46 protein-coding genes and 1 pseudogene (2 of these 47 running past the window's edge) are annotated in these 57,671 nt (G+C 73.0%); 28 read left to right on the forward strand and 19 right to left on the reverse strand.

Annotated features, from left to right (window positions below):
• Window positions 1-42 carry the final stretch of an ABC transporter permease gene (locus AMK19_RS18235; RefSeq protein ID WP_073812927.1) on the forward strand. The gene continues 723 nt to the left of window position 1, outside the view, so the window shows 42 of its 765 coding nt (coding positions 724-765); its start codon lies off the left edge, out of view; its stop codon occupies window positions 40-42.
• Window positions 43-101: 59 nt separating this feature from the next.
• Here the strand turns inward: AMK19_RS18235 and AMK19_RS18240 are convergent, their stop codons facing one another.
• The 3 genes from AMK19_RS18240 to AMK19_RS18250 form a co-directional block, all read right to left on the reverse strand.
• Window positions 102-1,421, reverse strand: coding sequence for an aminotransferase-like domain-containing protein (locus tag AMK19_RS18240; RefSeq protein WP_073812928.1), 1,320 nt, complete (start codon window positions 1,419-1,421; stop codon window positions 102-104).
• Window positions 1,418-2,353 carry an alpha/beta hydrolase gene (locus AMK19_RS18245; protein WP_198953361.1) on the reverse strand — a complete coding sequence of 312 codons (936 nt, stop codon included), beginning with the start codon at window positions 2,351-2,353 and terminating at the stop codon, window positions 1,418-1,420. The genes AMK19_RS18240 and AMK19_RS18245 overlap by 4 nt, the downstream gene beginning before the upstream one ends.
• Before the next feature lie 87 nt (window positions 2,354-2,440).
• On the reverse strand, window positions 2,441-3,538 hold the full coding sequence (locus AMK19_RS18250) for an alpha-hydroxy acid oxidase (RefSeq protein WP_073812931.1): 1,098 nt from the start codon (window positions 3,536-3,538) through the stop codon (window positions 2,441-2,443).
• A gap of 176 nt (window positions 3,539-3,714) precedes the next feature.
• Here AMK19_RS18250 and AMK19_RS18255 point away from each other — a divergent pair, with 176 nt between their 5' ends.
• The 12 genes from AMK19_RS18255 to AMK19_RS18310 all read left to right on the forward strand — a co-directional run bounded on the left by AMK19_RS18255 (window position 3,715) and on the right by AMK19_RS18310 (window position 15,615).
• On the forward strand, window positions 3,715-5,151 hold the full coding sequence (locus tag AMK19_RS18255) for a class I adenylate-forming enzyme family protein (RefSeq protein ID WP_241844460.1): 1,437 nt from the start codon (window positions 3,715-3,717) through the stop codon (window positions 5,149-5,151).
• A gap of 61 nt (window positions 5,152-5,212) precedes the next feature.
• The gene (locus AMK19_RS18260) at window positions 5,213-5,494 is read left to right on the forward strand and encodes an acyl carrier protein (RefSeq protein ID WP_073812934.1); all 282 of its coding nucleotides are present in this window, start codon (window positions 5,213-5,215) and stop codon (window positions 5,492-5,494) included.
• Window positions 5,491-5,757 carry an acyl carrier protein gene (locus AMK19_RS18265; protein ID WP_198953362.1) on the forward strand — a complete coding sequence of 89 codons (267 nt, stop codon included), beginning with the start codon at window positions 5,491-5,493 and terminating at the stop codon, window positions 5,755-5,757. Before AMK19_RS18260 ends, AMK19_RS18265 begins: the two co-directional genes overlap by 4 nt.
• Window positions 5,754-6,860 carry a beta-ketoacyl synthase N-terminal-like domain-containing protein gene (locus AMK19_RS18270; RefSeq protein WP_073812936.1) on the forward strand — a complete coding sequence of 369 codons (1,107 nt, stop codon included), beginning with the start codon at window positions 5,754-5,756 and terminating at the stop codon, window positions 6,858-6,860. Before AMK19_RS18265 ends, AMK19_RS18270 begins: the two co-directional genes overlap by 4 nt.
• Entirely contained in the window at window positions 6,857-7,399 is a 543-nt protein-coding gene (locus tag AMK19_RS18275) for a beta-ketoacyl synthase N-terminal-like domain-containing protein (protein ID WP_073812937.1), read from the forward strand. The genes AMK19_RS18270 and AMK19_RS18275 overlap by 4 nt, the downstream gene beginning before the upstream one ends.
• Window positions 7,400-7,524: 125 nt before the next feature.
• Window positions 7,525-9,156 (forward strand): class I adenylate-forming enzyme family protein, encoded by a 1,632-nt coding sequence (locus AMK19_RS18280; RefSeq protein WP_073812940.1) that lies wholly within the window; start codon window positions 7,525-7,527, stop codon window positions 9,154-9,156.
• A complete protein-coding gene (locus AMK19_RS18285; protein ID WP_073812943.1) occupies window positions 9,153-10,436 on the forward strand; it encodes a beta-ketoacyl-[acyl-carrier-protein] synthase family protein in 1,284 nt (427 codons plus the stop codon). Before AMK19_RS18280 ends, AMK19_RS18285 begins: the two co-directional genes overlap by 4 nt.
• Window positions 10,437-10,494: 58 nt before the next feature.
• Window positions 10,495-11,484: a 4-hydroxyphenylpyruvate dioxygenase gene (gene hppD / locus AMK19_RS18290; protein ID WP_073812946.1), complete on the forward strand. Its 990-nt coding sequence runs from the start codon at window positions 10,495-10,497 to the stop codon at window positions 11,482-11,484.
• 36 nt (window positions 11,485-11,520) lie between these two features.
• A complete protein-coding gene (locus AMK19_RS18295; protein WP_073812948.1) occupies window positions 11,521-12,435 on the forward strand; it encodes a phytanoyl-CoA dioxygenase family protein in 915 nt (304 codons plus the stop codon).
• Window positions 12,432-13,427 carry a thiamine pyrophosphate-dependent dehydrogenase E1 component subunit alpha gene (locus AMK19_RS18300; protein ID WP_241844462.1) on the forward strand — a complete coding sequence of 332 codons (996 nt, stop codon included), beginning with the start codon at window positions 12,432-12,434 and terminating at the stop codon, window positions 13,425-13,427. The genes AMK19_RS18295 and AMK19_RS18300 overlap by 4 nt, the downstream gene beginning before the upstream one ends.
• A complete protein-coding gene (locus AMK19_RS18305; RefSeq protein ID WP_073812950.1) occupies window positions 13,424-14,416 on the forward strand; it encodes an alpha-ketoacid dehydrogenase subunit beta in 993 nt (330 codons plus the stop codon). Before AMK19_RS18300 ends, AMK19_RS18305 begins: the two co-directional genes overlap by 4 nt.
• Complete coding sequence (locus AMK19_RS18310) at window positions 14,413-15,615, forward strand: type III PLP-dependent enzyme (RefSeq protein ID WP_073812952.1); 1,203 nt, start codon at window positions 14,413-14,415, stop codon at window positions 15,613-15,615. The genes AMK19_RS18305 and AMK19_RS18310 overlap by 4 nt, the downstream gene beginning before the upstream one ends.
• Before the next feature lie 30 nt (window positions 15,616-15,645).
• Here the strand turns inward: AMK19_RS18310 and AMK19_RS18315 are convergent, their stop codons facing one another.
• Window positions 15,646-16,716 carry an Lrp/AsnC family transcriptional regulator gene (locus AMK19_RS18315; protein ID WP_073812954.1) on the reverse strand — a complete coding sequence of 357 codons (1,071 nt, stop codon included), beginning with the start codon at window positions 16,714-16,716 and terminating at the stop codon, window positions 15,646-15,648.
• Between the two features lie 115 nt (window positions 16,717-16,831).
• Between AMK19_RS18315 and AMK19_RS18320 the strand changes: the two genes are divergently transcribed.
• The 6 genes from AMK19_RS18320 (at window position 16,832) to AMK19_RS18345 (ending at window position 27,458) form a co-directional block, all read left to right on the forward strand.
• Window positions 16,832-18,145 (forward strand): MFS transporter, encoded by a 1,314-nt coding sequence (locus AMK19_RS18320; protein ID WP_073812957.1) that lies wholly within the window; start codon window positions 16,832-16,834, stop codon window positions 18,143-18,145.
• Window positions 18,142-19,422 carry an amidohydrolase gene (locus AMK19_RS18325; RefSeq protein ID WP_073812959.1) on the forward strand — a complete coding sequence of 427 codons (1,281 nt, stop codon included), beginning with the start codon at window positions 18,142-18,144 and terminating at the stop codon, window positions 19,420-19,422. The genes AMK19_RS18320 and AMK19_RS18325 overlap by 4 nt, the downstream gene beginning before the upstream one ends.
• 253 nt (window positions 19,423-19,675) lie before the next feature.
• Complete coding sequence (locus tag AMK19_RS18330; protein ID WP_073812960.1) at window positions 19,676-20,674, forward strand: zinc metalloprotease; 999 nt, start codon at window positions 19,676-19,678, stop codon at window positions 20,672-20,674.
• Between the two features lie 297 nt (window positions 20,675-20,971).
• Complete coding sequence (locus AMK19_RS18335) at window positions 20,972-23,203, forward strand: DUF7927 domain-containing protein (RefSeq protein WP_241844475.1); 2,232 nt, start codon at window positions 20,972-20,974, stop codon at window positions 23,201-23,203.
• Between the two features lie 529 nt (window positions 23,204-23,732).
• Window positions 23,733-25,583, forward strand: coding sequence for an APC family permease (locus AMK19_RS18340; RefSeq protein ID WP_241844476.1), 1,851 nt, complete (start codon window positions 23,733-23,735; stop codon window positions 25,581-25,583).
• A 72-nt stretch (window positions 25,584-25,655) separates the two neighbouring features.
• Entirely contained in the window at window positions 25,656-27,458 is a 1,803-nt protein-coding gene (locus tag AMK19_RS18345; RefSeq protein ID WP_083646997.1) for an amidohydrolase, read from the forward strand.
• Between the two features lie 39 nt (window positions 27,459-27,497).
• Here AMK19_RS18345 and AMK19_RS18350 read toward each other — a convergent pair whose 3' ends face one another.
• Together AMK19_RS18350 and AMK19_RS18355 are read right to left on the reverse strand one after the other, a co-directional pair.
• A complete protein-coding gene (locus tag AMK19_RS18350; protein WP_073812965.1) occupies window positions 27,498-28,502 on the reverse strand; it encodes a clavaminate synthase family protein in 1,005 nt (334 codons plus the stop codon).
• 56 nt (window positions 28,503-28,558) lie between these two features.
• A complete protein-coding gene (locus tag AMK19_RS18355; protein ID WP_073813085.1) occupies window positions 28,559-29,695 on the reverse strand; it encodes a hypothetical protein in 1,137 nt (378 codons plus the stop codon).
• A 7-nt stretch (window positions 29,696-29,702) separates the two neighbouring features.
• Between AMK19_RS18355 and AMK19_RS36045 the strand changes: the two genes are divergently transcribed.
• Together AMK19_RS36045 and AMK19_RS18360 are read left to right on the forward strand one after the other, a co-directional pair.
• Entirely contained in the window at window positions 29,703-29,852 is a 150-nt protein-coding gene (locus AMK19_RS36045) for a hypothetical protein (RefSeq protein ID WP_158071924.1), read from the forward strand.
• A 148-nt stretch (window positions 29,853-30,000) separates the two neighbouring features.
• Window positions 30,001-31,173 (forward strand): alpha/beta hydrolase family protein, encoded by a 1,173-nt coding sequence (locus AMK19_RS18360; protein ID WP_073812967.1) that lies wholly within the window; start codon window positions 30,001-30,003, stop codon window positions 31,171-31,173.
• Window positions 31,174-31,204: 31 nt separating this feature from the next.
• Here the strand turns inward: AMK19_RS18360 and AMK19_RS18365 are convergent, their stop codons facing one another.
• Both AMK19_RS18365 and AMK19_RS18370 read right to left on the reverse strand, forming a co-directional pair.
• On the reverse strand, window positions 31,205-31,969 hold the full coding sequence (locus AMK19_RS18365) for a response regulator (RefSeq protein WP_073812969.1): 765 nt from the start codon (window positions 31,967-31,969) through the stop codon (window positions 31,205-31,207).
• Window positions 31,966-33,168, reverse strand: a complete 1,203-nt coding sequence (locus tag AMK19_RS18370; RefSeq protein WP_073812971.1) for a sensor histidine kinase — start codon at window positions 33,166-33,168, stop codon at window positions 31,966-31,968. The genes AMK19_RS18365 and AMK19_RS18370 overlap by 4 nt, the downstream gene beginning before the upstream one ends.
• A 429-nt stretch (window positions 33,169-33,597) precedes the next feature.
• Here AMK19_RS18370 and AMK19_RS18375 point away from each other — a divergent pair, with 429 nt between their 5' ends.
• On the forward strand, window positions 33,598-35,112 hold the full coding sequence (locus AMK19_RS18375) for a tyrosinase family protein (RefSeq protein WP_073812972.1): 1,515 nt from the start codon (window positions 33,598-33,600) through the stop codon (window positions 35,110-35,112).
• Window positions 35,113-35,193: 81 nt separating this feature from the next.
• Here AMK19_RS18375 and AMK19_RS18380 read toward each other — a convergent pair whose 3' ends face one another.
• From AMK19_RS18380 to AMK19_RS18410, 6 genes are all read right to left on the reverse strand, one after another.
• Entirely contained in the window at window positions 35,194-35,688 is a 495-nt protein-coding gene (locus AMK19_RS18380; protein ID WP_073812974.1) for a hypothetical protein, read from the reverse strand.
• A 240-nt stretch (window positions 35,689-35,928) separates the two neighbouring features.
• On the reverse strand, window positions 35,929-36,696 hold the full coding sequence (locus AMK19_RS18385; protein WP_083646998.1) for a sirohydrochlorin chelatase: 768 nt from the start codon (window positions 36,694-36,696) through the stop codon (window positions 35,929-35,931).
• A 133-nt stretch (window positions 36,697-36,829) separates the two neighbouring features.
• On the reverse strand, window positions 36,830-38,350 hold the full coding sequence (locus AMK19_RS34390; RefSeq protein ID WP_158071925.1) for a D-alanine--D-alanine ligase: 1,521 nt from the start codon (window positions 38,348-38,350) through the stop codon (window positions 36,830-36,832).
• 291 nt (window positions 38,351-38,641) lie between these two features.
• Window positions 38,642-38,962: a hypothetical protein gene (locus tag AMK19_RS18400; RefSeq protein WP_083647002.1), complete on the reverse strand. Its 321-nt coding sequence runs from the start codon at window positions 38,960-38,962 to the stop codon at window positions 38,642-38,644.
• A 170-nt stretch (window positions 38,963-39,132) separates the two neighbouring features.
• A complete protein-coding gene (locus tag AMK19_RS18405; protein ID WP_073812975.1) occupies window positions 39,133-40,740 on the reverse strand; it encodes a M4 family metallopeptidase in 1,608 nt (535 codons plus the stop codon).
• Window positions 40,741-40,827: 87 nt separating this feature from the next.
• Complete coding sequence (locus AMK19_RS18410) at window positions 40,828-42,087, reverse strand: phosphatidylserine decarboxylase family protein (protein WP_073812977.1); 1,260 nt, start codon at window positions 42,085-42,087, stop codon at window positions 40,828-40,830.
• A 427-nt stretch (window positions 42,088-42,514) separates the two neighbouring features.
• Here AMK19_RS18410 and AMK19_RS18415 point away from each other — a divergent pair, with 427 nt between their 5' ends.
• Entirely contained in the window at window positions 42,515-43,009 is a 495-nt protein-coding gene (locus AMK19_RS18415; protein WP_143200260.1) for a hypothetical protein, read from the forward strand.
• Window positions 42,999-43,430, forward strand: coding sequence for a hypothetical protein (locus tag AMK19_RS18420; RefSeq protein ID WP_073812980.1), 432 nt, complete (start codon window positions 42,999-43,001; stop codon window positions 43,428-43,430). The genes AMK19_RS18415 and AMK19_RS18420 overlap by 11 nt, the downstream gene beginning before the upstream one ends.
• A 316-nt stretch (window positions 43,431-43,746) precedes the next feature.
• Here AMK19_RS18420 and AMK19_RS18425 read toward each other — a convergent pair whose 3' ends face one another.
• Window positions 43,747-45,870: a vWA domain-containing protein gene (locus tag AMK19_RS18425; RefSeq protein WP_143200261.1), complete on the reverse strand. Its 2,124-nt coding sequence runs from the start codon at window positions 45,868-45,870 to the stop codon at window positions 43,747-43,749.
• Between the two features lie 258 nt (window positions 45,871-46,128).
• Between AMK19_RS18425 and AMK19_RS18430 the strand changes: the two genes are divergently transcribed.
• Entirely contained in the window at window positions 46,129-46,710 is a 582-nt protein-coding gene (locus AMK19_RS18430; RefSeq protein WP_073812983.1) for a hypothetical protein, read from the forward strand.
• A gap of 363 nt (window positions 46,711-47,073) precedes the next feature.
• Here the strand turns inward: AMK19_RS18430 and AMK19_RS18435 are convergent, their stop codons facing one another.
• A complete protein-coding gene (locus AMK19_RS18435; protein ID WP_143200262.1) occupies window positions 47,074-48,210 on the reverse strand; it encodes an RICIN domain-containing protein in 1,137 nt (378 codons plus the stop codon).
• A 415-nt stretch (window positions 48,211-48,625) separates the two neighbouring features.
• Here AMK19_RS18435 and AMK19_RS18440 point away from each other — a divergent pair, with 415 nt between their 5' ends.
• Window positions 48,626-49,744 (forward strand): hypothetical protein, encoded by a 1,119-nt coding sequence (locus AMK19_RS18440; RefSeq protein ID WP_073812986.1) that lies wholly within the window; start codon window positions 48,626-48,628, stop codon window positions 49,742-49,744.
• A 582-nt stretch (window positions 49,745-50,326) separates the two neighbouring features.
• Window positions 50,327-51,154, forward strand: coding sequence for a lipase family protein (locus AMK19_RS18445; RefSeq protein ID WP_073812987.1), 828 nt, complete (start codon window positions 50,327-50,329; stop codon window positions 51,152-51,154).
• Between the two features lie 82 nt (window positions 51,155-51,236).
• Here the strand turns inward: AMK19_RS18445 and AMK19_RS18450 are convergent, their stop codons facing one another.
• Window positions 51,237-51,617 (reverse strand): pyridoxamine 5'-phosphate oxidase family protein, encoded by a 381-nt coding sequence (locus AMK19_RS18450; protein ID WP_338015796.1) that lies wholly within the window; start codon window positions 51,615-51,617, stop codon window positions 51,237-51,239.
• Window positions 51,618-51,697: 80 nt separating this feature from the next.
• Here AMK19_RS18450 and AMK19_RS18455 point away from each other — a divergent pair.
• Window positions 51,698-52,462: pseudogene (locus AMK19_RS18455) on the forward strand (transposase); the annotation flags it as partial.
• 2,250 nt (window positions 52,463-54,712) lie between these two features.
• Here the strand turns inward: AMK19_RS18455 and AMK19_RS18460 are convergent.
• Both AMK19_RS18460 and AMK19_RS18465 read right to left on the reverse strand, forming a co-directional pair.
• Window positions 54,713-57,034, reverse strand: a complete 2,322-nt coding sequence (locus AMK19_RS18460; RefSeq protein ID WP_073812989.1) for a UvrD-helicase domain-containing protein — start codon at window positions 57,032-57,034, stop codon at window positions 54,713-54,715.
• Window positions 57,031-57,671: the 3' portion of a DEAD/DEAH box helicase gene (locus tag AMK19_RS18465; RefSeq protein WP_073812990.1), read on the reverse strand. It continues 6,094 nt past the right edge of the window; 641 of the gene's 6,735 nt are visible here — the last part of the coding sequence; its start codon lies off the right edge, out of view; its stop codon occupies window positions 57,031-57,033. Before AMK19_RS18465 ends, AMK19_RS18460 begins: the two co-directional genes overlap by 4 nt.

Genomic DNA, 57,671 nt, shown 5'->3' on the forward strand with positions numbered 1-57,671 from the left:
GTGTTCTGCTCGGCCCGGCTGTTCTCGGCCCGCATCCGATAACCGCGCACGCATAGAAGGAGGGGGAGGGGCTGCGGCCCCTCCCCCTCCTCGTGCTGTGCTCAGCTCGCGGCGGCCCGGATGCAGGCCGACCGGACGAAGTCGGCCAGCCGGGCCACGCCCGTCTCGATCTGACGCTCGTTCAACGCGCTGATCGACAGCCGCAGCCGGCGCTCGCCGCCGCCCGCCGGGTAGAACGGGGCCATCGGCGTCCAGAGCACGCCGTGGTCGCGGGCGCAGCGCTCCATCGCCGCCTCGTCGGCGGTGAACGGCACCTGCAGCACGGCGAAGAAGCCGCCCTCCGGCTCGTTCCAGGACACGCCGAGCCGGGCCCGTTCGGCCGGCGGGAAGTGCCGCTCCAACTCCCGCAGCAGAGCAGCCAGGTTGGCCGCGTAGTGGGCGCGGGCCGGGCCGTTGGCCTCGCGCAGTCGGCAGTCGTGCCGGAGCAGCATGCCGCCGATCACGGCCTGGCTGAGCGCCGGGGTGTTGACCGTCGTCATGCTCTTCAGCTTGGCCAGCTCGTCGGCGAGCAGCGTGCGGCGGCCGTCCGGGGCGAGCACCTGCTGGTCGGCGACGACGTAGCCGAGCCGGGCGCCGGGGAAGCAGGTCTTGGCGAAGGAGCCGAGGTAGACCACCCGGCCGCGCCGGTCCAGCGCCTTCAGGGTGGGGCGCGCGCCGGGTTCGCGGGCGAAGAAGCCGTACGGGTTGTCCTCGATCACCAGCAGCCCTTCCTCGGCCGCCGCGTCCAGCAGCCCGGCGCGCGCCTCGACCGGCATGCTGGCGCCGGACGGGTTGGCGAAGTCGGGGACGACGTACAGCGCGCGCGGACGGCGGCCGGCCGCCCGGACGGCGCGGGCCGCCTCGCGCACGGCCTCCGGGTCGGGGCCGCCGTCCGGGCCCTCCGGGACGGGCACGGTCGCCAGGTCGAGCAGCCGGGCGGCGCCGGTGACGCCGACGTAGCAGGGAGAGCTGACCAGCAGGACGTCCTCGGGCGTGGCGCACAGCGCGCGCAGCACCAGCAGCATCCCCTCCTGCGCGCCGACGGTGAGCACCAGCGACTCGGGCGCGGCGTGCAGGCCCTCGTCGTTGGCGAGGGTGCGGGCGACCAGGTCGGCGATGATCCCCTTGGTCGGGCCGTACTGGAACAGCGCGGTACGCACGGCGCTGCCGCTGAGGCCGCGTTCGGCGAGGTGGGCGAGGTAGGTGTCCAGGTGGCTGTGGACGTCCTCGGGCTCGAAGAAGCCCTCGTGCGGGCGGCCGGGGGCGAAGGAGAGCGCGTCCGGGTAGCGCTCGGTGACCTCGTTGAGGAAGGTCATCGCGTCCAGCAGCGGGTCGGCCAGGCTGGCGTGCAGGTCGCCCAGCGGCAGCGTGACGGTGCTCATCGGAGGGCCTCCCGCAGTCGGTCGGCGGCGTAGTGCTGGGCGTCGCGGCCGTCGTCCAGGACGCCGGCCATCGCGAAGAAGCCGTGCGGCATGCCGTCGTAGCGGCGCAGCTCGACGGGGACGCCGGCGGCGCGCAGGGCCTGTGCGTACGCCTCGCCCTCGTCGCGCAGCGGGTCGTACTCGGCGGTGATCACGGTGGCGGGCGGCAGACCGGCCGGCGAGGGGGCGCGCAGCGGGGACGCCAGCGGGTTCGCGCCGTCGGCCGGGTCGGCCAGGTAGTGGCCCCAGTACCAGGCGACCGAGCGGCGGTTGAACAGCAGCGGGTCGTCGTGCTCGCGGACGGACGGGGTGTCCGCGGCGTGGTCGGTGTTGGGGTAGACCAGCAGCTGGTGGCGGATCGCCGGGCCGCCGCGCTCGCGGGCGGCCAGGGTCAGCGCGGCGGCCAGGTTGCCGCCCGCGCTGTCGCCCGCCACCGCCAACCGGGCGGCGTCGCCCCCGAGTTCGGCGGCGTGCGCGGCGATCCACTCGGCGGCGGCGATCACGTCGTGCACGGCGGCCGGGAAGGGGTGCTCGGGGGCGAGCCGGTAGCCGACCGAGACGGTGAGACACCCGACGGCGTTGGTGAGGCGGCGGCAGATCGCGTCGCCGGTGTCCGGCGAGCCGAGAGTCCAGCCGCCGCCGAACAGGTAGAGCAGAACCGGCAGTCGAGCGCCGCCGGTCTCGGGACGGTAGACCCGCAGCGGCAGCGGGCCGCCGGGGCCGTCGACGGTCAACTCCTCGACCGAGCCCACCGGTTCCGGATTCCCGGCGGCGGCCCGGATGTCGGCGAGATCCGCAGCACGGGCCTCGGCCAGGGTAAGGGTGTACAGCGGAGGCACACCGGCCACCGCGCGCTGCGCGCGCATGGCCTCGGCCTGGGGATGCAGTGGCAAGGGACGTTCCTGGGGTAGGGCCGCCGGTCGGCGGCGAGGTTCGGTACGGGTTCGGGCGCGCGGCGACGACGGCCCGCCGCAGGCGGGTCAGTGGCGGCCGTCGGGGGTCTCGGGGGCGACCGCCGTGCGGTCGAGGTCGGCGAGGCGGGGGCGGCCGAGCAGGGCGAGGGTGTCGTCGAGTTCGGCCTTCAGCAGGTCGAGGACCTGCGCGGCGCCGTTCTCGCCGTCGACGGCGAGGCCCCACAGGAGGGGGCGGCCGATCAGGACGGCGCGGGCGCCGAGGGCGACCGCGAGGGCAACATCCGTGCCCGTGCGGACACCGCCGTCCAGGAGGACGGGCAGGTTCGGCGGCACGGCGGCGGCCACTTCGGGCAGCGCGGCGAGGGACGGAAGGGCACCGTCGAGCTGGCGGCCGCCGTGGTTGGAGACCAGGACGGCGTCGACGCCGTGTTCGACGGCGAGTCGGGCGTCCTCGGCGGTGAGGATGCCCTTGAGGACGATCGGCAGCCGGGTGCGTGCGCGCAGCCAGGCGAGGTCGGCCCAGGTCAGGGTGGGGTCGAACTGCTCCTTGGCGTGGTCGGCGATGCCCGAACTGCCGTGGCCTGCGCGGTGGCTGGCGGCCATCACGGCCTGGTCGACGTTGACGGCGCGGACGTGTGCGGGGATCGCGAAGCCGTTGCGGGCGTCGCGCAGGCGGCGGCCGATCCGGGGGGCGTCCACGGTGAGCACCAGGGCGCGGAATCCGGTGGCTTCGGCGCGTTCGACCAGGGCGGCGAGCGCGTCGCGGCGGCGCAGCCAGTACAGCTGGAGCCAGAGCGGGCCGGTGGCGGCCCCGGCGATGGATTCCAGGGTGCGGCTGGCGAAGATCCCGGCGACCATGAGCGCGCCCGCGCGGCCCGCGGCGCGGGCGGTGGCGACCTCGCCCTCGGGGTGGAACAGCCGGTGGTAGGCCATCGGGGCGATGCCGATGGGGGTCTCCAGGCGGCTGCCGAGCAGGGTGAGGCCCTGGTCGGTGGCGGAGACGTCGACCAGGGTGCGCGGGCGCAGCCGGCACTGTTCGAACCGGGCCCGGTTGGCGGCGAGGGTGCGTTCGGCGCCGCTGCCGCCCTGCACGAAGTCCCAGATCTCGGCGGGGAGTCGGTCGCGGGCCGCGCGTTCGAAGTCCGCCAGTTCCAGCGCTTCCAAGGGTCTGCCTTTCCGGGCAGGCCTCGGTCGGGCCCGCTCCGGCCCGGCAGCGTAGGAGGCCACTCCCCCAATGGTCTAGACCTTGATTCGGTTCGAACCCCTGTGTAATCGTCAGAAAGCCGAACCGCCCCCGTTGGTCGTGACCGGCGTCCTTCCAACCTCCCCTTCGTGGAGTGGTGTTGACCGGATCTCCCTCTCTCCCGCCCCAGCCGTGCGAGGCCCCGCACGACTGGGTGGACCGCCACCTGCTGGCCGGCCCCGCCGACCAGGAGTGCCTGCGCTTCGGCGCCCCCGTGGACCGGGCCGCGCTGCGCGCCCTGGTCGCCGAGCAGGCCGCCCGGCTCACCGCCGCCGGCCTGCAACGCGGCGGCACGGCCGCACTGCGGCTGGCGCCCTCGCTCGGCTACGCGGCCGCGCTGCTCGCCTGCTGGCAACTGGGCGCCCAGGCCGTCCTGCTGGACCACCGGCTCACCGACCACGAGGTCGCCCGCGCCGTCGAACGGCTGGCGCCCCAGGTGCTGGTCGAGTCGGCGCACGGCCCGGCGGCGGCCATGCGCGGCTTCGCCGAGACCGACCCGGTGCCGGTGGCGCTGCCGAACGGCCGCCCGGCCGCGACCGGCCACGCCCTGGTGCAACTCAGCTCGGGCTCGACCGGCCCGGCCAAGGTGATCGCCCGGACAGGGGCCGATCTGTTGCGCGAACTCGACTGCTACGCGCGGCTGGCGGCGTTCCCGAAGGCCGGCGGGCGGGTCGTCCTGCTCTCCTCGATGGTGCACGTCCTCGGCCTGGTCGGCGGGCTGCTGAACAGCCTGCACGCCCGGGTACCGCTGACCGTCCCCGCGCGGATGACCACGGCGGGCATCCTGGCCACGATCGCCGCGGACGACCGGCCGACCACCGTGATCGGCGTCCCGTTCCACGCCGAGCTGCTGGCCGGCGCGGCCGACCCGCCGCCGCTGCCGCAGCTGCGCCGGATGATCGTCGCCGGCGAGCTGGTCCGCCCGGGCCTGCCCGCCGCCTTCACCGACCGGTACGGCGTGCCGCTGGGCACCATGTACGGGATGACCGAACTCGGCGTCATCGCCACCGACCTCGACGGCGCCCTGCACCCCGAGGCCGCACCCGTCCACGGCATGGACGTGCGCGAGGACGGCGGCGAACTGCACATCGCGATGGCCGCCTCCCCGTACCCCGGCCTCACCGACCCCACCCGCTGGTCGGACGGCCGGCTGCACACCCGCGACGCCGGCCGGGTCGACCCGGCGACCGGCCGCGTCACCGTGCTCGGCCGGCGCGACTCGCAGGTCTCGATCGGCGGCCTCAAGGTCGACCTCAACGAGGTCGAACACACCCTCGCCGCCCTGCCGGAGGTCCGCGAGGCCGTGGTGGTCTTCGTGGACGGCGCCATCGAGGCCTACCTGGCCGCCGAAACCACCGAGGCCGCCGGAGCCGCCGGAGCCGCCGACCGGGCCGACGCCGTCCGGGAGGCGCTGGCCCGCGAGCTGGCCCCCTTCAAGCGGCCCCGGCAGCTCACCTTCCTCCCGGCACTGCCCCGCACCGCCACCGGCAAGCTCGTCCGCGACACCGCCGCGCTGCGCGCCGCCGCCCCCTGATCGACCGTCGGTCCGTCGGACCGCATCGCACCGAACCCCGACCCAGCACGAGGAGCACACCATGCAGGAGCGCATCCAGGAGTTCGTCATCGCGGCACTCGCCGAGATGAAGTACGACGTCGACGGGATCACCGGCGACACCGACCTCGGCCCGGCCGGCCTCGACCTGGAGTCGCTGGCGCTGGCCGAGCTCTCGGTCCAGGTCGAGGACGAGTTCGGGGTCAAGTTCGAGGCGGAGGAGATGGAGACCACCGCGCTGATGACCCTCGACCAGTTCACCGCCGACGTGGCCCGCCGGATCGCCGCCACCGCCACCGCCGGCACCGCCGGCACCGCCGCGTGAGCACGCCCGTGCTGCCGGGCCGGGCCGAGGTCGTGGCGATGCTGGCGGCGTTCGGCCGGCGTGCCGCGGAGAGCGTGCCCGAGAGCCTCGGCTCGCTCGAACTCACCTGGCTGACAGCCGAGTTCGAGCAGCGCTACGGCATCGAGCTGGAGCTCTCGGACGAGCGGTTCGCCGCCGTCCGGACGGTGGACGACGCCGTCGTGCTGCTGCGCGAGGCCGTGCAGGCCGCCGCCGCCTCCCCCGGCGGGGTCGCCCGGTCATGAGCAGCAGCGCACCGCCGGCCGGACGGCCGGTGTTCACCGGCCTCGGGGTGCTCAGCGCCTTCGGCGCCGGGCTCGCCCCGCTGGCCGCCGCGACCGCCACGGCCGGCGCCGGGTTCGCCGAGGTGACCCGCTTCGACGTCGCCCGGCGCGGCACCCGACGGGCGGCCCTGCTGGCCGATCCGCCGCCGCTCGCCGCCGCGGTGCTCGGCGCCGTCGCCGACGCCCACCGGCAGGCCGAACTACCGGACGGTGCACCGCTGTTGCTCGCCCTGCACAGTGACCTGCACACCCGCGAGGTGGCCGCGGAGGTGTCGAAGGGCGCCACCGCCCTCGGCCTGGCCGGGGTGACCCGGGTCTACACCGGCGCCTGCGTGGCCGCCGCCACCGCGCTGGCCGACGCCGCCGCCATGGTCGGCTCCGGCCGGCACCCCCGGGTGCTGGTCGCGGCCGGGCACCTGGTGGAGCCCGGCGTCTTCGCGGCGTTCGACGCGGGCCGGGCACTGGCCCGCGACGGCGCGCTGCGGCCGTTCAGCGCCGGGCGCAGCGGCACCCTGCTCGGGGACGCCGCGGTGGCCGCGGTGGTCGAGGCCGCGGACGCCGCCGCCGGGCGCGGCGCCCGCCCGCTGGCCCGGCTGGCCGGCTGGGGCCGCTCCGGCGACGCGCACCACGTGTGCCGGCCGCGGCCGGACGGCGCGGGCGTGGCCCGGGCGGCCCGGTCCGCGCTGGCCCGGGCGGGGGTCGCCCCGTCCGAGGTGGGCTACGTCAACGCCAACGGCACCGGTTCGCCGATGTCCGACCTGGCGGAGGCGCGGGCGCTGCGCGAGGTGTTCGGCGACGCGCTGGCCGGGCTGCCGGTCAGCTCCAGCAAGTCCGTCCACGGGCACGCCCTGGAGGCCTCCGCGCTGCTCGAACTCGCCGTCACCATCGGCGCGTTGGACAGCGGACGGCTACCGGTCAACGCCGGCTGGCTCGGCCCGGACCCGGAGATCGGACTGAACCTCGTCCTGGCCGGACCCCGTACGGACGCCCGTCCCCGCTACGCGCTGAGCCTCAACTCGGCGTTCGGCGGCGCCAACACCGCACTCCTGGTGGCCGCCGCATGAACCCCCTGCACACCCTCGCCACCGCGAACTGGCCCCCCGGCGAGCCGCCACCCCCGCTGCCCGGCTTCTCCGCCTCGGACTTCAACCCACTGGTCGCGGCCGTCGCCGACCTCTGCCTCACCGACCACTACGGCGAACCCCGACCCGACAGCCCCGGAGAGCCGCGCCGCACCGCCCTGCTGCTCGCCAGCGCCGGGGGCGACCGCGCCACCGCGCTGGCCATCGACACCGGCGCGACGCGGCACCGGATGCCGCCGCTGCTGTTCTTCCAGTCCAACCCGAACGCCGTCCTCGGGCACATCGCCGCCCGCTGGGGCCTGACCGGCCCGGTCGTCGCGATCAGCCCCGCAGACGCCGCCGCACCCGGTGAAGTCCCGCCGGACGCAATGGAGTTGGCCACCCTGCTGCTCGCGGACGGCGACGCCGACCAGGTCCTGGTCATCTCCGCCGAGCAGCCCGAGCAGCCCGACCAGCCCGACCAGCCCGCCGAGCAGCCCGACAACGCCGGCCACGCCACCGCCGTCCTGGTCACCGCCTGACCGCGCGCACCCCGCTCTCCGACACCCGGCTCTCCGCCACCCCGCTCTCCGCCACCAAGTCCGTACGCGTCCCCGGACGCCGCACCGCACCCGCATGGTCAGCACCATGGGAGGGATCCATCACCGTGAGCATCCGCAGCATCCGCAGCCTCCTGGCGAACGACCCGGACGTCGGCGCCGGGAACGTGCTGACCAGCAGGATCGCCCTGGGCATCGGTCTCGACGACCCGCTGCTGACCTTCGACACCCCGGTGGACGGGCACGCCGCCCGCGCGGCCCTGACCCTGCGCGAGGCGGACCGCGCCGTCCGGGCCCGGGCGGCCGCGCTGCACGCCCTCGGCGTCGGCCGGCGGGACGTGGTGGTGGTGTACGCGACCGCCGCCGCCGACCAGGTGCTGTCGTTCCTGGCGCTGGCCCGGCTCGGCGCGATCCCGGCGCTGCTCAACCCGGGGGTGGAGGGCGAGCGCGCGGCCCACTACATCGCCCGCCTCGGCGCGGTCGGCATCCTCGCCGACCCCGCGCACCGGGCCGAACTGGCCGGGTACGACCCGGCGGCCCCGATCCTCGCCGATGCCGCCGACCTCGGCTCCGGCGACCCGGACGCGGCGCCCGCCCCCTACCGCCACCACGCGGACGACCCGATCGCGATCACCCACTCCTCCGGCACCACCGGGATGCCCAAGGCCGTGGTGCACTCGCACCAGAGCCTGTACGCGTCGATCCGGCACCGCGCGGCCCTGCCCCGGCCGCAGGGCATCGACCGGGTGCTGAGCGCGCTGCCCGCCGCGCACGCCGCGACGCTGATCGCGCTCAACCTGGCGCTCAGCTTCCACTCCCAGCTGCACCTGATCTCCCAGCAGACCGGCCCGGCCGTGCTGGACGCGATCGAACGCTGGCAGCCGCAGAGCGTGTTCGGCTTCGCCACCAGCTGGGCCGACCTGGCCCGGCAGGACCTGTCCGCCCGCGACCTGTCCTCGGTCGGCCTGTGGTGGAACACCGGCGACTGCGCGCACGAGGCGCACATCCGTCGCCTGATCGCGCAGGGCTCGCGCGAGACCGTCACCCGGGAAGGCCGCGGCCGTGTGCCGGGCTCGGTGTTCGTCGACGGCCTGGGCTCGACCGAGATGGGCCACTCGCACTTCCACATCACCCACGCCCCCGGCACCGAGAAGTACGGCCGCTGCGTGGGCCGTCCGCACACCTTCGTCGACTGCGAGGTGGTCGGCCCGAACGGCGAGCCGCTCGGCCCCGGCGAGGTCGGCGAACTCGCCACCGCCTCCCCGACCCTGGCGCCCGGCTACTGGAACGACTCGGTCACCACCTACCGCACCCGGCTGCGCGGCCGCTTCCTCACCGGCGACCTGATGTACCGGGACGAGGAGGGCTACTACTACCACGTCGACCGGCTGGTCGACTCGGTCGACCTCGGCGACGGCCGGCGACTGTACACCGCGATGTCCGAGGAACGGGTGCTGGCCGACGTCCCCGGCGTGCTGGACTGCACGGTCGTCGCGGTGAAGGACGGCGACCGGGTGGTCACCGACGTGCTGCTCCTCCTCGCGGACGGCGCCGACCCGGCCGCCGACCGCACCCCGGAGGTGCTCGCCGCGCTCGACGAGCACACCGCCGCCACCGTCCGCTCGGTCCTGGTGGTCGACGACGCGGACATCCCGCTCGGCCCGACCGGCAAGGTCCGCAAGGTCCTGCTGCGCGAGCGCCACCTCGGCGCGATGAACTCCTCGGCCACCGCCCGATGACCGGGGCGGGACGGCCGGGCGCCGTCGTCACCGGCATGGGAATGGTCACCTCGCTGGGCCGCCGGCCCGACGAGGTCTTCGAGGCGCTGACCGCCGGGCTCAGCGGCATCACCGCCGTACCGGAGGGCCACGTCGCGCACGGCTGGCTGCCCGCCGCCGGAATCGCCCCGCACATCGAGGGCGAGGAGGTGCTGCCGCCGACCGAGACCCGCTGCGTCGACCGCTTCGCACTGCTGGCGATGGCCGCCGCGGACGACGCGCTGGCCGACGCCGGGCTGGTGGTCGGCCGCGACGTCGACGCCCGCCGCACCGCCGTGGTGCTGGGCACCGGCGGCGGCGGCCTGGAGACCTACGAGCAGCAGGCCCGCCGCCGCCAGGACCGCGGCCGCCCCGGCGTCAGCCCGTACCTGCTGCCCGGGATGCTCTCCAACATGGCGACCGCCCGGATCGCGATCAAGCACGGCATCCGGGGCTTCAGCACCGCGATCGTGACGGCCTGCGCGGCCGGCGCCCAGGCGGTGGCCGAGGGGCTGCGGCTGATCCGGGCCGGCGACGCGGACGTGGTGGTGTGCGGCGGGACGGATGCCTCGCTGCACCCGACGATCGTCTCCGCCTTCGCCAACGCCCGTGCGCTGGCCCAGGGTTGGGACGACCCGGCGCAGGCGTCCCGGCCGTTCGACATCCGCCGCAACGGCTTCGTGCTGGGCGACGGCAGCGCCGTGCTGGTCCTGGAGAGCGCCGCCCACGCCGCCGCCCGGGGCGTGGCCGGGTACGCCGAGGTGATCGGCTGGGGCTCCACCACCGACGCCCACCACCCGACCATGCCCCGCCCCGACGGCGCGGGCGCCGCCGACGCCATGCGCGCCGCCCTCGCCAATGCCGGCCTGGACCCGTCCGACATCGGCTACGTCAACGCGCACGGCACCGGCACCAAGCTCGGCGACCTCGCCGAATCGGCCGCGCTGAACGCGGTGTTCGGCGCGCACCGGCCCGCCGTCAGCTCCACCAAGGGCGCCACCGGCCACCTGCTGGGCGCGGCCGGGGCGGTGGAGGCCGCCGTGACCGTGCTGGCCGTGGCCCGGGGCCTGCTCCCGCCGACTCTCAACCTGGACGAGCCGGACCCGGCCTGCGCCCTGGACCACGTCCGCGGCGCCGCCCGCCCGGTCCGGCTGCGGGCCGCGTTGAGCAACGCCTTCGCGTTCGGCGGCCACAACACCAGCCTGGTCTTCGGGCCGACGCCCACCGGCACCGCCGAACCGGCCGCCGCGACCCGCCCGTAGCGCAGGCCCAAGCCCCGATAAGCCCCTCCGCTCTCAACTCCGCTTGCAGGGAGTCCAGTTGTCGATCCAGACGATCACCCATGTCGAGTACCACTGCGCGGACAGCGCGCAGACCGCCGCCGAGCTGCAGACCGGCTTCGGCTTCCGCCGCGACGCCGAGCAGCCGGTGTGGAAGCCCGGGGTGCGGACCGTCCACCTCCACCAGGGCGCCATCCGGCTGCGGCTGCACTCCAGCGGGATCACCGACCACCCGGTGGCCCGCTGGGTCGAGCGGCACGGCGAGGGCGTCGCCGTGCTGGCGCTCGGCTGCACCGACCCGCAGGCCGCGCTGGAGCGGGCCGAGCGGCACGGCGCCGAGGTCCTGGACCGGGCCGGCGCGCTGATCGCCGGATTCGGCGACACCGCGCTGCGCTTCGTCCCGCTGCCGGACGCCCCGGAGCCCGCCGGCGGCGACCTGCTGGACGCCCTCGACCACGTCGCGATCTGCGTGCCCGCCGGACAGTTGGCGCAGGCCGTGCTGTTCTGCGAAGCCGCGCTCGGCATGCACCGGATCTTCGGCGAGTACATCGCGGTCGGCGAGCAGGCGATGGACTCCGGCGTGGTGCAGAGCCCCTCCGGGGACGTCACCTTCACCCTGATCGAGCCGGACACCGGCCGCCGGGCCGGCCAGATCGACACCTTCCTGGCCGACCACGACGGCGCGGGCGTCCAGCACCTCGCCTTCCGCACCGACGACATCGCCACCGCGGTCCGCACCGCCAGGTCGCACGGCGTCGAGTTCCTCTCCACCCCGGGCGCCTACTACGACGGCCTGGCCGAGCGGCTCGGCGACACCGCGATCCCGGTGGGGACGCTGCGCGAACTGGACGTCCTGGTCGACCAGGACCACGGCGGCCAGCTGTTCCAGATCTTCGCCCGCTCGACCCACCCCAGGCGGACCTTCTTCCTGGAGCTGATCGAGCGCCAGGGCGCGGGCACCTTCGGCACCGCCAACATCAAGGCGCTCTACGAGGCCGTCGAGCGCCAGCGCGCCGCCGCCTCCGTCTGACCGCCCCGACCCGCCCCTCCGAAGGAGGCACACCCCGTGACCACCGCACCCGAGTTCGCCCTGACCCCGGCCGAGGCCGCCCTGCTGCCCACGCCCGAGGAGGTGGCCGGCTACCGCGAGCACGGCTGGTACCTCTCCGGGAAGCTGTTCACCGACCAGGAGATCGACGCCCTCCGGGCCGCCACCGACGACTACTACGAGGGCCGGCGCGACCGCGCCCTCCCCGTCCGACCGCCGCGGCTGGCCGCCTGGGAGCCCGCGCACGGGCCGGTCCAGCGGCACAACGACTACGTGCACTACGAGAGCGACGCGATCGCCGCGATCCTGCGCAAGCCGCTGGTCGGCGCCGTCGCCGCGGTGCTCGCCGGGGCCGAGGAGATCCGGATCTTCCAGTCGACCCTGATCTTCAAGCCGCCGGTGCCCGAGGAGCCCTCCAACCAGGTGCCGTGGCACTTCGACAAGCACTACTGGCACACCTCGACCTCGGAGGAGATGCTCACCGCCTTCATCCCGTTCCACGACTGCGGGGTGGAGAACGGCACCATCACCATGGTCGACGGCAGCAACCGCTGGGAGGAGCTGCCCTCCGGGGAGGACGCCACCCGGCACTTCGCCCAGCGCGACCGCGCCGAGCTGGAGTCGATCCTCGCCGCCAACGCCGCCCACAACGGCGCCGAGGTGCGCAAGGTCCCCGTCGTCATCCCGCGCGGGCACATCAGCTTCCACCACTGCCGCACCTACCACGGCAGCGGCGCCAACCTGGCCGACTTCCCGCGCCGGGCGATCTCGCTGCACCTCCAGGACGGCGCCAACGAGTACCGCCACGCCACCCGCCCGGACGGCGCCGCCGCCTCCTACAACCACGACGTGCTGGTCCGCCGCACCGCCGACGGCCGCCCCGACTACGCCGACCCCGAGATCTGCCCGGTGATCTGGCGGGGCGCCCGGTGACGGGCCTGCCCGATCCCCGCGACCTCGGCTCCCCCGCCGGGCGCTACCGGATGCTGCGGCTGATCCGCGGCTTCGAGGAACTCGCGCTCGGCCTGGTGAAGTCCGGGGCGATCACCGGCGGCATCCACCCGTACATCGGGCAGGAGGCGGTGGCGGTCGGCGTGTGCGCCGCGCTGCGCCCACAGGACCGGATCACCTCCACCCACCGGGGCCACGGCCACGTCCTCGCCAAGGGCGCGGCCCCGGACCGGCTGCTGGCCGAACTCCTCGGCCGCACCGGCGGGTTGAACCGGGGCCGGGGCGGCTCGATGCACGCCGCGGACTTCTCGCTCGGCATCCTGGGCGCCAACGGCATGGTCGGCGCGGGCGGCGCGATCGCGGTCGGCGCCGCCTGGTCCGCCCGGCAGGCCGGCGAGGACCGGGTCGCGGTCGCCTTCTTCGGCGACGGCGCACTCAACCAGGGCGTCCTGCTGGAGTCCTTCAACCTGGCCGCGATGTGGCGGCTGCCGGTGCTGTTCGTCTGCGAGAACAACGGCTACGCCACCACGCTGCCGGCCGCCACCTCGGTGGCCGGCAGCGCCACCGGCCGGGCCGCCGCCTTCGGAATCCCCGCCGCCGAGGTGGACGGGATGGACACCGAGGCCGTCCGCGCGGCGACCGCCGAGGCCGTCCAACGGGCCTCCGCCGGCGGCGGTCCCGGCTTCCTCGAATGCCGCACCTACCGCTTCGAGGGGCACCACACCATGGAACGGCTGATGAAACTGCGCTACCGCACCCCGGAGGAGATCGCCGACTGGCGCGGCCTCGACCCGCTGCCGCGCGCCGCCGCCCTCCTGCCGCCCGGCCTCGCCGCGCAGTTGGACGCCTCGGTCGCCGAACAGCTGGCCGCCGCCCAGGAGTTCGCCCTCGCCTCCGAACATCCGGACCCGGCAGGGGCGTTGGACCACCTCTACGCCGACGGGCTGCGCCCGAGGGCGGGGGCGAGGACATGAGGCTCTCCTACACCAAGGCGCTCAACCGGGCGCTCACCGACGCCCTCGCCGAGGACCCGGCGGTCTGCGTCTTCGGCGAGGACATCGGCGCCGGCCTGGCCGGCCCCACCCTCAACCTGCTCGACCGCTTCGGCCCCGGCCGGATCGTCGACACCCCGCTCTCCGAGCAGGCCTTCACCTCGATGGCCGTCGGCGCCGCGCTGACCGGACGACGGCCGGTGATCGAGTTCCAGATCCCCTCGCTGCTCTTCCTCGTCTTCGAGCAACTCGTCAACCAGGCCCACAAGTTCTCCCTGATGACCGGCGGCCAGGCCGGTGTCCCGCTGACCTGCCTGGTGCCGGGCTCCGGCTCCCGGGACGGCTGGGCCGGACAGCACTCCGACCACCCCTACAGCCTCTTCGCCCACGCCGGGATGAAGACCGTCGTACCGGCCACCCCCACCGACGCCTACGGACTGCTCCGGTCGGCGATCGCCGACCCGGACCCGGTCGTCGTGTTCGCCCCGGCCGCCGCCCTGCCGGTGCGCGAGACCGTCACCTGGGAGCTGGCGCCGATCCCGCTGGGCACCGCCCGGATCCACCGCGAGGGCGCCGACGTCACCGTCGTCGCCGTCGGCCACCTGGTGCACGACGCCCTGGCCGTCGCGGAGGAGCTCGCCCCGGAGATCTCCGTCGAGGTGTTCGACCCGCGCACCCTCCACCCGTTCGACTGGACGGCCCTGGCCGGCTCGCTGGAACGCACCGGACGCCTCGTCGTCGTCGACGACTCCAACCGCAGCTGCGGCATCGGCGCCGAGATCCTCGCCACCGCCGCCGAGGAGATGCGCCTGATCGCCCCGCCCCGGCGGATCACCCGCCCGGACGGCGCCGTGCTGCCGTTCGCGCTCCCGCTCGACCGCGCCCTGCAACCCCACCGCGACCACCTGCGCGACGCCGTGCGCGCCGTCATGAAGCCCCGGTCCCGGCACGACGAGGACCCGGCCCGTTGAACCAGAACGCCGGACTCCGCTCCCTCACCCCCGCGCTGCGCTCCGCCCTGACGGCGTCCACCGACGACCGGATCTTCTACGACCTGGCCGGCATCGCCCGCCGCTACGCCACCCTGCTGGACGAACTGCCGGGCATCGCCGTCCGGTTCGCCCTCAAGGCCTGCCCGGTGGACGAGGTGCTCGCCGAACTGACCGCGCTCGGCGCCGGCTTCGACGCGGCCGGCCCGCACGAAATAGCCCAGGCCCTGCGCACCGGCGTGCCCGCCGACCGGGTGCACTACGGCAACACCGTCAAATCGGACCGGGGCATCGCCGAGGCGTACCGCCTGGGCATCCGGGACTTCGCCACCGACAGCCTCCCGGACGTCGCCGCGATCGCCGAACACGCCCCGGGGTCCCGGGTGTTCTGCCGGCTCGCCACCACCGGCGAGGGCGCGCTCTGGGGGCTGAGCCGCAAGTTCGGCTGCTCGCCGGCGGACGCCGTCCAGGTGCTGACGGCCGCCCGGGACGCCGGACTGACCCCCGCCGGGCTCTCGGTGCACGTCGGCTCCCAGCAGCTGACGTCCAAGGCCTGGACGGCGGCCTTCGAACTGCTCGGCGACGTGCTGGTCGAGCTCGACCGGCACGGGATCGGGCTCGACCACATCAACCTCGGCGGCGGCCTGCCCGCCCTCGGGTACGTCGACCGGCACGGCACCGTCCTCGACCCGCCGCTCGACGAGATCTTCCAGGTCGTCCGGCAGGGCCTCGACCAGCTGCGCCGGCTGCACGGCGGCGAGCTGGACTTCGTCCTGGAACCCGGCCGCCACCTGGTCGCCGACCAGGGTGCGATCCGGGCCCACGTCTACCGGCTGACGTCCCGTCAGCAGCCGGACGGCGAACGGGAGCACTGGCTGTACCTGAGCTGCGGCAAGTACAACGGCCTGTACGAGATGGACCAGGTGCAGTACCGGCTGGTCTTCCCGACCCACCCGGACCCGGAGTACGTCCCCGCCGTGGTCGCGGGCCCGACCTGCGACAGCGACGACGCGTTCCCGCACGGGTACGCGACCGGCCGCGTCCCCGTCCCCCGCGCGGTGGCCTCCGGCGACCCGGTGTGGATCCTCTCCAGCGGCGCGTACGCGGTCAGTTACCTCACCCGGGGCTTCAACGGCTTCGACCCGCTGCCGTACTCGGTGCTCCCGCCCGCACCCCGATGAAGCGGACGCGGCTCAGCTCTCGAACGCGGCTCAGCTCTCGAACGCGGCTCGGCTCTCGGGCGGAGTCAGCGGAACCCGGCCGACGGCGCGGCCGCGGTCGTCGAGGAGCCAGCCCATCCGCTTCGGCGTGTGCATCACGAGCGTGCGGTCCTTGATCTCCAACGCCGGGAAGGAGGCGGCGAGTTGCTCCTCGAACCGGTCGACGTCCGACAGGCTGTGCAGCAGCACCTGGACGAGGAGGTTGTGCGGGCCGGTGACCGAGGCGCACAGCCGGACCTGGCTCAGCCGGGCCAGTCCCTGCCCGGCCTGCCCGAGGAGGCGGTGCGGGGACGCCATGCGGTACACGGCCGTCGTCCGCAGACCGGCGAGGGGATGGGCGAAGTCGCAGCGCAGCCGCAGGTCGCCGTCGCGGAGCATCCGCTGCACCCCGCGGCGGGCGACGTGCTCGCTCAGCCCGGTCGCGGCGGCGAGCGCCGCGTAGCCGAGGCGGCCGTCGCCGCTCAGGGCCGTCAGCAGCGCCTTGTCCTGCGCCGGCCCCCGGCCGCCGGTGCGGACGGCGTACGGCGTGCGGCTGGGCACGCCGGAGGTGCCGAGTCCGGCGCGCCGGGCCGGTTCCATGGCCCGGATGCGCCAGTCGCCGCCCTCGCCGAACAGGGCGACACCCATCTGCATCCGCAGCGAACGCACGCCCCGCAGGCCGCCGACGGCGCGGTGCACGGCCCGGCCGAGCTCGGACGGGCACAAGGCGCCCACCGACAGCAGGAGATCGAACTCGCCCGACGTCTCGTCGACGCTGAACACCCAGGGCAGCGCGCACGCCTGCGCGCTCACGGCCCGGTGGGCGCCGGGTTCGCTGCTCACCTCGACGAAGCCCACGGCGCCGTTCCTGGCCGAGTCGTAGGCGGTCACCCAGGCCAGCCCGCCGGCCGTCAGCCGCTCCCAGCGGCGGGCGGCCGTCGTCGCGTCGACGCCCAGGGCCCGTCCGACGGCCGACCACGGAGCACGCGGCGCCGACTGCAGGGCGTCGACGAGCGCGAGGTCCTGCTCGGTGAACTGCACGTCGGCCCCGAGGCCGTGAGCCGGAGCGCCGGAATCCTGCATCAATGACTCTCCCCCGTAGTTTTCCTGCAATTCGGCGGGATGTGCCTCCGCGAGCCGGATCTTAGGGGCACTTCCCGGCCGAAACCCCGCTGCGGCCACTGCTGAGAGGAGTGCCATGTCCGCTCCCGCTGTGCCGCCCCCGCACACGGATCCCGCCGCCGTCGACCGGACCGCCCCGGCCGACCGGACCGCCCCGGCCGAACGCGTCGTCAGAACCACGGTCGTCCTGCTCTTCGCCGCCTGGCTGATCGACTACGCGGACCGACTGGTCATCAACTTCGTCCTGCCCTCCATCGGCGAGGAGTTCCGCCTGACGCACGGTCAACAGGGCCTGATCGTCTCGGCGTTCTTCCTCACCTACGCCCTGGCGCAGATCCCGGGCGGCGTGCTCACCGACCGGTTCGGCGCCCGCCGGGTCATCACCTGGGCCCTGCTCGCCTGGTCGCTGTTCACCGCACTGACCGGGTTCGCCTGGTCCTTCGCCGCCCTGCTGGCCGTGCGCTTCGCGTTCGGCGCGGCCGAGGGAATCTTCCCGCCGGCGTCGATGAAGGTGCTGGTCGAACGGACCGCTCCCGAGCAGCGCATGAGCGCCAACGGTCTGATCATGAGCTCCAACGCCGTCGCCGCCATCGCCGCGCCCCTCGCCGTCGCCCCGCTCGCCGCCGTCTTCGGCTGGCGCTCGGCGTTCTTCTCGGCGGCCGCGCTCGGCGTGTTCGTCGTCCTGGCGATCCGGGCCCGGCTGCCGGCTCCCCTGCACCGCGGCGTCCTCGGAGCGCCGGAGGAGCGGCACGGCATGCGGAACGTCCTGCGGGTCGGCGTGCTCTGGCGTTTCGCGGCGATGCTGTTCGGCCTCAACCTCGTCCTGGGCGGACTCCTCACCTGGGCCCCGTCGTACCTCAGGACGGAACTCGGCGTCCCGCTCACCACGGTCGGCGCGCTCATGATCCTGCCGGCCCTCGCGAGCGCCGCCGCGACGATCGTCGGCGGGCGGCTCTCCGACCGGCTGGGCGGTCACCACCGCAAGCTGATCGTGCCGAGCATGGCCGTCGCCGCGCTCGCGCTGCCCGCGATGGCCTTCTCCTCCTCGCCCATCGGCTTCGTGGTCTTCGCCACGGTCGTCGTCATCGCCGCCTCCCTGACCTACATGCCGATCCTCGCGGCGCCGCTGAGCGGCCTGCCGCCCGCGTACGTCGGGGTGGGAAGCGCCGTCATCGTCCTCGGCGGGCAGCTGGCGAGCATGGTCGTCCCGCCGGTCATGGGGGTGATCGCCGACGCCTTCTCGTTCGAGGTCGCCTTCGCCTCCCTCGTCGTCGGCGCGATCATCGCCGCGCTGATGGCCGTCCTCACCCCGCAGGACCCCGCCGCCTTCCGCGCCGCGTTCGGCGCGTCCGCCCGCATCCGCCCGACCACCGACTCGGAGCAGTCATGACCACCGCCACCGACCTGTTCACCGGCGTCGCCGACCGCGTCCCCGCGCTGCGGGCCCTGTACGAGGACCTGCACGCCCACCCCGAACTGTCCTTCCAGGAGGTCCGCACCGCGGGCATCGTCGCCGAGTGGCTGCGCGCCCAGGGCTGGCAGGTGACCGAGCGGGTCGGCGGCACCGGCGTCGTCGGCGTCCTCGCCAACGGCGAGGGCCCGGTCGTCCTGCTGCGCGCCGACATGGACGCCCTTCCCGTCGAGGAGAAGACCGGCCTGCCGTACGCCTCGACCGCGAAGGGCGTCGACCGCGACGGCAACGAGGTCCCGGTCATGCACGCCTGCGGCCACGACATGCACGTCACCTGCCTGCTCGGCGCCACCGCACAGCTCGCGGCCTGCCCGGAGCAGTGGAGCGGCACCGTCGTCGCGGTCTTCCAGCCCGCCGAGGAGGTCGGCGGCGGTGCCGCGGCCATGATCGCGGACGGCTTCCTCGACCGCTTCCCCCGAGCCGACGTCTGCCTCGCCCAGCACGTCCTGCCGGCCCCCGTCGGCATGGTCGCCACCCGCCCGGGACCGATCATGTCCGCCTCCGACAGCTTCCGGGTCCTCCTCCACGGACGGGGCGGCCACGGCGCCGCCCCGCAGCTGACCGTGGACCCGGTCGTCATGGCCGCCGCGATCGTGATGCGCCTTCAGACGGTCGTCGCACGCGAGGTCGCGGGCACCGAGACCGCGGTGGTGACGGTCGGCGCGATCCACGCCGGCGCGAAGGAGAACATCATCCCCGACACGGCGGAACTGCTGATCAACGTCCGCAGCACCACCCCCGCGGTGCGCGAGCGGGTCGTCACGGCCGTCGAGCGCATCGTCCGCGCCGAGGCGGCAGCGTCCAACGCCCCGAAGGACCCGGAGATCACCGCCCTGCCCTCCTTCCCCGTGACCCTCAACGACCCGCGCGCCACCGCCACCGTGGTCACCGCCCTCGGCGACGCCCTGGGCCGGGACAGTGTCGTCGTCCTGCCCCAACCCATCACCGGCAGCGAGGACTTCGGCGCCTTCGGCACCGCCCTCGGCGTCCCGTCCGTCCTGTGGCACTTCGGCGGCACCGACCACGCCCTCTTCCGGGGCATCGGCCCCGAGGACCTGATGGCCAACGGCCTGCCCGACTCCGTCCCCACCAACCACTCGCCCCACTACGCGCCCCTCCCCGACCCCGCCATCCGCTGCGGCGTCACCGCCCTCCTGGCCGCCGCCGCACACTGGCTCCCCCGTACCGGGGGCTGACCGCTCCCCGGCGGCGGACCGTCGACTTTCGGACCGTCGACTTTCGGACAGCCGGGGGCCGGCGCCGCGTCCGTGCGCGCGGCGGGAAACCCGCCACGTGCGACCGGGCCGAGCCGCTCAAACGTTCGGAATTTGTCCGATTGGTCGTCAGCGCCGCCAGGCCGGAACACATCTGACGCGGACATGCTCCTTTGCGTAGCCTTGACCCGGCGGCCCCCCTCGACCGCCGTCCCCCCACTCCTCAGGAGCGCAGATGCGTCGTTCCGTTCGCGTCCCCTCGCGTGCCGTCGGCAGGCTCCTCGGCGCCGCGGCACTGGTCGCAGGCGTCGGGCTCGCCCAGTTCGCCGCCCCTTCCACGGCCACCACCGCGCAGGCCGCGACCTCCACCGCGTGCGCCGGGGAGGCGGCCCACGACGACGCCGCGGCCCGCAAGCCCGCCGGCAACTCCGTCGTCGGCCGCGACCCCAACGCCCTCACCGACGCGCAGGCCCAGGCGATGGAGGCGGACCTCAAGGCCCGCGTCGCCCAGCTGGCGACCGCCCAGGGCGGCGTCCCGATCGCCCCCGGCGTGACGGCGACCACCACCGTCCCGGTGTACATGCACGTCATCCACTCCGGGACCACCGGCAAGCTGTCGGCCACCACCGTCGCCAAGCAGATCGACGTCCTCAACGCGGCCTACAGCGGCCAGGGCGCGGGCAACACTCCCAGCCAGTTCCAGTTCCAGCTGGTCTCCACCGACTACACCGACAACGCGAGCTGGTACGCCGGCGTCGCGCCGGGCTCCTCCGCCGAGAGTTCGATGAAGAGCGCACTGCGCAAGGGCGGCGCAGGCGCCCTCAACATCTACAGCGCCAGCCTCGGGCAGTCGCTGCTCGGCTGGGCGACGTTCCCGAGCAGCTACAAGTCCAACCCGACCGACGACGGCGTGGTCATCCTCGACACCTCGTTCCCCGGCGGCTCGGCCACCAACTACAACGAGGGCGACACCGCCACCCACGAGATCGGCCACTGGCTCGGCCTCTACCACACCTTCCAGGGCGGCTGCGGCGGCCAGGGCGACTACGTCTCCGACACCCCGGCCGAGAAGACCGCCGCCTACCAGTGCCCGACCGGCCGCGACACCTGCACCGCCGCCGGCGTCGACCCGATCCACAACTTCATGGACTACACCTACGACTCCTGCATGACGCAGTTCACCGCAGGCCAGGTCGCCCGGATGTCCTCCTCCTGGGCCGCCTACCGGGCCTGACGCCCACTCCGCTCCGACAGCCCGTCAGGACGGCGACGACCGCCCTCCTGGCGCCGGCGGGTGCGCGGCAGTGACACCGCGCACCCGCCTTCGGCCACGGGAGAGACGGCCACACCTTGGGCTGTTCGGCCAGCGGGGCTGCTCCGGCAGAGTGAAGAGCCGGGCCGTCGGGCTTCGGCGGCCGTCCGGGCAGGTACGAGGTTCGCTGTTCGTGTCCCTCCCGACAGCGAGGTTCCCGTGTCTTCTGTCCGACGACCGCGCCGGCGTCCACCGCGCACCCTGTCCACGTTGCTGGCGGTGGTGCTCGGTGCGGGCGCCGCCGCCCTGACCGGCGCGGCCCCGGCGGCCCTGGCCGCCGCCACCACCGGGTCCGGGCACGCCCGGGCCGCCGCCCGCCCTGCCCTGCTGCCGACGAAGCCCGCGGCCAGGGCCGTCGAGGCGACGCGCGGGGCCGGGACGCAGCGTCCGATCGGCCCGAACCCGGTGGTCGACCTGCTGGCGCACGGCAACCTGACGATGGCCTCCAACTCGGTGCTGACCTGCGACGACAGCGACGGCACGGTCTGTTCGGACACCGAGGGCTCGAACAACGGGCGGACCAAGTTCATCAAGGTCGACCCGAACGCTCCGGGCCCGAACGCGGCCTCCGCGCAGCTGCTGCTTCCGGCCGGCGCGAACGTCCTGTCGGCCCGCCTGTACTGGCAGTTCAACCCGACCAACACCAGCACCATGGGCGGCACTTCCGGCGACATCAACAAGGGCAACCAGGTCTACTGGAAGGTCCCGGGCGCGAGCGACTACCAGCTGGTGACCGCGGACACCTACGACTGGTTCGACCAGAAGGTCGGCGGGAACCCGCCCGAGCCGCTGCTGGCCGGCGGGGCGGTCAAGGACGTGACGGCCGAGGTCAAGGCCGCCGGCGCGGGCAGCTACACCATCGCCGACATCCAGGCGTGCGCCGGCCGCTCCTCGGCCCAGAACTTCGGCGGCAACAACGTGGGCTGCTGGGGCGGCTGGTCGCTGGTCGTCGCGTACGAGGACCCGGCCGAGCCGCTGCGCTACCTCCAGGTCTGGGACGGCTACCAGCTGCTGCGCGACCCCGACAACCAGACCACCCTCACCCTGGGCGGCATCCGCACCCCCGCCACCACGGCGCCCCGGGCCACCCTGGGCATCACCGTCGGCGACGGTGACGCACCGATCGCCGGAGACACCCTGGCCGTCGGCTCCACCCCGGAGAACCTGATCCTGCTGCCGATGCCCGGCCCCACCGGGGTCGGCACCGACAACGCGTTCACCAGCCGGATCGACCACGTCGCGGCGGACGGCACCGGCACCAACATCACCACCCGCGACCCCGACCCGATCAACAACTACGGCTACGACGCCCGGATGATCGACGTCACCGGCAAGATCCCGGCCGGCGCCGAGCAGGCCCTGATCCGCATCAGCGGCTCCGGCGACGCCCTGGAACCGCAGGCCGCCTGGCTGGCGCTGGACGCCCTCGAACCCGACCTGCGGATCACCAAGGCCAACACCCCGCCCGGCAACCCCGACGACAACCCGCCCGGCCTGGTCGGCCCCGGCGAGACCATCACCTACACCTTCGCCGTCGCCAACCGCCACCAGGACGGCAGCTCCACCGACCTCGACACCGCCACCGACATCACCCTGACCGACACGATCCCGGCCGGCACCACCTTCGTCCCCGCCTCCAACCCCGACTGCCGGGCCTCCGGACAGACCGTCACCTGCACCGTCGACGACCTGCCCCCCGGCGCCGAGACCAACGTCGCCTTCCAGGTCACCGTCGACGCCGGCACCGCCGTCGGCACCCACCTCGACGACACCGCCGCCCTCCACTTCCAGGGCAGCCAGACCGGCCGCGCCCAGGAGCGCACCAGCAACACCGTGCGCAACACCGTCGCCATGGTGCCCGGCTACACCATCACCAAGACCGCCGATCCCACCAGCGCCGATCCCGGCGACACCGTCCGCTACCGGATCCAGGTCACCAACACCAGCGAGGTCGACGCTCCCGGCGTCACCCTCACCGACGACCTGGCCGGCGTCCTGGACTCCGCCGTCTACAACAACGACGCCACCGCCGACCGCGGCCAGGTCCAGGTCTCCGGCACCACCCTGGTCTGGAGCGGGGACCTGCCCGTCGGCGCGACCGCGACCATCGGCTACTCCGTCACCGTGAACTCCTCGCTGACCGCCTCCGCGGTCCTTCGCAACGCCGTCACCTCCACCACCTACGCGAACAACTGCGCGCAGGGCTCGCCCGACGCGCGCTGCCGCACCGAGGTCCCGGTCACCGTCGTCGGCCCCTCGCCGAGCCCGAGCCCGACCTCCTCGCCGAGCCCGACCCAGGAGCCCCCGCCCGGCGAGAACCACGACCACAACGGCCACCTCCCCGAGACCGGTAGCAACGCCGCCCGGGTCCTGCCCGTCGCCGCCCTCGCCGCGCTCGCCACCGTCGCCGCAGGCGTCCTCCTGCTGCGCAGGAGCCGCCGCACCCACTGACCCGCACACCCACCCCACGGCCGCGCCCACGCCCCCATGTGGTCGCGGCCGTGGCGTGCCGCGCCCCGCACGGCCGATGACGACACGTTCGACATCGGCCTGTTCCGCCCACGGAGGGACTCCGTGGGTAACACTGTGTGCCGTGTCGAGTACAGGTCGGAGCGGCGGAGGCGTGCAGGAGGGCGGCGGTGCGCCGAGCCCGGACGCGCTGCTGCCGGCGCTCGACGCGGAGCAGCTCGGGGTGTTGCGCCGGGTGGGGCTCGAGTGGGGTCGGGCGGCCGGAGATCCGCAGGCGTGGCGGCGTGCGCTGCCGGTGGATCCGGATCTCGGCCGCTATCCCGCCCCTTCGGAGATCCTGCCGGTCCGCTTCGGTCGTTTCGTACGGGTCGCCACGGTCGACGGACGACCGCCGGCGGTCGAGGCGACCGGCGAGGACACCTGGACTTCGCCGCCGGGCCGGGTCGGTTCCAGGGTGCGGCACGCGGTGCTCGGTGCTCCGCTGCGGAGCACCGCGATCGCGCACGAGCGGATGCGCAAGCTGGTGGCGTTGCCGGTGCTCTCCGCCGACGCGCTCTCCTCGGTGGCGTACGGGCCGGAGGCGATGCTGGCCGTCCTCGTTCTCGCCGGTGGCGCCGGGTTGCGGTTCTCGGTGCCGATCGCCGTGACGATCGTGTTCCTGATGCTCGCGGTCGGAGTGTCGTACCGTCAGACGATCCGCGCCTATCCGCACGGTGGCGGTTCGTACATCGTCGCCACCGCCAATCTGGGCCGCGTTCCCGGGCTGGCGGCCGCTGCCGGTCTGATGACCGACTACATCCTCACGGTCGCCGTCTCGATCGCCTCCGGGATGGCGGCGGTGACCTCGGCGATCCCCTCGCTCCGACCCGACGTCGTGCCCATCGGCGTCGCCGTGATCGCCGTGCTGCTCGCCGGGAACCTGCGCGGGGTGCGCCAGGCGGGTGCGCTGTTCGCCGCGCCGACCTACGCCTTCGTCCTCGCGGTCCTGGTCCTCGTCGCCGTGGGCCTGTCCGACGCGGCCGGCCGCGACTTCCACCCGACGGCGACACCGCAGTTGAGTGCTACCGAGAGCGCCGGCCTGCTCCTGGTCCTGCGGGCCTTCGCCTCCGGCTCGACGGCGATGACCGGCATCGAGGCGATCTCCAATGCGGTGCCGGCCTTCAAGCCGACCGAGTGGCGCAACGCCCGCACCACGTTGACCTGGATGGTCGGCCTGCTCGTCCTGCTGTTCGCGGGCACGGTCGCTCTGGTCCGGCTCGACGGCGTCGTGCCCAGCGCGAACGAGACGGTGCTGTCGCAGCTCGCCCACCGCACCTTCGGCTCGGGTTTCCTCTACGTCTTCACCCAGGCAGCCACCGCCGCGATCCTGCTCCTCGCCGCCAACACCGCGTACAACGACTTCCCCCGCGTCCTGTACCTGCTGGCCCGCGACCACCAGGCGCCGCGGATCTTCCTGAGGCTGGGCGACCGCCTGGCCTTCAGCAACGGGATCATTCTGCTCTCCGTCGCGGCGGCGGCGATCTACGCGGCGTTCGGCGGGACGACCGGCCCCCTGATCCCGCTCTACGCCGTCGGTGTCTTCCTCGCCTTCACCCTGTCGCAGACCGGCATGGTCGTGCACTGGTGGCGTCTGCGCGACCGCCACTGGCGCAAGAGCCTGGCCTTCAACGCCACCGGCGCCCTGCTCTCCGCGATCGTCTTCGTCACCGCCGGCGTCACGAAGTTCACCGAGGGCGCCTGGTTCGCCGTGCTCACGGTGGGACTGTTCATCCTGGTGACGACCCGAATCCGGCACCACTACGACACGGTCCGCGCAGCGGTCGCCCTGCACCCCCACGCCGTCGAAGTCCCCAGCCGCACCGTCACACCGCCGGGCCCGGGGGTCGGCCTGCCGCGAGCCACCGGGCCGGGGGCGCCGTCCGAGGCCCGGGCGGAAGCCGAGAGCGAGGAGACCCCGGAGGAGGTCCACCCGCTGTCGATCGTGCCGATCGCCACCCTGGACCAGGCCGGCATGCGCGCCCTCGCCTACGCCGCCTCGCTTCAGCAGCCCGTCCTGGCGCTCCACATCGGCTCCAGCGCGGACGAGGCCCGACGCTTCCGCGAGTACTGGGACCTGTGGGGCGACCACCTGCCCCTGAAGATCGTCCTCTCCCCCTACCGCGCGATCGTCGCGCCGCTGGTCGACTACATCGAGTCGCTGCACCACCAGCGGCCGGACCTCACCCTGACCGTCATCCTCCCGGAGATCGTCGTACGGCACTGGTACCACCGTCTCCTGCACAACCGACTCGCGGCTCGGCTGCGGAGGGCGCTTCGCCCGCTGCCGAAGGTCGTCGTCACCACCGTCCCGTTCCACGTGTAGGTTCACGGGCCGGTGGCCGCGGGTAGGCAGGTGAGCACTATGCGTAGCCAGGTGCAGCAGGAGGGCCTCGGAATGAACGACCAGCCGGCCGGGACGACGGACGACAGCGGTGCCCGGCCTTCGGCGCCGTACGAGGAGGCCGATGTCCTCTTCCACGGCGGGGAGATCGTGACGGCCGCCGCCGACTCCCGGGAGTCCGACCCGCGCCCCGAGGCGGTGGCCGTCAAGGACGGCGTGATCGTCCACGTCGGCGACCACCGGGAGGCCGTCGACCGCTGGCAGGGGCCGCGCACGCAGGTGCGCGACCTCGCCGGCCGCGCCCTGCTGCCCGGGTTCATCGACGCCCACGGCCACCTGGGCGGCATCGGGCTGCAGGCCACCCTCGCCAACCTGCTGGCCGCCCCCGACGGCGACGTCACCGACATCGCCTCGCTCCAGGACAAGCTGCGCGCCTGGGCGAAGACGCCGGTGGGCGCCTTCTCCCAGTGGATCATCGGGTTCGGCTACGACGACGCGATGCTCGCCGAGGGCCGCCACCCCACCCGCGAGGACCTCGACGCGGTGTCCACCACCAAGCCGGTGCTGGCCATCCACCAGTCGTTCCACCTCGGGGCGGTGAACAGCCGCGGCCTGCGGGAGCTGGGGTACAACAGGGCCACCGCGGACCCGGACGGCGGCGTCATCCGCCGTCAGTCCGGCCCCATCGCCAGGCCGTTCGGCGAGCCCAACGGCGTGCTGGAGGAGACCGCCTTCAACCCGGCGTCCGAAAAGGCCACCGCCGGGCTGCCGTTGACCGCGCTGGCCGCCCTCTTCGGCAAGGGCGTCGCCTCCGCCGCTAGCTTCGGCTTCACGACCGTCCAGGAGGGCGGCGCCACGCTGAAGAACCTGAAGGCCCTGCGCGACGCCGCCGCGCTCGTACCGTTCAAGATCGACGTCGTCGCCTACGCCCGGGCCGACGAGGCGACGGCCTCACCGGAGCCGGACCCGGTCGGCGCGAGCCAGGAGTACGAGCGGGGCGTGCGGGCGGCCGGCGTGAAGATGTACCTGGACGGATCCCCGCAGGGCCGCACCGCCTGGCTCACCCAGCCCTACCTGGAACGGCCGGAGGGCACGCCCGAGGGCTACCGCGGCTATCCCACCGTCGACGATCCCAAGATCGTCCTCGACCAGGTGCGCACCGCGTACGCCAGGGGCTGGCAGGTGCTGGCGCACGTCAACGGGGACGCCGCGATCGACCAGTTCGTCGAGGCGGTCGAGGCCGCCGCCGAGGAAGCCGGCCCCGGCGACCGGCGGACGGTGGCGATCCACGCCCAGACCGCCCGCGAGAACCAGATCGAGGCCTTCGCCCGCCTCGGCGTCATCCCGTCCTTCTTCTCGATGCACACCTACTACTGGGGCGACTGGTACCGGAAGACCGTCCTCGGGCCGGAGCGGGCCGCCACCATCTCCCCCGCCCGTTGGGCCGTCGACCGGCAGATGATCTACACCTCGCACCACGACGCCCCGGTCGCCCTGCCCAACTCGATCGCCATCCTGTCCAGCCAGGTCACCCGCCGCACCCGCACCGACCAGGTCGTCCTCGGCCCCGAGCAGTGCGTGTCGGCCCTGGACGCGGTCAAGTCCATCACCGTCCACGCCGCCCACCAGTACTTCGAACAGGACCGCAAGGGCAGCATCGAGGTCGGCAAGCTCGCCGACCTGGTGATCCTCTCCGCGAACCCGCTGACGGTCCCTCCGGAGCAGATCAAGGACATCAGGGTCGCCGAGACCATCAAGCGGGGAACCACCGTCCACTCCGCCGCCGGCACGAAGACCGACGACCCCGAGCCCGGACTCGAGGCCCCCACCGACTACCAGTGGCACGGCTGCTGCTGACGGCACGAGACCGGCGGCCGCTCCCCGGGGCCGCCGGTCTCAGCGGGCAAGGACGTGGCCGTCGTCGGGGCGGTGGTCGCGGGAGCGGCGCAGGTCGGTGGTGACGTAGCTGCGCTGCAGCCAGCGGTCCGCTCCGTCGTACCGTGGCCGGAAGGCGGTGCGGCCGTGCACGGTGACGCGGTTGTCGAGGACGACCAGGTCGCCGGGGGTCAGGCGCAGGGTGCGGGCGGTCGCCTCGCAGGCCCGGCCGAACTCGGCGAGTGCGGCGGCGGCCCGAGGGGTGAGCGGCGTGGTGACGAGTTGGGCCATCCGGATGTCCGGGTCGTCGGCCGCGCCGAACAGCACCGGCCCGGGCTCGGGTTCGGCCCCGCTCGCGTCGGGAGCGAAGGAGGGCGGTGGCGCGGTGATGAACTCCGGTGCGAACAGGGCCTCGCGGCCGGCCGGGGTGAGCAGCGGCAGCGCTCGGCGGATGCCGGCGACGCGCATGCCGGCCGTCCCGTCGTGGTCGGCGCGCAGGCACAGGAAGACCACGTAGTCGGGCGGGTGGGGATGGAAGCCGTTCTCGCTGTGGAAAGACAGCGGCACCGACCCGGCGTTGCCGTGGAAGGACTCCTGCCCGGGCACCGGGACGACGTCCTGCACGAGGGCGCCGGCCTTCTCGGCCCGATAGGCGAGCGGCTCGCCGAGACCGCAGGCCACCATGGTGAGCAGCGCGGCCGGGACGGTGGCCCGGCGCTGCACCGAGCCGGCCACGGCCGGTGTCGGGGGCAGCGTCGCGCGATCGACGGGCAGGCCGCCGATCACCAGGGTGCCGTGCGGGCCGGAGTGCCTGCGGAACCGGCGCAGCGCGCGGCGCAGCGGCAGCGGGAGTTCGTCCCAGGCGTCCCTGACCCGGTCCACCCACGCGGGGTCGTCGACCCGGTCGGGTCCGCCGGTGCACAGGGTGCGGGCCAGTTGCGCGCACAACTGGGCGTCGGCGGGGTCGAGTTGCCGGTCGGCGGCGGTGCCGGCGTTCCGGGTGGTGCCGGGCTTCGTCTCGGTCATCGGTCTCCTGCCGAAGGGGGCGGCGGGCGTGGGTTTCAGGCGGCGGGGCGTGGGTTTCAGGAGTGCCGCAGGCCGGCCACGGCGTCGGCGATGTAGTGGTCGCCGAAGCGGATCAGTGGGGCGTACTGGGCGGCGCGGCGGTGGCGCATGAGCCGCAGTTCGGCGACGGCGTTGTCGGGGCCTTCGGGCCGTTGGGCGATGGAGCGGCGCAGGTGGACCATCGAGTAGGCGAGGGTGACGTGCCGTTCCGCGTCCACGATGTCGGCTTCCAGCAGGGTGCCGCGGGTGTCGGCCAACTCCTGTGAGCGGGAGGCCAGTTGGTCGTATGTTTCGGGAAGCTCCGCCAGGAGGTCCTTCATTGCGGCCCGGAACAGTCTGTAGCCGCGGTGCTGGCGTCCGCTGAGCGGGATGTCCGTGGACGGGGGCGCCATGGTCCGGCGGATCTCCGCCATGTAGTGGTCGGCCGGGATCGTGCCGGCGTGGTGCATCGCCGCCGGAAAGCCGCGTACGTACACCGTCGCGTCCGCCATCCGGGCCAGTGCGGCCTCCACGTCGCCGCGCCGCAGGTGGCGGGTGGCGTCGGCCACGGCGTCCGCGGCGCAGACGTTGAACAGGACGTGGACCTGGTGCCCGATGAGCCAGCGGGCGCTCCACACGCTCTCCGGCGACCGGCCCGGGCCCGGGCCCGGGCCCGGGCCGGATTCGGGCACGGCCGTCGGCGGCGCGGGCTCGGGGTCGGCGCCGGGCGCCGTGCCGGTGAGGTCGAGCACCGCCTGCCGCATCCCGGCCGTCTCCAGTGCCAGGTCGGCGCCCGACAGCGGCGCTTCGCACAGGTCCTCCAGGCCGCGGTGGACGACCAGAGCGCCGTGCAGGGCGGCCTGTTGGTCCGACAGCTCCACCTCGCGGACCCGGAAGTACGACTGACTGGTCGACTCCGCCGGCACGTCCTCACCGGCCACCGCCGGGGCCGGCGCCGACAGCGCGGCCACCAACTCCCCGGCCGTCGCGGCGACTTCCCGCAGCGCCGCACTCCGCTCGACGGGCCCCGCGTGGGTCGCCACCCCGGCCAACGCCCGCGCGGTCCGCCGCGCCGCAGCCTCGACCTCCGGCCCCAGCACCGGAGCGGGCCGCCCGCCCCGGGGTTCGCGGAAAACAGCGACGGCAGGGTGATCGGCGATCGGAGGTAAGCCCATGGTGGACATGGTTCGCCAGAATCACGCCGCGCGAAACCTCGGTGCCCGAGAACTGACCTTCTGCGCAACGGAGTTGACCGATTCTGTCGGCGGCGGCGCGGGGATCGCCGACCGCGACGCCGACCGCGCCACCGCCGAGGCCGGCCAACTCCCGTAGCGCGAAGCGGCATCCCGCCGACACCGACGCCTGATGCGGAGCAGGCACGGTCCGCCTATGGGCGGAGGCCCGATCCGCCCGGCAGCGGACGCCGCAACAGGCCTCTGAGCAGACGTCAAGTGCCGTGCCCGAAGCCTAGGTTCGGGGCATGACCAATTTTCGCCGCGCGGCCGTGACCGCCGTGGGCGCCCTCGTCCTGCCGCTGCCGGTCGTCGCCGCGGCCCCCGCCTTCGCCACCTCGCCGACGTCCGCCGCCGCCCCCGTGACGGCCGGGTTCACGGCCTCGCTGCCCCGCCCGACCGGACCGTACGCGGTCGGGCGCGACCTGCTGCACCTCGTCGACCGGAACCGCCAGGACCCGTGGGTGCCGTCGGCGGGCGCACGGGAGTTGATGGTGTCGATGTACTACCCGGCCCGGGCCGGCAGCGGAACGCCCGCGCCCTACATGACCACCGAGGAGGCCCGGCTGCTGCTGGCAAGGAAGGACCCGGGCACCGGCCTCCCGCCGGAGGCGCTGGCCGCCACGGGCACCTGGGCGCGGGCCGACGCGCGCCCGGCGGACGGCCCCTTCCCGCTGGTGCTGCTCTCGCCCGGCTTCACCTTCCCCCGGGCCCTGTTCAGCAGCATCGCCGAGGACCTGGCCAGCCGCGGCTACGTGGTCGCGCTGATCGACCACACCTACGAGTCCACCGGCGTCACCTTCCCGGACGGCCGGACGCTCCCCTGCGCGATCTGCGACCAGCCGCCGGAGGGCGGGCTGCCGGCCATCGCCGAGAGCCGGGCCAAGGACGCCTCGTTCGTCATCGACCGGCTGACGTCGGGCAGTTCGCCGTGGGAGTGGGCCCGACTGATCGACCGGCACCGGATCGGCATGGCCGGGCACTCGATCGGCGGTGACGCCGCCGCCGCCACCATGGCCGCCGACCGCCGGGTGCGGGCGGGCGTGAACATGGACGGCACATTCTTCGCGCCCGTCCCGGCCGGCGGACTCGGCGGGCGCCCGTTCCTGCTGTTCGGCGCCGGGATGCACGACACCCAGGGCACGGACCCCAGCTGGGACGAGGCCTGGTCCCGCCTGGACGGCTGGAAGCGGTGGCTCACCGTCGCCGGAGCCGACCACGGCAGCTTCAGCGACCTGGGCCTGCTCGCGCAGGCCGCGGGCCGGCCCTCCGCCCCCGGGGCGATCGACCCGACGCGCGGACTGGCGATCACCCGGACGTACCTCGCCGCCTTCTTCGACCTCCAGCTGAAGGGGAAGCCGCAGCCGCTGCTGGACGGGCCGTCCCCGGACATGCCGGAGGTCGCCGTCCAACTCCCGTAGAACCGACGGCCGGTGTCCCCGTCCGGCGGGCTCAGCCGGACGGGGACACCAGGCCCGCGTCGTAGGCGGCGATGACCAGATGGATACGGTCGCGGGCGTCCAACTTGGCCAGCAGCCGGGCGACATGGGTCTTGGCGGTGGCGGGGGCGATGAACAGCTGCTCGGCGATCTCGGCATTGGACAGGCCCCGGCCGACCAGGATCAGGACCTCGTGCTCGCGCTCGGTGATCCCCGGCAGGCTGCGCTTCGGCGCGGCCGGGGTGGGCGCGGGCCGGTCGGTGAGGTCGGCGATCAGGCGCCGGGTGACGCTCGGCGCGATCAGCGCGTCGCCGGCGGCGACCACCCGGATCGCCGCGAGGATGTCCGTCAGCGCCATGTCCTTGACCAGGAAGCCACTCGCGCCGGCCCGCAGCGCGCCGTAGACGTTCTCGTCGTCGTCGAAGGTGGTCAGCATCAGCACCCGCACCGGCGGGTCGGCCCTGCCCGCGCCCGCACCCGCGCCCCTGCTACCCGCACCCGCGCCCGCACCCGCGGTGAGCAGCCGGGTGGCCTCGATGCCGTCCATGCCGGGCATCCGGATGTCCATCACCACGACGTCGGGACGGACCTCCTGCGCCCGCCGGACGGCCTCGGCGCCGGTGGCCGCCTCGCCCGCGAGTTCCAGGCCGGGAGAGTGGGTGATGGCCATGCCCAGCCCGGCACGCACCAGTTCCTGGTCGTCGGCGAGCAGCACCCGGATCGCGGTGGCGGTCGCGGAGTCTGCGACGGCCGCGGCGTTAGGGTCGGCGGCCGTCATGCGGGCAGCCTGGCGGCGACCCGGAAGCCGCCCTCGGGGCGGGAGTTGGCGCTGAACCGGCCGTTCAGCAGCGCGACCCGCTCACGCATCCCGGCGATCCCGTACCCGGTTCCGTCGGCACGGCGAACGGTGGCACGGCCGGGCGTACCGCCGTCGCCGTCGTCCAGCACCTCGATGGTCAATTCCTGCTCCTGGTAAGCGATGTGAACCTCGCAGCGGTCGGCGCCCGCGTGCCGCAGCACATTGGTGACCGACTCCTGGACGATCCGGAAGGCGGCCAGGTCGATCTCGGGCGGCAGCGGGCGCGGCAGCCCCTGCCAGCGTACGTCCACCTCGACGCCGGCCTGCGCCATCGTCGCCGCCAGCCGGTCGACGGCCTCAAGTCCCGCGAGCGGTACGGCGGTCGAGGGGTTCTCGCCGGTCTCGGCGTGCCGAAGCGAGACGAGCATCCGGCGCAGGCCGGACAGCGTCTCCCGGCTGGTGGCCTCGATGGCGTCCAAGGCCCGGCGCGCCCCGGCCGGTTCCACGTCCAGCACCATGCTCGCCGCACCGGCCTGGATCGCGATCACGCCGATGCTGTGCGCCACCACGTCGTGCAACTCCCGGGCGATCCGCAGCCGTTCGTCCGTGATCGCCTGGCGGGCGGCGTACGCTCGCAGGTCCGCGCTGTAACGGTGTTGCTGGCGAACCGAGTTGCCGATCGCCCACGGGATCGCGATGCCTGCCGCGAACGCCCCGACGGTACTCACGAGGTCGCCGGGATCGGTCACGCCGCCCCTGAGCGCCGTCACTCCGCCGAACCAGACGGCGAACTCGGCGACCCCGGCGAGCACCGAGACCCGGCCGGGGCGGACCGCCGCAAGGTAGCCGAGCAGGACGTCCATCGCCACGAACAGCGGCCACGTCCGCCCACCGAGCAGCAGCACGACCGCCGACTCGGCCAGCAGCACCCCGAACACCTGCGCCGGCCACCGCCGGGCCCAGCACACCGGCAGCGCCAGCAGCACGGCGAGAGCCGCCCGCACGCCGAATCCCACCGCGACCGCCGGGTGCCGGAACCCGAACGGCGGGGCCATGTCGAACGTCGTCGACATGAAGAGCAGCAGCGCGAACTCCCCGGCGGCGCACCAGCTCAGCGCCGTCCAGACCCCCGAAGGCAGTCGCCTCAGCCACGGCGCGCGCGGCACATCCCGATCCATGCGGCGATGGTAGCCAGCCGTCCCGCCGCCGACATCCGCCCGTGGGCATACGCCCGCAGGTGGAGGGGCGTTCCTGCCCACCGCGCGGCCCGCAGGGCGAACTCGCCCGGAACGGCTCTCACTTGAACGCGCAGAGCCGGTCGATCAACGTACGCCGCCCGCCGGTCCCCGTCCTGACGACCGTCCGAGGCACGAGCCCGGCTGCGGCGGCCGGCCGGGAGACCGGGCGTTCCTCCGTCCGGCCGCGCCCTGTGCGGCCCAGCCTGCCTGGCAGGCGGCCGCCACTGCTCCGAGCATGGACCTGGTGCGTCGATCGCGCAGCCACCTCCTCGAGTGTTCGGTCACCCGGAGCGACTGGTGCGACCGCCCCGCCGGCCGCACCCCGCTGCCGGCGTCGTCACTCCCGTTCCGGAGCCCAGCGGAGGAAGCATGGCCAGCACCCCGGGAAACCCGCCCGCCGATCAGGTCGTCGCAGCGCCCACCTATTTGGCGGACATCCGCTTCTTCTTCCGGCCCGAGGACGTGGCCCACATGGGCGCCAAGGGGATCGAGCTCGGAACCTACGACGGGGTGAAGAAGAACGCGCTCGCCATCCTCGCGCAGACCTCCTCGCCGAACGCGCAGATGCCCCCGGACCAGGCCGGGAAGTGGAGCACCGAACGCTCCCAGACGTTCAAGAACTGGATCGTCAACGGCTACCCCCTCGGCACGGCGACGGGCGGCGGCCCCCCGGCGGGCGGACCGGCCCCGACCAGGCTCCGCAAGGACGTCACCACACTGACCGACGCCGAGTTCACGCTGCTGAAGACCGCGTTCAGCGGCCTGATGGCCCGCGACCCGGCAGCGGCGGACAGCTACTTCGTCCTGGCCGGGCAGCACGGCCTCCCGGAGAGCTGGTGCCTGCACCACGAGGACCGCTTCAACCCCTGGCACCGCCAGTACCTGATCCAGTTCGAGGACGCGCTGCGCTCCGTCCCCGGCTGCGAGACGGTGACGCTCCCCTACTGGGACATCACGACCAACCTGCCGGACCGGCTCCAGCACCCGCCGCTCGACCAGTACGTCCTGCCGGCCGACCCCGGCGCCAAGGCGACGCCGCAGCCCGTCACCGGGTACTTCCCGTACACGACCCAGCGGTTCCCCGTCGCCACCATCGCCCAGAACGTGCAGGACTTCGGGGTACTGGCCGACATCACCACCTCGCTGACCCAGTCGCTGTGGGGCACGTACAACGTGAACGGGTACCAGGACTTCTCGATCCAGGCCCACGACGGCGGCCACGGCTCGATCGGGCCGACGATGGGCGACCAGAACGTCTCGTCCTTCGACCCGGTGTTCTGGTTCTTCCACTGCAACATCGACCGCCTCTGGCTGAGCTGGCAGACCCGCGCCCAAGCGACCACCCTGACCGGCTTCCGGTCCACCCTGGGAACCGACACCGACTGGCTCACCTCGCCGTTCAACGCCCTGCCGCCGTTCACCACGACAGCCGACCAGACGATCGAGACGACCGTCACCTACGACCGGCTGAACGTCCCCGCACCTGCGGCGCACGCCATGGAGAACGTCATGGAGAACCTGTCCGGAAGCACCGACGCCGCCAGCCCCTTCGCGTTCCGCAGCACCGACCCCGTCTCGGTGCGGGTGAAGGGCATCGACCGGCTGAACATCCCGGGGTCGTTCGTCGTGACGCTGCTCTCGAACGACGAGCCCGTCGCGAAGCGCTTCTTCTTCCAGCCGAAGACCCCTCGGAAGTGCCCGACCTGCGTGAAGCACGGCATCATCAACCTCGACTTCCGGCTGCCGCAGGAACAGATCCTCGACCGGCAACTGTCCGTCCGCATCGACGTCCCCGGACACTCCGACGAGATCGGCACCGCCTTCCCCCTCGCCCAGGCCGGCAACCCCACCGTCAACGCGCGACTCCTGGTGCAGGACGCGTAACCGGGACCGGCCAGCCGATGGCGGCGCGGGCGGCGGGCAACGGCCGGACCCGCGCCGCCATCGACAACGGCAAGGCCGGGCTCAGCGGTCGGCCTGGAAACCGTTGATCTTGCTCAACTGGCCGTAGCTGCCGTCCTGGTAGACCGGCTGCGTCTGGACGTCCCCGATGATCTGGAACAGCTTCTTCGCCGGGTCCGCGGCGGTCGGGTTGCAGTTCGGGTACCCGACATACCAGTAGATGCTGGCCACCCCGTCGCCCTGCACGGGCGGCGAGACCGTGGTGTAGAAGGTCACCACCCCGACCTTCGCCTGGTTCGGCCCGTTCGGATCGTGCAGCTCCCACGCACCGGAGACCGTCGAGTCCGAGGTGTTCGACGTCACGGTCAGCGACATGTCGTCGTTGAACTGGACGGCCGACACCCCGAGCCACTTGCTGATCACGTCGTCGAACTGGAACGCCCGCGCCGGATACGTGTAGTCCGCGACGTTGCCGCCGCACTGCCCTGCCGCTCGCGTCGCCGCCTGCGCCGTACCGGTCTGCGCGAGCGTCCCCGCCGCAGCGAGCAGTACCACCACGGCGGCCGTCCGCCTACGGGCCCCTATGTGCTTCATGTGTCCGAATTCCCTTGCTCGATCGATCAGTTCGCCGGCGAATCACCGGCGGAACCAACCTGCCCAGCCGCCACGAGAACCCGCAACCACCCAGCACCGAACGGCCGATCGGGCATCCACGAACGGAGTCCCCGTCCCCGCCGCCTCCCTCGACCCGCCCCGGCTCGACCGCCTCCCCTTCCGGCGGGACGGACACGTCGATGCTCAGACCGGCACGGCACCTGCCTGGCGGAGGCGTTCCAGGACCAGTTCGACCAGTTCGGGCGCGTCGCCCAGCGGCTGGGAGACACCGACCACGCCGGCCGCGGTCGAGGCCTCGACGGTCTCGCGGTACAGCACGCCGGATGCGAGGCAGTAGGACGCGACCGCGATCCGGCGGGCCCCGGCACGGCGCAGCTCCTCCGCCGCCTCGCCGGGGGTCGGCGTGGAGGTCGCCGCGAAAGCGGCCCGGCACGGCAGGCCGAGGTCCGTACCCAGCGCGGACGCCATGGCGGCCACCTCGGCATACGCGCCGGCGTCGGTGCTGCCCGTCGCCACCAGCACCACCGCGTCGAACTCGACGTCCAGCTCGGCGAGGCGGCGGCGCAACGCCGCGACCAGCCGCTTGTCGGGCTCGCCGGTCGTACCGCCCAGCACCGGCGTCACGAGCGGCGCCCGGCCCAGCGGGTCGGACAGCGCCTTGGGCAGGTCCACCCGCGAGTGAAAGGCCGAGCTCAGCAGCAGCAGCGGCACCACGGCCACCTGCTCGTGCCCGGCTTCGGCGAGCGTGCTCAGCGCCTGACGGGCCCTGGGGCGGGTGTGCCGGAGGTACGCGACTTCGACCCGGCCCGCCCAGGAGGACCCGACCGCGCGGGCGAGCGCGCGGGTGTACTCCTTCGCCTCGGGGACGCGGCTGCCGTGCGCCAGCAGCAGCAGCGCACTCGGAGCCGCCGGCCGGGCGACTGGTCGGGGCGTCTCGATCGCGTCGGTCACTGTCGTACCACCCTCGTCATGCGGCGCGAATGCCAGAAAGCGACGACCAGATTACCGTCAGCGACGACCCTTCCCGTCGTCGGCGCGCGGAGCACCGTCGCTCGCCGACCGCAGAACCGGTCGCTGCGCCCCGTCAGTCGCGTGGTGCGGCAGCGCCGCGAAGGACCCTCCCGACCAGTTCCTCGTAGCCGATGCCCACGGCTGCGGCCATCAGGGGGAGGGTGGCCGTGCGGCGCAGCGCGGGCAGGGTGTTGAGTTCGAGCCAGTGGAAGCTTCCGTCCGGGGTGACCACGAAGTCGCTCCGTGAGTGGCTTGAGCAGCCGAGTGCGGTGTGGGCCCTCCGGGCGGCTTCTCCGATTTTGAGCACGGTGTCGGCCGGCAGGTCGGCCGGGCACTTGAAGGCGTGCAGGTCGGGGCGGTTCTTCGCTCTGTGGTCGTAGAAGTCGCCGGCGGTGAGGACCTCCGCGGCGGGGAGCGGCACCGACTCACCGTCCGTCTCCAGAACGCCGACCGTCACCGTCCTGCCCTCGACGAACGGTTCGACGAACAGGCGGTGACCGGCCGCGCGAAGGTCTCCGAGCGCCCGTTGGAGCTGTCTCCGGTCGCGGGCCACGGTCATGCCGATCGAGCTGCCCTCGTCGCGCGCTTTGACGATGACCGGGGTGTCCAGCCGGGCGAGGACGTGATCGGCCGCCCGGGCGGCGGCGTGTTCGTCCGACACCAGGACGTCGGCCAGGACGGGCAGGCCCGCGGCGCCGGCCACGATCTTGGCGGTGGGCTTGTGCATGGCGAGGGCACTGGCCCGAATACCGGAGCCCGTGTAGGGGATGCCGCTCGTCTCCAGGAAACCCTGGAGCCTGCCGTCCTCCGCATACCGGCCCGCCAGCGCCAGGAAGGCCACGTCGACCGCCCGCACCTTGTCCGCGAACTCGGGATCAACGGTGTCGATCACCCGGATCCGGTGTCCGAGGCTGGTCAGCGCCTGTGCCACGTCGGCGCCCGTCGCCAGGGAGCGGTCCCGCTCGCGGCTCGCTCCTCCCGTGAGGACGCCGACGACGGTGTCGGCGGGCCGACCGTCGCGGGCCTCGGGCTTCGCCGGCCGGGGCGCATCGCTCCTTCTTCGGGCGGCGCCTTCGCGGCGGGGGCGCCATGGATCGGCAGGTCGGGCGCGGGCCGACGCGGCGGCCGGTGCCGCCGGGCCGGGCCGCAGCGTCATGTAGCCGTCGACGGGGTCGAATCCGAGGGCACGGTAGAGCCGGGCCCCGGCTTCGGTGGCGCGCAGTTCGATCGAGCCGCAGCCGCATTGCCGGAGTGCCTGGACCAGGGCGGCGGTGACGGCGCGGGCGTGGCCGAGGCGCCGATGGGCGGGGTCGGTGGCCACGGTGTGGATGCGCGCCCACCGGCCGGTGGGGTGGGTGGGACCCCGGTAGCAGCGGTGGACGAGGCCGATGGCACAGGACGCCAGCGTGCCGTCGCCGGCGGGGACCACGAAGGCCGCCAGGTCCGGGTCGACGCCGAGCCGCTCCCGCATGTCGTCCCGGAAGGCGGCCCTCCAGTCGCCGCTGGGCCGGACGCCGTCGAACGCCGCGACACGCAGACGCAGCAGCTCGTCGGCGTCCTGGGGGCCGGCGGGGCGTACAGCGGATCCGGTCATGTGCCCTTGTTCAGGTGTGAGATTCATGGGCGGCGAGGCCGGCGATGACTGCGTGACGCCCGCCTCGGCGAGCTTCGCTCGGGCGCTGCCGCCCCCGACGGCACCGCCCGAACCGTCCAGAAACCCTCTGGCCGTGGTCGGCCGTTGGTGCCTGCCGCCGTGAGGGAGCCGGAATTGCGTCGGTGGGGTCCAGCCGCCTGCCGGACCCCACCGACTTCAAACGGAGCACGATCAAGGCTGTCGGCTGTGCTGCAGGAGAGCCGCCGTGCCTGATGCTCTACCGGTTTCGGTTCACCACTCCCAGTGGTCGGGGGACGTGGAAGTGGGCAGCACGGCGATGCCGTAGTCGCTGATCACGACCACCGCGTAACGGTCCGCGGACTGCTTGATGTTGAGGGTGTACTTGCGCCCCCGCTCGGACCAGGACCACTGGTCGGGGTCTGACGTCGGCCTGATGGCCTTGAGCTCAGAGCTGCAGGTCGGCTTGAGGCCGTTCACGTCGATGGACGCGCTGTCGGTGCCGCTTTCCCAGCTCACGGTGCCACTGAGGGCCTCGGTCTGGATGTTCACGACGAAGAACTCGTGGAGCGCGTTGCCGTTGTCGGACGCCACGCCGTCACCTCTTTTCCTTTGTGAAGCAGCCAGACCCCTTGGACCGGCCGTACTTCGTACGCGTCGGATCAACGACTCCGGCGAGCGAAGGTCACGCGCACACGACTGGGGTGATGCCGAGTCCGGAGCGTGCCGGTTGAGCGGGAATGGAGGTTGGCCGGCTGGCGGTGTCAGCCGTTGACGTTCACTGCGGACCAGGTGGAGGCGACGGTGGCGGAGGCCGTGCTGTCGGGTCCGAAGAGGTCGGCGGCGGCCTGGAGGGTGGCGGCGCGGGCGCCGGAGTAGTCGGTGGTGGAGGTCATGTAGACGGTCAGCGCGCGGTACCAGATCAGTTCGGCGTCCACCCGGCCGATTCCGGTGACGGTCCGGCCGTCGACGGTGGGGCTGTCGTAGTCGTAACCGTTGATCGTCTTCGGGCCGCTGCCCTCGGCCAGCAGGTAGAAGAAGTGGTTGGCCGGGCCCGAGGAGTAGTGGACGTCGAGGTCGGCGATGCCGTCGTACCAGTAGTCCGCGGAGTGGCCGTCCTTGGAGGGCCGGTCCAGGTAGCGCAGCGGGGTGCCCTTGCCGTCGAGGTCGAGGTGCTTGCCCATGAGGTAGCCGGGGACGTCATGGGGGTTGTCGGCGTGGAAGGAGACCGCGGTGCCGAAGATGTCGCTGGTGGCTTCGTTGAGGCCGCCGGACTCCCCGGCGTACTCCAGGCCGGCGGTGGCGGCGGTGAGGCCGTGGATCATCTCGTGTGCGGCGACGTCCAGTTCGGTCAGGGGCTTGGCGTTGCCGGGCCCGTCACCGTAGGTCATGCAGAAGCACTTGTCGCTCCAAAAGGCGTTCGTGTAGTTGGAGCCGGCGTGGACCCGGCTGTAGGCGCCGATGCCGTCGCCGCGGATGCCGGTGCGTCCGTGGACGTCCTGGAGGTAGTCCCAGGTCTGGGCGGCGCCGTAGTGGGCGTCGACGCCGGCGGTCTCGTCGTTGCTCTGGTCGCCGTTGCCCCATCTGTCGGTCTGGTTGGTGAACAGGTCTCCTCGACCTTTCGCCGCGTGGTTCATGGTGTAGGTCTTCTGGCCGCCGCGTACCGCGTCGTTCATCTCGTACCCGAGCGCGGTGTGCGTCGTCCCCAGGGACACCGTTCCGTTGTACTGGCCCTGGCCGACGCCGGTGTGCACGGCCTCGTAGGCGTACAACTGCCCGCCCGAGGTCGCGTCGGTCACCACGTGCCGCTCGCTCGGAGTGCCGTCGGCCTGTGTCGCCTCCAGCACCGACTCCCAGGCCAGTGACGGGGTTCGGGCGGCCGACCAGACGACCAGCCGCGGGGGCGTCGTGGCGCGGAGGGACTGCATCACCTGGGCCGCCGAGATCACGGGCGTGGTGCTCGGCACGCCGACCGGCCCCCGGTGGGCGCGGGTGTCCGACAGTGCGCCCTGCGGGGTGCGGTGGACGATCAGATCGCCGCCGAGGACCGGCAGCTCGACGAAGGTGCGGTTGTACCGGAAGTGGACGGTGCCGTCCTCGTCCCGGGCGACGTCGGAGGGGAGCAGTGCCTCACGCGGGTCCAGGTGCAGCGCCTCCGCCGTCGAGACGGCGATCCTGGCGGCCTCCTTCAGCAACTCGGCGTGCTCGGGCAGGGAGAGCCGCACCTCGGCACCGCCGGCCGCGGCGGGGAGCGTGCGGGCTGCCGCGCCTGCGGGCTGAACGCACGTCAGCGCCACGGCGGCCAGGACGGCGAAGGCGGCAGCCGGCCAGGTGGACCGGCGGCGTGCGCGCTGGGGGTTCGTCGACCGCAACAGGGGCTCCTCGGTGTACGCAGTCGTGGCGGATCGGGGCACCGCGACGCCGGCCGGGCGGTCGGGCCCGGCCGGCGCGTCACGACGTCAACCCGCGTTGGCGATAGGGGAGTTGGTGTCGACCTGGGGGTCGTCATCGGGGTCGACGTCGTCGCTCGGCTCGACCGTGGGCTCCGCGCCGCTGCCCGGCTCGAACGCCATGAAGTGGGTGGATCCGCCGTAGCTGAAGTAGCCGAGCTCGTCACCCTTCCGCACCTCCTGGTCCTTGCGGACCGTGGGCGTGACCGAGGAGACCTCACTGATGCCGACAGCGGCCAGGCAGACCGTCCCGATCCGGGGCGCGGTGCTCTCGATGAACACCAGAGCACGCGTGCTGGACGCCGCCGCTCCGCCGAACGAGACCCCCTTGGGCACGGGACCCGCCCCGTCCAGCCCGGCTGTGCCGAACACCAGGCCGGGGACGATCTCCACGTGCCGCACCACGCCGTCGACCGGCGCGTGCCAGCGGTGGTAGCCGGTGGCGGGGAGCACCATCTGCAGGACGTCGCCGCCGACGAAACGGTCCGTGTAGGAACTGTTGTCGAGGGTCTCGGCCAGGGAGAAGACCTGGCCCTTGAGGGTGAACCCGGCGTTCTCCGCCACCTTCCGCTCGTGGCGCACCAAGGTGCCGTCGCTCGGCGCGAGGATCGCCGTGGGGTCGGTGGAGACCGGTCGGGCCCCGGGCTTGAACCTGCGGTGGAAGAAGTCGTTGAACGACGCGAAGCCCCAGTGCTCCGCACCACGGTCGGGAATCACGTAGTCGCCGAGCCGGTGGCGTTCGACGGCGAGCGGGGACAGCCAGCCGTTGTCCGCCTCGGTCAGCACGTAGCGGCTCGCGGGGCTGTCCAGGAACACGCACCACTCGCGCAGCACCTGCTGGAGCGCGGAGTTGAACGCCGGAGTGCGCAGGAGGCTCTCCCCCGCCTTCGTCAGCGACATGTTCGCGAACAGCGCGGACAGCGGGAAGAGAATCCGCTCCTCGGGCTTGGCATGCCACTCGGGCGCGGTCGTGACGATCTGATCCACACACTGGAGCAGATGACCGACACCGCGGATCGGCTGAAGCTCGCGCGGCAGCTGCTCCAGCATGCCGGCCACCAGCGGCTGGACGCTCCCGTCGGTCTCGATCAGTTTCGCCATCGCCGCAACAGCCGGGCTGTGCGGCTCCGTTCGGCTCTGCGCCCGGCCCGCGAGGTCGACCAGCCAGGCATCGACGGCCCGGCGGTCCTTCGGCAGATACCCGGCGACCCTCCCGAACGAGGTGCGGTAGCGGGCATCGGTCAACGCGCCCGTGAGATCGCCGAGCATGATTTCCTCCATCGGTCTTCGATCGATGACATCCAGCAGAGCCCCTGGACACTCTCGGCCACTCCCGCCCGATCAATGGGCAAGGAAACGCGACCCGTTGCCAAAGAACCCGAACGGATGACGGCCATGAACGATCGGCGCAGCCGATGTGCGCACACTGAACGGCCTTCGAATTTCCGTGACGATGCCATGTCCCGACTCCGCGAAACCCTCGAACGGGCCACGCCGGATCCTGGATCGCCACCGAGCTGCCCAAGATCATGAACGCGACCGTCTCGGCCCCCACACCAGTGCCCCGCGAGCTGTTGCGGAAGCGTGTGCGTCGTACGGGCGGCCTATCGGGTGGACGGCCCGCGCGGGCGGGAGTGTCGCGGCCGGTCTGTCGGACCGGGTGCCCCAGTCTCGTCCCCACAAGGAGGCGATGACCATGACCCCCGTACGCCGACCCCGGCTTCTCACCCGCGCCACTGTGCTGGCGGCCCTCGCACTGGCCGCCGTCACGGGGTGCAGCAGCAGCGGCAAGTCCCCCGCCACGGGGAGCAGCCCCACCGGTGCCGCCGGCAGCGGGCAGGCGGGAACCGTCACTGTGACGGAGAAGGAGTACACCCTCACGTTCTCCGAGATGCAGCTCACGCCCGGCAGCCACACCTTCGTCGCCCACAACGCCGGGACGACGGACCACGCGCTGGCCATCTCGGGCCCCGGTGTGTCGACCACGCAGACCTCGCCCATCCCGCCGGGCGGCGAGGCACAGTTCACCGTCACGCTCCAGCAGGGCAGTTACGAGGTGTGGTGTCCGATCGACGACCACAAGGCGCTCGGCATGGACGCCCACGTCCAGGTCGGCGCGGGCACGGCGGGATCGTCCTCGCCGACCGCCGCGGCCAGCGCCGCCACACCGCCGCCCGGCAATGGCTACTGACCTCCACCGCTCCCCCACCGGGCACCCCCTGCCGCTCCGGGCGCTCCAGCTCGTCACGGCCGCGGCGCTGGCGGTGAGCGCCGCGATCCACGCCGACCTCGCCCCCGGCTACGACGCGGTCGGCGCGCACATCACCCAGGGCACGCTGTTCCGCCTCGAAGCCGCCGTCGCCGCCCTCGCCGCGCTCCTCGTACTGGCCGCCGGCCACCGCAGGTCCGTCTGGGTGTTCGCCGCGCTGGTGTCCGCCTCCACCCTCGGAGCCCTGCTCCTGTACCGCTACGTGGACGTGGGCGCCATCGGCCCGCTGCCGAACATGTACGAACCCGCCTGGTTCACCGAGAAGGCCACGACCGCGATCGCCGAGGCCGTCGGCACCGTCACCGCGATCGCGGGATTCCTGACCGCCCGCCGTCCGCACTGAACGGTGCTCCGACAGGACCTCCCCGCCCCGCCCGACCACCGACCGGGGCGGGGGAGGACGACGAGGGCGGTGTTCAGGAGCATCGTTCCCGGGACGAGCCGGTGAGGGGTGGCGGTCTCGGCGACCAGCCACAGCGGCACGGCGACGGTGAGCACCCTGAACCGGATGGCCATGACCCCGTCCAGGGCGGCTCCCGTGCACGCGACCGCGCCCTGCTCGGCGCGTTGCTCGGCGTGAACCGGCCGCTGCGCCCGTCGCCGCCCGGAGCGCGGACGGCCCGCGTGGCGGGCCCCGTCGTCCGGTACGTCGCAAGCGCTTACCGCCGACTCCGGCGGCGGACGGCGATCAGGCTCAGCATCGTGCCGCCGAGGGCGGTGGCGACAGCCCCTCCCAGGAGGGAGGGCAGGGCGGGAGTTCCGGTGGCGGGCAGCACGCCCGCGGCGGTGCCCGGCGGGGGAGTGGGCGAGGGCACCGGTGCGGTGGGCGGCGGTGTGGGCTCGGGCGTGCAGTCGACCACGTTGGTGACCTCGGCCGCCAGGTGCTCGCCGGTCAGCTCCTCGGTGTCGGGGAGGGGGAGGTCGGTGCTTGCGCCGTCGAGGCGGGTGAGCCGGGACGAGACGAGGGCGCAGCCCGGGCGGTCGACGGTGGCGGTCTCGGTGATGGTGACCTGCTCGCCGACCCGGTAGCCGGTGCGGGCGGTGTCCCACGGTTGCGGGGTGGCGCTGCCTCCCCCCGGGCCGGTGAGCCGGAGTGCCGCGGTGAGGCCGGCGGGCTGCTGCCCGTCGGGCAGGAGCAGGCCGTCGACCTGCCAGGTCTTGGTGACGGTGACGTCGGCCGGCCGGACGGGGCGGTTGTGCACCAGGCAGCTGATCGCCTCGTTGCTCGGCGCCGTGACGGTGAAGGCGGCGCCCTGGTCGGTGACGGTGGCGGGCGCCCCGGTGCTCAGGTTGGTGCAGACCGCGTTCCGGCCGCCCTGGGTGACCAGTTCGTAGCCGCCCTGCTGGATTTCGGCGATGGTGACGGGGCCGCTGTCGGTGCCGGTGAAGGTCGGCCGGAAGGCGACCGATCCGGTGCCGTCGTCGGTGGTGGTCGCGGTGGCCGGGAGGCCGCCGATACCGGGGTCGTCGGTGGTCGCGTCGAAGGTCCAGCCCGGCCCTGCGTTCACCGAGCCGGTGACGTCCTCGCCCGTGGTGTCGACCGGAGCGATCTGTTTGACCACCGAGATGCTGCCCTGGCAGCGCGACAGTGCGAGATCGTGCAGGTCCTGACCGGCGGAGGGGAAGTCTGCGGTCTGGAAGTAGTCGGCGCTCAGCAGGTTCGTCCCGTCGTAGAGGGTCGGACCGGACAGTGCGCGGAGGTTGAGTCCGGACACGCCCTCGACGCCTTTGCCGACGCCGACCGCGATGATCCGTGCGCCGGTGGCCTTGACGGCGTTGGCGGAGAAGATGCCGTTCTCGACGTCCCGGAAGTGCGTCCGGGAGCCGTCGCCCTGTGCGTCGTCGGCGAACCGGGTCGGGTTTCCGTCGGTGATCACCACGACCGCCTGGTACCGCTGGGTGGCGGCGGCCACCGCCGCCAGGCCTTGGTCCCAGTTGGTGCCCTTGCCCAGCGTCCACCCGGCGTAGAGCTGCTTGAAGGCGTCGGCGCCGGCCTTGGTGGAGACCGGGATCAGCTCCGGGTGGTTGCGGTCCACGGTGGTCGCGGGGGACGCCTGGTCGAAGGAGAAGAGGGCCATCCGCGACGGGGTGCCGGTGAGGGCGTCGGCGAAGGTGTCGGTGGCCGCCTTCAGCTGCGGGAGCGCGCTGCCCACGGAGGCGGACAGGTCGAGCACCACCGCGACGTCCAGACCGCAGCCGACAGCGGGGACGGGGTTGGTGCGGGAGTTCTGCCACACGCCGCCGGAGGCGGTGTAGTGGGTGCCGTAGGTGTTACTGATCATGAAACCGTCGGGACCGGTGTCGGTCGACGCGTACGTCAGCCCGGCCGCCAGGGCCGGGGTCCGGAAGGTGTAGGCGGAGGCGACCGAGTCGCTGCCGCTGCCCGGCCCGGTGCGCAGGGCCGGGTTGGCGAACCACCCGGCGGGCACGCCGTCCGGGAGCTGCCGCACCCAGTAGCGCGCGCCCGCGTTGGCCCCGCCGTTCCCGGTGTCCGGCACCACGAAGGAGCAGTCCCCGTCCGCGTCGGCCACGCAGACACCCCACCCCGGGTCCACCGGGGCGTCGGATGCCTCGTCCGCGTACAGGCCCAGCCGTACGCCGGCCAGCGGGGCCACCGCCTGCGCGGTCGTCCGGTCCCCGCCGGTCCGCACCGTCACCACGGAGGTCTCCGCCCCGGGCGGCGGCACCGTGCGGTCGGCGAGAGGGGCTGCAGCGATCGCCGAGGCGCTCAGGAGCACCAGGACCGGCACGGCGAGGAACGGGCGACGACAGGAAACTCGCATATCGGGCACTGCCCCATAGTGACCAAGTACCGACCGGAATCTGCCGTTTTCCTGCCCGGGACACACCGACGGAGATCCGGACGCCCCTGCGCAAGCGGCTGGGCGCCGCAAGGAGACCGCTTCGACCGGCGACGCGTCCCGTTGATCCGGGCGGGGAGACAACGACGGTGTCACTCGAATGGCGGAAACCACTCAAGTGATTCGTGAACGAATCCGACGAAGGACACAGGAGACCCATCACACGAACGGAGTCACCCGATGCGCCGGATCAGCACCGCGCTCACCGTCCTCGCCGCAATATCCGCCGCCCTCCTGCCCGCCACCAGCGCGGTCGGCACCGACCGGCCGACGGTCGAGACGGCCGCCGCGCCGAACCCGAACTTCACCGTCCACTGCTTCACCACGATCAGCGGTGTGCAGCAGTCCGAGAGCTGGCTGTTCCAGCCCGGCCCGACCACCGCGGGCCGCACCGTCTCGGCGACCCACCGCACCAGCTACCGCGGCTGCTCGGGCAGTGCGAGCAGCACCCTCAACCAGAACGCCCCCGTGATCTGGGACTCCACCTGTCTGGATCCGTTCCCGGGGTTCAGCACCGAGACGATCACCTACACCTGGGACACCGGTGACACCACCACCGTGGAATTCCGCCAGGTGGTGGCGACCCGCGAGGTCAGCGGCAACCTCACCCGCACCCGGGTGAAGAGCAATGGCGTCGTCACCGCCGGAAGCGGCCTCGGCAAGACGGTCAACCGCAGCACCCTGTTCGACCCGGTCGGCAGCGGCTGCAACCGGGACACCGCCGAAGTGTTCGGCGCCACCAACGACTTCAGCATCGCCTGAGCAGCCCACCCGCCCGTGCCCGCCCCGCTCCGGGGCGGGCACGGGCGCTTCCGCAGCTGCAGGTCGGCGACGCCGTCTACGACAGCGTTCACGCGCAGTCCTACAACCAACGGCCCTTCCCTCGTCCACCCCGACCAGCGCGCCGCTCACGGCCGACCCGTGATCCAGATCTGGGCGCTCCCCGGTGAAGCCGCCCGGCCGGAACCCGGACGTCACGAGCGGCGAGGGGAACGTCGAAGGGGTCGTCCTGTCCACCGACCGGTTCACCGTCATGTTCCACTGACGACTCGGCCGCTGTCCCCGCATGCGCGCCGACCACGCGCCCCCGGAGACCGCGCCGAGGGCAGCCGGTGGGGAGCCGGTTCAGCTCTTCTCGTCCTCGGCCCAGGTGATGTCCATCTGGTCGATGAAGTAGCGGCCGTCGAAGCACAGGAACACCTTGGAGCTGGTGTCGTTGTCCGCGATCCAGGTCTTGTTCCACTGCACGACGGTGCCCGCGCCGTCGCGCTTGGGGAAGTAGAGGCCCTCGCGGCGTTCCGGCCGGTTGTAGAAACCGTGGCCGTTGGCCAGCCGGTACGGCGTGCGGACGAGGGCACCGCTGTAGTCGTCGAAGAGCGCCGCGGGGAAGTTGGTGCGGGCGACGAGCTTCGGCGGGACGTAGTGGACGTCGACCTCCCCGGAGTCCACGTAGCGGGCGGGCTCCCCCGGCAGCCGGTGGAAGGCCCTGCGCACGGCGCCCGGCGTGTCGTAGCTGTCCGTGAAGGTCAGGAGACTTCCCTCCCGTCCCTCCTTGTACCAGTCGCCCTGGGAGTACTGGTCGAAGTCGAAGGTCTCGATGCGGGTGCCCGGGGCGAGGAGCTCGCCGGGGACCTCCCGGAAGCTGGTCTCGTCGAAGATCTGCTCGATGGTTCGCACGCGCTTCTCGTAGCGGCGGGCCGGCACCCGGACCCGGCCCGTCCCCACCGGGAGGTCGGTGGCCTTCGGCGCCGGAGCGGGTGCGGGCTCCGGCGGCCGGACGGGCGCGGGCGCCCAGGCGGTGCAGGACCGGTCCTCGGCCCCCGCGCCCTTCTCCAGGATCAGCGGCCCGCCCGGCCGCTCGGCAGCCGGGTCGGCCAGGCCGAGCAGGCAGTTGGAGGAGTCGTTGATCGCCATCAGCCGACCGCTGTCGCGCTGGACGAAAGCCCGCCACGCCTGCCGCCAGTACGAGGAATCACTGCCGGTGTCGGAGAACTTGGGCCGCAGAGTGACCGCGGCGCCCCGGCTCGTCTCCTCGGCGGTCAGGTAGAGGCCGGTGGCGGCGTGCCGGATCCGGTGGTTGATCACCCGGAACCGCTCGGCCACCCACCGCTCGCCCTCGCCACCGGTCTCGGGCGCGAGCACCACAGGGGCACCCTCCGGGCTCCCCACCGCGACACCCGCCACCAGGCCGGGAATGCGGTGCAGACGCAGCACGAACGTCTCGGCGGGCCAGTCGACCAGCATGGTGAACACCCTCTCCACAAAGGAATATGACGTCGCGTCACGTCATGATCACCCATACGGGTGCAATCGCACCAGGCCCGCCGACAACCGGTCGACCGCCGAGCCTCGACCACCTGGGAGGCCATGAGTCCGGATCTCCTTCAACGACCGCCACTTCGTCGACAAGCACGACGCCGTCCGCGCCGTGGACCGACCTGCGCGGCCCTGACGGCCGGCTGCGGCCGCGCCTCGGATCCGCCCTCCACCGATCAGCCGCGGGGCTTCACCCGGAACCCGTGGAACGTGGCGCCGTAGCCCCAGCAGGGCCTCCTCTGCGCTACGGGCCATCGCGCTCATAGTTGTATAGTGCATCTTAATAGTTGCATTCATCAACCTTGAGTATTTGGGCGCCAGACCTGCTCCACAGCCACCACAGGAAGAACCGCACACGGGCATGAAGACATCGCACCGAGCCGAACCGGCCCAGCCCACCGCCACCCACCACACCCCGCCCGGCCGTTGGCACGGGGTAGGGCACCTCGCAGTACACCTGCTCACACCACTGCTGATGTGCCTGGGCATGGCGCTCGCCTACCAGGGCGCCTTCCACCAGCCGGAGCCCCACCACCTGAAAGTCGCCGTGGTGGGCACCACGGCGCCGGACCAGGTGCTGGCCCAGACCCTCAAGGATCGGGCGGGCGACGCGCTCGACGTCACCACCTTGCCCGACAGGCAGAGTGCCGAGCAGCAGCTGCACAGCCGGGACCTCGTCGGCGCGTACGTCCCCGACGCCGAGCATCCGGAACTGCTCATCGCCAAGGCCAACTCCGACACCTCCGCGATGGCCGCGGAGGCGGTGTTCCAGACCGTCGCCGGGCACCAGGGCGTGCCGCTGACCGTCACCGACGTGGCACCGCTCGCGGCCGGCGACCCAACGGGGCAGGGGATCTTCTTCCTGCTGGTCACCATCAGCATCGGCTCCTACGCCAGCGTGGCAGTGCTCGGCACGGCAGGCGCGGCCCTCGGCATGCGCGTGCGGGCACTGGTCGGGCTGGCGACCTCGCTCGTCGTCAGCGCGATCGGGATCGCGACCGCAGGACCCGTGTTCCACATCGTCGACCACCACCAGGTCGCCGTCTGGGCGCTCGCCTGGCTCTACTCGGCGGGCATCATCGCCATCGGCACCGGCCTGCACGCCTTCCTCAAGCGGTGGACCACGCTGACCATGATGGCGCTGTTCGTGATGCTCAACTTCACCACCTCCGGCGGCATTTACCGTCCCGACCTGCAGAACGGCTTCTTCGGCGCGTTGCACGGATTCTGGAACGGCGCCGGATTCGTCGAAGGTGCGCGCAGCATCCTGTACTTCGACGGCAGCGCGGGCCTCGGCGGCCGGGTGCTCTCGCTCGTCCTGTGGTTCATGGTCGGAGTGGCGATGCTTGTCGCCGCCGGTGTCCACGAGCGACGGCAGCAGACGGCCGCGTCGGCTGCCTCGACCGGCCCGACGGCGGAGGCCGGGCCCGACGAGCTCACCGAGGACCAGTTGCAGGAGGACGAGGCCGTCGCGGTCTGACACGAGCGCCCCACGCCGCGACACCGACGCGCCGACAGCCGCACTGTGGTTGCGCTGGAGCGACCCTGTCCTGCGGGATGCCAACACGCAGTCCCAACGGCACTCGGCCTCACCGCGCACCTACCGGCCCTCGCTGCCACGGCAGCGACCCGAACCGCTGCCTGGAACGTCTGGCCGCCGAGGACGGACGTCCGCCGACACCCGCCCGAGCCCCCTCGGCGGATGGGGTGGAGCATGAGACCCCCTGGCCCGCCGGAACGCTGAATGCGTTGCCGCAGGTCATGTGGCCTCTCCGGAGTGGGCCCGATGAGGCCTCGGCTGATGCCGGTTCAGTGGCCTGACCGACTGTCATGCCGCTCCACCCCGGTCGGGCCGGCCGGTGCGACGGGCGGCCGAGCCCGCGGTCGGTGTCGCGAGGCAGCGTTTCCGGGTGCTGGGACGGCTCCTTCGCAGCCGGTGTGGACCACGACTCCGTGCTGATTGCGTCCGTCCGGATGGCCTCCAGCGCCGCCGACTCCTCTCCGTTCGCATGCGGGAATGGGTTGCCGAGCGACCCACTGGCCCGCTTCCCGGAGGACACCGATGGCCATCCCCGCCCTGGACCACTCGACGACCCGCTACTCCCTCCCCCACGCCTACTGGATGGCGCAGGCCGCCGGACTGGCCGTGCTGGACCCGGCCGGCATCGAGGAGAAGGCCCACGCCTGGGGCTTCGGCGAGGTACGCCACTTCGAGTCGACGCACCAAATGCCGTTCCCGATCGAGGACACCCAGGCCTACACCATGGCCAGCGACCGCATGATCGTCACCGGCTTCCGCGGCACCGAGGTCCTGAAGATCTACGACTGGCTCACCGACGTCAACACCCCGCCCGTCCCCGGACCGGCCAAGAAGGGCTTCGTCCACTACGGCTTCCGGCAGGCCCTGCTGTCCGTCTACCCCCAGATCCGCGACACCGTCCAGGAACTGCGCACCGACGGGCAGAGCGTCTGGTTCACCGGCCACAGCCTCGGCGGCGCCCTCGCGATGCTGGCCGGCGCCAGCTGGTACTTCGAGGAGCCCCACCAACTCCCCGACGGCGTCTACACCTTCGGCCAGCCCCGCACCTGCGAACGCCTCCTCGCCGACGCCCACAACGCGGCCTTCAGGAACCGCTGCTACCGCTTCGTCAACAACAACGACATCGTCCCCCAGCTCCCGCCCGAGCCGATCTTCACCCACGTCGACGCGCTCCGCTACTTCGACGCGGACGGAAAGCTCCACGAGGCCATGCCGCTCATCGCCGGACTGAAGGACCGGAGCAAGGGCTTCCGCCAGGACATGTTCGCCCCCGAGACCGACGCGATCAGGGACCACCACCTGCCCCACTACCTCGCCGCGCTCGAGAGGAACCTCACCAGGACCGGCTGACCAGGTCCGGGCCTCGGCGAGTTGACGGTTGTCGAGGGGACATGATCCGGAGCCGGCCCCGGGCCTGCCCTCCGGTCCCAGGTCATGGCTCGCTGAGGTCTCTGCTCAACCACCCCTCGGGGCGCATGTGGAAGACCACGCGCTCACCGCTGCACCTCGCTGCCGCGATCTCGACACAGCGATCGACCAGCTCGGGAGCAAGACAGTGGGCCGCCACGTCGCGGAACAGCTCGATCGACCCGGGCGACGTGCAGACCACCAGCCCCTCGACGGAGACACAGCCGACCCGCGGCACCGTACATTCGACCATCAGGCTGAACCGGCCGGCCCTCTCGATGGGCAGGGCCTTGCGGCAGCCCGCATCGGTCAGCACCCTGACGTCACCACCAGGCTCGTACCAGCACCACACCGGCACGACCAGCGGGCCGTGCCCATCCCCTGCATCGACCGCCAGAGCAGCCACACGCGGCTCCGCCAGGAACCCCTCGCCGCTCGTCACGAGTCAGCGCCACGTACGCTCCTCCCTGCCCTCAGTTTGTTGCACTGTTCGAGCTCGCCGATGCGGTGCTGTGCACGGCCGGGCCGGTGAGGACCCTGGTCGAGCTGTCGCTGGCGGCCGAGTACCGGCGCGGGCACGGAACGATGTACGCGGCCCTGGACCGGGGCTGGTGCGAGCCCGCGCGCCTGCGCCGAGCCCTGGCCGACTTGCCGCTGCCGAAGGCGGCGGACGGACGGATCGTGCTCGCCGTCGACGTGTCCCACTGGCTCCGCCCCGACGCACCCACCAGCGACGACAGGCTGTTCTGCCACGTCTACGGACGCGGCGACCGCAGCAGGGACCAGTTCGTCCCGGGCTGGCCGTACTCCTTCGTCGCCGCGCTGGAGTCGGGACGGACCTCCTGGACCGCGCTGCTGGACGCCGTACGCCTCGGGCCCGCGGACGACGCCACACGCTCCACCGCCGCCCAACTGCGGGACGTTGTCGGCCGGTTGATCCGGGCCGGGCACTGGAGCGAGGGCGACCCGGAGATCCTGATCGTCATGGACTCCGGCTACGACACCGCCTACCTCGCCCACGCCCTCACGGACCTGCCCGTCGTGCTCGTCGGACGCCGGCGCTCGGACCGCGCCATGCTCCGCGACCCGGGCCCCGCCCGCGCCCGTCCGGGCCGGCCCCGCAAGCACGGCGGCGTCCTCGCCCTCTCCCGGCCCGACACCTGGCACACCCCCGACACCGCCACCGCCACGGCCACCACCCGCCACGGCACCGCCGAGACGACCGCCTGGGACCGCATGCACCCCGGGCTCCCATCGGCGGGCCGATCTTCCGGCCGTGGTGCGATCGGGTTCGGCAGCCCGAAGTGTCCGAGTGGTGCAGCAGGATGGGGTGACGATCCGTCTCGGGAGGGGAGAGCGATGTCCGCCAGCAGCAACCGGCTGCCTGTGGAGTTCCTGATCACCGTCGCGGCCGGCGCCGAACCTGGTTCGGCCGCCGCGCTGATGGCGGCCGGGCAGGCGCGGGAGCGTTCCGGTGACCGGCAGGTCGAGGAGTTGCTGGAGGCACTCCTTCGCGGGCCGTTCGCGCGGAACGCGCCGGATTGGATGCTGACAGCCGCCGTGACGAAAGGCCTGCACGCGGGCGATTCCGACTACCGCGCCCAGTTGACCGTCGAACTGGCCGCCCTCGCACTGGGGCATCCCGACTTCGACGGGAAGCTGCTGACGGAGGCCCTCCGTGGCTGCTCCGCCTACCGACTCGGGATGCTCGGCACCGCCGACCGTCCGCCGGTGCTGACCGTCGCGGTGTCCGCCGAACTGCACCGGCGGGTGTCACAGCCACCGCCCTTCACGTCCGCCATGCTGAAGGACCGGACGCCGGCGCAGGAGGTGCTCCGGACCGGGCGCCTCGACGACCGCGTGTTCGACGCGGCGGTGGTGCTGCTTCCCGGCCCGCCCGACCGAGCACGGCCAGAAGGCGAGAGCCCGAAGGAGTGGTCGGAGCGGTTCCATGCGGAGTACCGCACCTGGGAGAGCATGTGGCGGACAGTGCTGGAGCAGCAACTGGACCGCCACGATCGGTTGGTGCGGGCAGTGGACGGCACCGAAGCGGACTCGGTGGTCCGGCGACAGCTCTTGGGAGGCCTGCCGTGGATGGTGGAACCCGGGCTGCTCCGCCGGATCGCACTGGACGACCTGGCCTCGTTCGACTCCGCCATGCTGACGGCCCGGATCTGCGGGGCGGTGGTCGAGGGGGCATCCGAGGAGGCAGCCCGCGACAGGTTCTCGGCCGAGCTGGCCGCACTCGACGACACTGCCCGCACGGAACTCGGCCTCTGTCTGGGCGGTGATCCGATCCTCGGCGCCGAGTTCGGCCGCAAGGCGGCGGTGCTCTGGGCGCGGAACGCGGCGGATGGGCGCTGGCGGCTCATTCTCGACCCCGCCGAGGCGAAGCCCCGATTCGGCGGCCCCTGTCCGTGGCACATGCCGCCGGACGAACTCGCCGAGCTGGCACGGCGGTTCGCTCTGGTCGCTGAACAGGCCCTGCACACCTGGCGGCCCGAGAAGCTCTATGGCATCAGCCGGGCCACCGACCTCCGCTGGGTGCACGCCGTGCTGGTGCACCTTCCCGAGGTGACGGCCGAGACGAGGGCAGCCGTTCAACTCGTGCTCCGCGACGCCCGGCGCAACCCGAACCGCCCCCACTCCTACCGCCCCCAGGACTACGAGGACCACCAGCAGTTCACGAAGCTGCTCGCCGACATCACCCGGATCGTCGCCGACCCGCTCCCCCAGCCGTCCGCCACCCGCCGCGCCGCCCTCGGCGACCCGGCCGAGGTGACGCCCCGCCAGCTCTCCGCCGTCGAACCCGCCGTCCTGACTGCCTACTTGGATCAGCACACCGGCAACGACAAACTGGTCGAGAAGGCCCTGCTGTCCTGCGCCCAGCGGGGCGGCTTCCGGAGCGAACCGGTCTTCCCCGACCTCCTCGCCCGGCACTCCACTCCACAGCAGGCCTTGCGCGCCCTCACCCACGACCTGCGCCGCCGCCTCGGCGGCAACCCCTCCGACCGCGAGTCCTGGGCCCGATACGTCCTCGCCCTGCCCGACCCCGAGACCGAGACCGTCCTCGCCCTCCCCGCCTGGACGGCACTCACCGTAGGCGGCCCCCGCTACCGGGACAGCACCCACCCCGCCGTCCTCGCCCTGGTGACTGCCGCGCTCGGCGACGACCCCCAGGCCTGGCAGCGCTTCGCGGACAGCCCGGTCAGTCACGCCGGCCCCACCGCCTGGCTCCGTCTCGGCGAGGTCCTCGACGCCGCCGCGCACGGAACCCCGTGGCCGAAGCCACCCGCGTCCCGCTGACCTGCGGTCCGACCGTAGACAGTCGGCCGGTTCTGCCAGGGCCCGGTGCCCCGGCAGAACCGGCATGCTCTCCGCGGGAGCCGAACCTTCGAATCAGCTGGCCGTAGCCCTTCAGGTGTGACTTCGCGAGCATGATTCCCTTCGCCCGGGCCGCGACAGATCGCCGCGGCCCGGGGATGTGGGCGGGCGTCAGAATCAGCTGGGCAGGAAGCGGCTGCGCTCTCGGTGCCAGGAGATGGTCAGGGCGTCGCGGGCGCGAGTGGTGGCAACGAAGAGCAGCGCGCGGGATTTGCGCAGCTCACGCTGGTAACGGGCCGGGTCACTGTCGCGGTACTGCTCGATAGCTGCACGAGGGAGGACGCCCTCGCCGGCGGCGGCGATGGCGAGGCGCTGGTATTCGAGGCCCTTGAAGCGGTGCATGGTGCCGACGTGCACCTCGCCCTCGCCGCGGGCTCCGTCCTTGGTCAGCTCGGCGCAGGTGATCCCAGCCTGCGTGGTGAGGTAGTACATGACTTCGTTGACCTTGTTGCGGTCGGCGACGCAGACCGCCATGAGCCCGCGGGCGTCGCGGGTGGTGTTGCCCGCCTCGTCGGTGGTGAGTTCGGTGCGCCAGGTGCGGAGAGTGTCGGCGAGACCGGCGAGCTCGTCGTTCCAGGTGGGGTGGCCGACCAGGGCGGGCTCGGGGCCGCTGAGGACCGAACGGTACCCGGCGAGGGTGTCCTTTCCGTCGTCGAGGTCGTCGAACTCCACGTTCTTGCCGCTGACGACGGTGATCGCCTTGGCGAGGATCTCCTTGGTGGTGCGGTAGCTGAGGGTGAGCCGGGAGGCACGGCCCTTGATGTTGATGCCTACGGAGCCGAGGGCCACCTGATTGTCGTAGATGCGCTGGTGGGTGTCGCCGGCGATGAACAGGTCGTTGGGGCTCGGGGCCACCATCGCCCGGAGCATCTTCCAGTGTGCCGGGCTCAGGTCCTGGGCTTCGTCGACGACGATGTGCTGGTAGCGGTGCCGGACGTAGCGGATGCCGGAGTCGGCGTCCCGGTGGATCAGTTCCCTGCCGCCGACCTGTTCCTTGTGCTCGGCCCGGGCCTGAATCCTGGTGGCGCGTTCGATCTCGAAGCGGGCGGCCCGTTCGGCGGCCTGGCTCCAGGTCTCCATGTGCTGCTTGTCGAGGCGGGCGGTGTACTGCTCGAGGATCTTCCACACCGCGGTCCGCTCGATGCGGGTCAGCGGTCGGCCCCGGCCGGCCCTGCGGGCCTGCAGGTAGGCCGTGCGGGTGGGGACGGCCTGGCCGAGGACGACCTGTTCCCATTCCTCGAAGAGGAATTCGGGTTCCCAGGTCCGCTCGTCGAGTTCCAGCAGCAGGTCGCGGAGCTCTTTGAGCGCGACCTGGTTGTCCACCCGATTCCGGGGACGGCCGGAGACGGCGTTCTCGCCCAGTACTCGGGCGGTGAGCTGGTCGATGTGGGTGATCTCGACCCGGGCCAGCAGCTCGGGCTCGACGAGGGAGGCGAGACGGGCCCGCAGGTCGGTGGTGAGGTTCTTGGTGAAGGTGGTGAGCAGGATCGGCTTGTTCTGGCCGGGTGGGAGCTGCCGGGCCAGGTGTCGGACCCGGTGCAGCGCGACGATGGTCTTGCCGGTGCCGGGGCCTCCGGAGACCCGGGCCGGGCCGCTGTAGTTGCGGTTCACCAGGCGGGCCTGGGTCGGGTGGAGGAAGACCTTCCACGCACGGAAGTCACCTTCCTCGAGCACCGCGCGCAGTGCGTCGTCGACCGTGGTGACGGTGGTGCGGGCCAGCGCTGCGGTGAAGTCCTCGGGGTTCGGCTGCTCGTCCAGCTCGACCGCCCCGGTGATCTCCCGGCGGATGTCGTCGAGGGGCAGTCCGCTGGCGAGACCGTAGAGGACGTCCTTGGTCAGCAGTGGTGCGCTGCTGACCAGTTGGTCGAGTTCCTCGCTGGTGGTGACGACGAGGGCGAGGTCGATGAGGGCCTCGGCCACGCCCAGCTCGCGCAGCAACTCCGCGTCGTAGGCAGCCAGCAGCGGAATGGCCGACTCGGGTTCCGCGACGGGCACCGCCTGCGCAGGGCTGCCCGGGGCCGCGCTCGTGTCCTCGCCGGGCTCGGCCTCGGGTTCGGCCGGGGTGAGTTGGATTCCGGCGCGGCGCAGGGCGCTCTCGCCGACCACGGACAGGTCGACGAACTCGATCTCGCCGGTGATCCGGTTGACCGCCACGGACAGCTGCTCGTAAACGTCGCGCCGGTGGCGGACCGCGATGGCCAGCCAGCTCTCCTCGCCGTTGCCGGCGAGGCCGGTGCGGGTCAGCAGGACCCGGTAGGACGGGTCGAGGCGGGCGGAGTAGATCCGGCCGTCGCCCTTGAGCGGCTTGAGCCGCAGCGAGCTGTGCCACGGATCCTGCCGGAAGAGGTGGCTGAAGTCGTAGAACTTCGCCTTCACTTGCCGGTCGAGCTTGTACAGCTCCTGTTCGGCCTTCTGGTACAGGCTGAGCCGGGCGGTCATCGCAGGGAGCCTTCCGCGTCGGGCGCGCCTGCCGTGGGCGCGTCAGGGAGGAGGGAGATCAGGGAGTCGAAGTGGCCGAGCCAGTCGGCGGCGGTACGCACCGTCCAGCCTGCGGCCCGGTAGGCGGCGTCGCGGCGTTCGGCCTCGTCGTCGGTGCCATCGGGGCCGCCGTGCGATCCGGGGACGACGACAACCTTGACTCCGCTGTCTTCCCAGGCGAAGTCGGCCGGCCAGCCGCTGTCGCCGAGTTCGAAACCGAACACGGTGGGAGCCTTCTTGCCGCGGTCGGCGATCCGGGTGGCGAGGGCCAGCAGGTCGGCCTCCTCGTCCGGGTCGATGTGCGGGAGGAAGTCCTTGTCCCAGGCACGGTCCCGCAGCAGGGCGACGATGCGTTCCTCGAGCGGGGACTCGTCGGCCACGGCGGGTTCGGGTTCCGGGGCCGGCCGGTCGGCAGCGGAGAACGTCACGAGTTCACCGGCACCGCCGCACACCGCGAGCGCTTCCAGCGGATAGCCGGAGGACTGGCTGCTGGTCAGTTGGACGCCGTCGCCGCCGATGTGGACGAGGAACTGCAGGAGGTTGGACCAGTACAGCCAGGCGCGCCACCGCTGCTTGTACTCCTCGGTGTCCAGAGCCG

Origin of the sequence: Kitasatospora sp. CB01950, assembly GCF_001905465.1 — a bacterium.
Taxonomy (GTDB): domain Bacteria; phylum Actinomycetota; class Actinomycetes; order Streptomycetales; family Streptomycetaceae; genus Kitasatospora.

Excerpts from the sequence above, each read along its gene's own strand:
- AMK19_RS18350 (WP_073812965.1), bottom strand. The coding sequence starts at position 28,502 with ATGACCGAGACGAAGCCCGGCACCACCCGGAACGCCGGCACCGCCGCC.
- AMK19_RS18240 (WP_073812928.1), bottom strand. The coding sequence starts at position 1,421 with ATGAGCACCGTCACGCTGCCGCTGGGCGACCTGCACGCCAGCCTGGCC.
- AMK19_RS18365 (WP_073812969.1), bottom strand. The coding sequence starts at position 31,969 with ATGACGGCCGCCGACCCTAACGCCGCGGCCGTCGCAGACTCCGCGACC.
- AMK19_RS18360 (WP_073812967.1), top strand. The coding sequence starts at position 30,001 with ATGACCAATTTTCGCCGCGCGGCCGTGACCGCCGTGGGCGCCCTCGTC.
- AMK19_RS18270 (WP_073812936.1), top strand. The coding sequence starts at position 5,754 with ATGAGCAGCAGCGCACCGCCGGCCGGACGGCCGGTGTTCACCGGCCTC.
- AMK19_RS18370 (WP_073812971.1), bottom strand. The coding sequence starts at position 33,168 with ATGGATCGGGATGTGCCGCGCGCGCCGTGGCTGAGGCGACTGCCTTCG.
- AMK19_RS18440 (WP_073812986.1), top strand. The coding sequence starts at position 48,626 with ATGAAGACATCGCACCGAGCCGAACCGGCCCAGCCCACCGCCACCCAC.
- AMK19_RS18375 (WP_073812972.1), top strand. The coding sequence starts at position 33,598 with ATGGCCAGCACCCCGGGAAACCCGCCCGCCGATCAGGTCGTCGCAGCG.
- AMK19_RS18415 (WP_143200260.1), top strand. The coding sequence starts at position 42,515 with ATGACCCCCGTACGCCGACCCCGGCTTCTCACCCGCGCCACTGTGCTG.
- AMK19_RS18305 (WP_073812950.1), top strand. The coding sequence starts at position 13,424 with ATGAGGCTCTCCTACACCAAGGCGCTCAACCGGGCGCTCACCGACGCC.
- AMK19_RS18420 (WP_073812980.1), top strand. The coding sequence starts at position 42,999 with ATGGCTACTGACCTCCACCGCTCCCCCACCGGGCACCCCCTGCCGCTC.
- AMK19_RS18260 (WP_073812934.1), top strand. The coding sequence starts at position 5,213 with ATGCAGGAGCGCATCCAGGAGTTCGTCATCGCGGCACTCGCCGAGATG.
- AMK19_RS18275 (WP_073812937.1), top strand. The coding sequence starts at position 6,857 with ATGAACCCCCTGCACACCCTCGCCACCGCGAACTGGCCCCCCGGCGAG.
- AMK19_RS18340 (WP_241844476.1), top strand. The coding sequence starts at position 23,733 with ATGCGCAAGCTGGTGGCGTTGCCGGTGCTCTCCGCCGACGCGCTCTCC.
- AMK19_RS34390 (WP_158071925.1), bottom strand. The coding sequence starts at position 38,350 with ATGACCGGATCCGCTGTACGCCCCGCCGGCCCCCAGGACGCCGACGAG.
- AMK19_RS18320 (WP_073812957.1), top strand. The coding sequence starts at position 16,832 with ATGTCCGCTCCCGCTGTGCCGCCCCCGCACACGGATCCCGCCGCCGTC.
- AMK19_RS36045 (WP_158071924.1), top strand. The coding sequence starts at position 29,703 with ATGGTTCGCCAGAATCACGCCGCGCGAAACCTCGGTGCCCGAGAACTG.
- AMK19_RS18460 (WP_073812989.1), bottom strand. The coding sequence starts at position 57,034 with ATGACCGCCCGGCTCAGCCTGTACCAGAAGGCCGAACAGGAGCTGTAC.
- AMK19_RS18355 (WP_073813085.1), bottom strand. The coding sequence starts at position 29,695 with ATGGGCTTACCTCCGATCGCCGATCACCCTGCCGTCGCTGTTTTCCGC.
- AMK19_RS18315 (WP_073812954.1), bottom strand. The coding sequence starts at position 16,716 with ATGCAGGATTCCGGCGCTCCGGCTCACGGCCTCGGGGCCGACGTGCAG.
- AMK19_RS18345 (WP_083646997.1), top strand. The coding sequence starts at position 25,656 with ATGAACGACCAGCCGGCCGGGACGACGGACGACAGCGGTGCCCGGCCT.
- AMK19_RS18325 (WP_073812959.1), top strand. The coding sequence starts at position 18,142 with ATGACCACCGCCACCGACCTGTTCACCGGCGTCGCCGACCGCGTCCCC.
- AMK19_RS18425 (WP_143200261.1), bottom strand. The coding sequence starts at position 45,870 with ATGCGAGTTTCCTGTCGTCGCCCGTTCCTCGCCGTGCCGGTCCTGGTG.
- AMK19_RS18445 (WP_073812987.1), top strand. The coding sequence starts at position 50,327 with ATGGCCATCCCCGCCCTGGACCACTCGACGACCCGCTACTCCCTCCCC.
- AMK19_RS18285 (WP_073812943.1), top strand. The coding sequence starts at position 9,153 with ATGACCGGGGCGGGACGGCCGGGCGCCGTCGTCACCGGCATGGGAATG.
- AMK19_RS18410 (WP_073812977.1), bottom strand. The coding sequence starts at position 42,087 with ATGCTCGGCGATCTCACGGGCGCGTTGACCGATGCCCGCTACCGCACC.
- AMK19_RS18330 (WP_073812960.1), top strand. The coding sequence starts at position 19,676 with ATGCGTCGTTCCGTTCGCGTCCCCTCGCGTGCCGTCGGCAGGCTCCTC.
- AMK19_RS18430 (WP_073812983.1), top strand. The coding sequence starts at position 46,129 with ATGCGCCGGATCAGCACCGCGCTCACCGTCCTCGCCGCAATATCCGCC.